48 protein-coding genes, 1 tRNA gene and 1 pseudogene (2 of these 50 cut by a window edge) are annotated in these 57,671 nt (G+C 68.1%); 19 read left to right on the top strand and 31 right to left on the bottom strand.

Annotated features, from left to right (window positions below; all coding sequences use genetic code 11):
- The 7 genes in view from EDF39_RS10070 to EDF39_RS10100 are tightly spaced (at most 55 nt apart) and all read right to left on the bottom strand, a layout consistent with a single transcriptional unit that may run on beyond the window.
- Positions 1–70 carry the start of a glycosyl hydrolase family 18 protein gene (locus tag EDF39_RS10070; protein WP_233573083.1) on the bottom strand. It extends 944 nt beyond the left edge of the window, so the window shows 70 of its 1,014 coding nt (coding positions 1–70); it begins with the start codon at positions 68–70; the stop codon falls past the left edge of the window.
- A gap of 55 nt (positions 71–125) precedes the next feature.
- Positions 126–1,034, bottom strand: a complete 909-nt coding sequence (locus EDF39_RS10075; protein WP_123942784.1) for a phosphogluconate dehydrogenase C-terminal domain-containing protein — start codon at positions 1,032–1,034, stop codon at positions 126–128.
- Positions 1,031–1,858 (bottom strand): sugar phosphate isomerase/epimerase, encoded by an 828-nt coding sequence (locus tag EDF39_RS10080; RefSeq protein WP_123942786.1) that lies wholly within the window; start codon positions 1,856–1,858, stop codon positions 1,031–1,033. Before EDF39_RS10080 ends, EDF39_RS10075 begins: the two co-directional genes overlap by 4 nt.
- Positions 1,855–2,640: a triose-phosphate isomerase family protein gene (locus EDF39_RS10085; RefSeq protein WP_123942788.1), complete on the bottom strand. Its 786-nt coding sequence runs from the start codon at positions 2,638–2,640 to the stop codon at positions 1,855–1,857. Before EDF39_RS10085 ends, EDF39_RS10080 begins: the two co-directional genes overlap by 4 nt.
- Positions 2,637–3,140, bottom strand: coding sequence for a ribose-5-phosphate isomerase (locus EDF39_RS10090; protein ID WP_123942790.1), 504 nt, complete (start codon positions 3,138–3,140; stop codon positions 2,637–2,639). Before EDF39_RS10090 ends, EDF39_RS10085 begins: the two co-directional genes overlap by 4 nt.
- 54 nt (positions 3,141–3,194) lie before the next feature.
- Positions 3,195–4,940, bottom strand: coding sequence for a dihydroxyacetone kinase family protein (locus EDF39_RS10095; protein ID WP_123942792.1), 1,746 nt, complete (start codon positions 4,938–4,940; stop codon positions 3,195–3,197).
- Positions 4,940–6,247, bottom strand: coding sequence for an MFS transporter (locus EDF39_RS10100; RefSeq protein WP_123943430.1), 1,308 nt, complete (start codon positions 6,245–6,247; stop codon positions 4,940–4,942). Before EDF39_RS10100 ends, EDF39_RS10095 begins: the two co-directional genes overlap by 1 nt.
- A gap of 289 nt (positions 6,248–6,536) precedes the next feature.
- Here EDF39_RS10100 and EDF39_RS10105 point away from each other — a divergent pair, with 289 nt between their 5' ends.
- Complete coding sequence (locus EDF39_RS10105) at positions 6,537–7,277, top strand: FadR/GntR family transcriptional regulator (RefSeq protein WP_123942794.1); 741 nt, start codon at positions 6,537–6,539, stop codon at positions 7,275–7,277.
- A gap of 104 nt (positions 7,278–7,381) precedes the next feature.
- On the opposite strand, the gene EDF39_RS10110 is transcribed toward EDF39_RS10105, so the two are convergent.
- From EDF39_RS10110 to EDF39_RS10120, 3 genes are all read right to left on the bottom strand, one after another.
- Positions 7,382–7,455, bottom strand: a tRNA-Met gene (locus EDF39_RS10110).
- Positions 7,456–7,851: 396 nt separating this feature from the next.
- On the bottom strand, positions 7,852–10,830 hold the full coding sequence (locus tag EDF39_RS10115; protein ID WP_233573082.1) for a UPF0182 family protein: 2,979 nt from the start codon (positions 10,828–10,830) through the stop codon (positions 7,852–7,854).
- 139 nt (positions 10,831–10,969) lie between these two features.
- Entirely contained in the window at positions 10,970–12,097 is a 1,128-nt protein-coding gene (locus tag EDF39_RS10120) for a PDZ domain-containing protein (RefSeq protein WP_055962991.1), read from the bottom strand.
- Between the two features lie 125 nt (positions 12,098–12,222).
- On the opposite strand from EDF39_RS10120, the gene EDF39_RS10125 reads away from it, so the two are divergent.
- Both EDF39_RS10125 and EDF39_RS17725 read left to right on the top strand, forming a co-directional pair.
- Complete coding sequence (locus tag EDF39_RS10125; RefSeq protein ID WP_123942796.1) at positions 12,223–13,587, top strand: zinc-dependent metalloprotease; 1,365 nt, start codon at positions 12,223–12,225, stop codon at positions 13,585–13,587.
- 393 nt (positions 13,588–13,980) lie between these two features.
- Positions 13,981–14,433, top strand: a pseudogene (locus tag EDF39_RS17725) (hypothetical protein); the annotation flags it as partial.
- Here the strand turns inward: EDF39_RS17725 and EDF39_RS10135 are convergent.
- Positions 14,408–16,120 (bottom strand): ATP-dependent helicase, encoded by a 1,713-nt coding sequence (locus EDF39_RS10135; RefSeq protein WP_055962997.1) that lies wholly within the window; start codon positions 16,118–16,120, stop codon positions 14,408–14,410. The pseudogene EDF39_RS17725 and the gene EDF39_RS10135 sit on opposite strands and share 26 nt — an antisense overlap.
- Positions 16,121–16,134: 14 nt before the next feature.
- Complete coding sequence (gene nudC, locus EDF39_RS10140; protein WP_055962999.1) at positions 16,135–17,085, bottom strand: NAD(+) diphosphatase; 951 nt, start codon at positions 17,083–17,085, stop codon at positions 16,135–16,137.
- Positions 17,086–17,158: 73 nt separating this feature from the next.
- Between nudC and EDF39_RS10145 the strand changes: the two genes are divergently transcribed.
- Positions 17,159–18,169 carry a phosphotransferase gene (locus EDF39_RS10145; protein WP_055963003.1) on the top strand — a complete coding sequence of 337 codons (1,011 nt, stop codon included), beginning with the start codon at positions 17,159–17,161 and terminating at the stop codon, positions 18,167–18,169.
- Between the two features lie 78 nt (positions 18,170–18,247).
- Here EDF39_RS10145 and EDF39_RS10150 read toward each other — a convergent pair whose 3' ends face one another.
- Genes EDF39_RS10150 through EDF39_RS17790 form a run of 3 tightly spaced genes read right to left on the bottom strand, consistent with a single transcriptional unit; the run spans position 18,248 to position 24,802 of the window.
- A complete protein-coding gene (locus EDF39_RS10150; protein WP_123942800.1) occupies positions 18,248–21,505 on the bottom strand; it encodes an ATP-dependent DNA helicase in 3,258 nt (1,085 codons plus the stop codon).
- The gene (locus EDF39_RS10155) at positions 21,502–24,660 is read right to left on the bottom strand and encodes an ATP-dependent DNA helicase (protein WP_158613208.1); all 3,159 of its coding nucleotides are present in this window, start codon (positions 24,658–24,660) and stop codon (positions 21,502–21,504) included. The genes EDF39_RS10150 and EDF39_RS10155 overlap by 4 nt, the downstream gene beginning before the upstream one ends.
- A 10-nt stretch (positions 24,661–24,670) precedes the next feature.
- Positions 24,671–24,802 carry a hypothetical protein gene (locus EDF39_RS17790; RefSeq protein ID WP_255410122.1) on the bottom strand — a complete coding sequence of 44 codons (132 nt, stop codon included), beginning with the start codon at positions 24,800–24,802 and terminating at the stop codon, positions 24,671–24,673.
- Here EDF39_RS17790 and EDF39_RS10160 point away from each other — a divergent pair.
- Positions 24,795–25,019 (top strand): DUF3107 domain-containing protein, encoded by a 225-nt coding sequence (locus EDF39_RS10160; protein ID WP_055963008.1) that lies wholly within the window; start codon positions 24,795–24,797, stop codon positions 25,017–25,019. The two genes, EDF39_RS17790 and EDF39_RS10160, sit on opposite strands and share 8 nt — an antisense overlap.
- Before the next feature lie 2 nt (positions 25,020–25,021).
- Complete coding sequence (locus EDF39_RS10165) at positions 25,022–25,324, top strand: hypothetical protein (RefSeq protein WP_055963010.1); 303 nt, start codon at positions 25,022–25,024, stop codon at positions 25,322–25,324.
- Positions 25,325–25,393: 69 nt separating this feature from the next.
- Here EDF39_RS10165 and EDF39_RS10170 read toward each other — a convergent pair whose 3' ends face one another.
- Positions 25,394–26,038 carry a ferritin-like fold-containing protein gene (locus EDF39_RS10170; RefSeq protein ID WP_123942804.1) on the bottom strand — a complete coding sequence of 215 codons (645 nt, stop codon included), beginning with the start codon at positions 26,036–26,038 and terminating at the stop codon, positions 25,394–25,396.
- A 179-nt stretch (positions 26,039–26,217) separates the two neighbouring features.
- On the opposite strand from EDF39_RS10170, the gene EDF39_RS10175 reads away from it, so the two are divergent.
- Positions 26,218–27,687: a DEAD/DEAH box helicase gene (locus EDF39_RS10175; protein ID WP_055963013.1), complete on the top strand. Its 1,470-nt coding sequence runs from the start codon at positions 26,218–26,220 to the stop codon at positions 27,685–27,687.
- 170 nt (positions 27,688–27,857) lie between these two features.
- On the opposite strand, the gene EDF39_RS10180 is transcribed toward EDF39_RS10175, so the two are convergent.
- Entirely contained in the window at positions 27,858–28,712 is an 855-nt protein-coding gene (locus EDF39_RS10180; RefSeq protein ID WP_123942806.1) for a PHP domain-containing protein, read from the bottom strand.
- A gap of 64 nt (positions 28,713–28,776) precedes the next feature.
- Between EDF39_RS10180 and EDF39_RS10185 the strand changes: the two genes are divergently transcribed.
- The 5 genes from EDF39_RS10185 to EDF39_RS10205 all read left to right on the top strand — a co-directional run bounded on the left by EDF39_RS10185 (position 28,777) and on the right by EDF39_RS10205 (position 34,687).
- Positions 28,777–29,802, top strand: a complete 1,026-nt coding sequence (locus EDF39_RS10185; RefSeq protein ID WP_233573080.1) for an endonuclease/exonuclease/phosphatase family protein — start codon at positions 28,777–28,779, stop codon at positions 29,800–29,802.
- Between the two features lie 76 nt (positions 29,803–29,878).
- On the top strand, positions 29,879–31,366 hold the full coding sequence (locus EDF39_RS10190) for an aminopeptidase P family protein (protein ID WP_123942808.1): 1,488 nt from the start codon (positions 29,879–29,881) through the stop codon (positions 31,364–31,366).
- Positions 31,367–31,685: 319 nt separating this feature from the next.
- Positions 31,686–33,011 (top strand): magnesium transporter MgtE N-terminal domain-containing protein, encoded by a 1,326-nt coding sequence (locus EDF39_RS10195; RefSeq protein ID WP_055963018.1) that lies wholly within the window; start codon positions 31,686–31,688, stop codon positions 33,009–33,011.
- On the top strand, positions 32,992–33,531 hold the full coding sequence (locus EDF39_RS10200) for a DUF1003 domain-containing protein (protein ID WP_055963021.1): 540 nt from the start codon (positions 32,992–32,994) through the stop codon (positions 33,529–33,531). The genes EDF39_RS10195 and EDF39_RS10200 overlap by 20 nt, the downstream gene beginning before the upstream one ends.
- Positions 33,524–34,687, top strand: a complete 1,164-nt coding sequence (locus EDF39_RS10205) for an Mrp/NBP35 family ATP-binding protein (protein WP_233573079.1) — start codon at positions 33,524–33,526, stop codon at positions 34,685–34,687. The genes EDF39_RS10200 and EDF39_RS10205 overlap by 8 nt, the downstream gene beginning before the upstream one ends.
- Positions 34,688–34,988: 301 nt before the next feature.
- Here the strand turns inward: EDF39_RS10205 and EDF39_RS17505 are convergent, their stop codons facing one another.
- Positions 34,989–35,156, bottom strand: a complete 168-nt coding sequence (locus EDF39_RS17505; RefSeq protein WP_157510165.1) for a hypothetical protein — start codon at positions 35,154–35,156, stop codon at positions 34,989–34,991.
- Between the two features lie 50 nt (positions 35,157–35,206).
- On the opposite strand from EDF39_RS17505, the gene EDF39_RS10210 reads away from it, so the two are divergent.
- Positions 35,207–36,124, top strand: a complete 918-nt coding sequence (locus EDF39_RS10210; RefSeq protein WP_123942810.1) for a LysR family transcriptional regulator — start codon at positions 35,207–35,209, stop codon at positions 36,122–36,124.
- 23 nt (positions 36,125–36,147) lie between these two features.
- Here EDF39_RS10210 and EDF39_RS10215 read toward each other — a convergent pair whose 3' ends face one another.
- Entirely contained in the window at positions 36,148–36,537 is a 390-nt protein-coding gene (locus EDF39_RS10215) for a Sec-independent protein translocase TatB (RefSeq protein ID WP_233573078.1), read from the bottom strand.
- A gap of 63 nt (positions 36,538–36,600) precedes the next feature.
- Between EDF39_RS10215 and EDF39_RS10220 the strand changes: the two genes are divergently transcribed.
- Positions 36,601–37,227 carry an O-methyltransferase gene (locus tag EDF39_RS10220; protein ID WP_055963031.1) on the top strand — a complete coding sequence of 209 codons (627 nt, stop codon included), beginning with the start codon at positions 36,601–36,603 and terminating at the stop codon, positions 37,225–37,227.
- A 55-nt stretch (positions 37,228–37,282) separates the two neighbouring features.
- Here the strand turns inward: EDF39_RS10220 and EDF39_RS10225 are convergent, their stop codons facing one another.
- The 3 genes from EDF39_RS10225 to dapE all read right to left on the bottom strand — a co-directional run bounded on the left by EDF39_RS10225 (position 37,283) and on the right by dapE (position 39,863).
- Positions 37,283–37,459: a DUF3117 domain-containing protein gene (locus EDF39_RS10225; protein ID WP_084816223.1), complete on the bottom strand. Its 177-nt coding sequence runs from the start codon at positions 37,457–37,459 to the stop codon at positions 37,283–37,285.
- A gap of 95 nt (positions 37,460–37,554) precedes the next feature.
- Positions 37,555–38,805, bottom strand: coding sequence for a hypothetical protein (locus EDF39_RS10230; RefSeq protein ID WP_233573077.1), 1,251 nt, complete (start codon positions 38,803–38,805; stop codon positions 37,555–37,557).
- Positions 38,790–39,863, bottom strand: a complete 1,074-nt coding sequence (gene dapE, locus EDF39_RS10235) for a succinyl-diaminopimelate desuccinylase (protein WP_123942812.1) — start codon at positions 39,861–39,863, stop codon at positions 38,790–38,792. Before dapE ends, EDF39_RS10230 begins: the two co-directional genes overlap by 16 nt.
- 79 nt (positions 39,864–39,942) lie before the next feature.
- Here dapE and dapD point away from each other — a divergent pair, with 79 nt between their 5' ends.
- On the top strand, positions 39,943–40,899 hold the full coding sequence (dapD, locus tag EDF39_RS10240; RefSeq protein ID WP_055963037.1) for a 2,3,4,5-tetrahydropyridine-2,6-dicarboxylate N-succinyltransferase: 957 nt from the start codon (positions 39,943–39,945) through the stop codon (positions 40,897–40,899).
- A 99-nt stretch (positions 40,900–40,998) separates the two neighbouring features.
- Here the strand turns inward: dapD and EDF39_RS10245 are convergent, their stop codons facing one another.
- The 4 genes from EDF39_RS10245 to EDF39_RS10260 form a co-directional block, all read right to left on the bottom strand.
- A complete protein-coding gene (locus EDF39_RS10245; protein ID WP_084816224.1) occupies positions 40,999–42,312 on the bottom strand; it encodes a citrate synthase in 1,314 nt (437 codons plus the stop codon).
- A gap of 61 nt (positions 42,313–42,373) precedes the next feature.
- The gene (dapC, locus tag EDF39_RS10250) at positions 42,374–43,474 is read right to left on the bottom strand and encodes a succinyldiaminopimelate transaminase (RefSeq protein ID WP_123942814.1); all 1,101 of its coding nucleotides are present in this window, start codon (positions 43,472–43,474) and stop codon (positions 42,374–42,376) included.
- Between the two features lie 13 nt (positions 43,475–43,487).
- The gene (gene fdxA, locus EDF39_RS10255; RefSeq protein WP_055963045.1) at positions 43,488–43,814 is read right to left on the bottom strand and encodes a ferredoxin; all 327 of its coding nucleotides are present in this window, start codon (positions 43,812–43,814) and stop codon (positions 43,488–43,490) included.
- 3 nt (positions 43,815–43,817) lie between these two features.
- Positions 43,818–45,146, bottom strand: a complete 1,329-nt coding sequence (locus tag EDF39_RS10260) for a PIG-L family deacetylase (RefSeq protein WP_158613209.1) — start codon at positions 45,144–45,146, stop codon at positions 43,818–43,820.
- Between the two features lie 136 nt (positions 45,147–45,282).
- Here EDF39_RS10260 and efeU point away from each other — a divergent pair, with 136 nt between their 5' ends.
- Genes efeU through efeB form a run of 3 tightly spaced genes read left to right on the top strand, consistent with a single transcriptional unit; the run spans position 45,283 to position 48,685 of the window.
- A complete protein-coding gene (gene efeU, locus EDF39_RS10265) occupies positions 45,283–46,179 on the top strand; it encodes an iron uptake transporter permease EfeU (RefSeq protein WP_123942818.1) in 897 nt (298 codons plus the stop codon).
- Positions 46,176–47,375, top strand: coding sequence for an iron uptake system protein EfeO (gene efeO / locus EDF39_RS10270; protein ID WP_123942820.1), 1,200 nt, complete (start codon positions 46,176–46,178; stop codon positions 47,373–47,375). The genes efeU and efeO overlap by 4 nt, the downstream gene beginning before the upstream one ends.
- A 29-nt stretch (positions 47,376–47,404) precedes the next feature.
- Positions 47,405–48,685: an iron uptake transporter deferrochelatase/peroxidase subunit gene (gene efeB / locus EDF39_RS10275; protein WP_233573076.1), complete on the top strand. Its 1,281-nt coding sequence runs from the start codon at positions 47,405–47,407 to the stop codon at positions 48,683–48,685.
- Positions 48,686–48,802: 117 nt separating this feature from the next.
- Here the strand turns inward: efeB and EDF39_RS10280 are convergent, their stop codons facing one another.
- The 3 genes from EDF39_RS10280 to EDF39_RS10290 form a co-directional block, all read right to left on the bottom strand.
- On the bottom strand, positions 48,803–50,809 hold the full coding sequence (locus tag EDF39_RS10280) for a S9 family peptidase (protein WP_123942824.1): 2,007 nt from the start codon (positions 50,807–50,809) through the stop codon (positions 48,803–48,805).
- 147 nt (positions 50,810–50,956) lie between these two features.
- Positions 50,957–52,864: a translational GTPase TypA gene (gene typA, locus EDF39_RS10285; protein ID WP_123942827.1), complete on the bottom strand. Its 1,908-nt coding sequence runs from the start codon at positions 52,862–52,864 to the stop codon at positions 50,957–50,959.
- A gap of 176 nt (positions 52,865–53,040) precedes the next feature.
- Positions 53,041–54,822, bottom strand: coding sequence for an ABC transporter ATP-binding protein (locus tag EDF39_RS10290; protein WP_123942829.1), 1,782 nt, complete (start codon positions 54,820–54,822; stop codon positions 53,041–53,043).
- A 74-nt stretch (positions 54,823–54,896) separates the two neighbouring features.
- Between EDF39_RS10290 and EDF39_RS10295 the strand changes: the two genes are divergently transcribed.
- A complete protein-coding gene (locus tag EDF39_RS10295) occupies positions 54,897–55,523 on the top strand; it encodes a PH domain-containing protein (RefSeq protein WP_055963069.1) in 627 nt (208 codons plus the stop codon).
- 53 nt (positions 55,524–55,576) lie between these two features.
- Here the strand turns inward: EDF39_RS10295 and EDF39_RS10300 are convergent, their stop codons facing one another.
- A complete protein-coding gene (locus tag EDF39_RS10300; RefSeq protein ID WP_123942831.1) occupies positions 55,577–56,629 on the bottom strand; it encodes an ABC transporter permease in 1,053 nt (350 codons plus the stop codon).
- A gap of 49 nt (positions 56,630–56,678) precedes the next feature.
- Positions 56,679–57,671: the 3' portion of an ABC transporter permease gene (locus EDF39_RS10305; RefSeq protein ID WP_123942833.1), read on the bottom strand. Its footprint extends 540 nt past the window's final position; the window shows 993 of its 1,533 coding nt (coding positions 541–1,533); its start codon lies beyond the right edge, outside the window; it ends in the stop codon at positions 56,679–56,681.

Raw genomic sequence — 57,671 nt, forward strand, 5'->3', positions numbered from 1 at the left:
AGACCACCAGGCCGAAAACGGCGGTCACAGCCATCAACACGAACAACCGGGAGTTTCGAGAGACGTTCACCCGCTGAGCCTAACCAGCGAGAACCCCCGAGACGGTTGGTCTCGGGGGTTCGAGGCTAGCGACGGACGGCGTCGATCTTCAGCATGCGCGCGATGACCGAGTCGAGCTCGCTGTCGTCGAAGATCTTCTTCCAGTCGTCTTTGACAATCGACTCGCGGCCGTAGTCCATGGCGATGTGGCAGGCGTCCGAGAACGGGTTGGAGCCCCGCAGACCGTTCGTGAGGGCGATCCAGGTGTGGCCGTAGAGCATCGCACGAGCGGCCTCGTAGGGAACTCCGACGCCGTCGATGGTCTCCTCGAGGGCCTCTTTGAGGAAAGCCCCGACCATGCACGCGATGGTCTCGACGAGGGTCGGCTCGAGCACAGCGAGCTGCTTGACGGTGACGTAGTGCACGGCGATGACGGGAGCGTAGATCGTCGAGATGACCTGGGTGGCGAGCTCGCGCACCGGCGACGACTCGTCGACGCCCTCGAGAGCCGCAATGACCTCCTGCGGAGCGGCCACGCCACCAAAGGTATCGGCCCACTCCTCTTTGGTCGTGCGCTCGAGGAACACGCTGGGGTGGCAGGGGTGCGCCACGGCGTAGTGGATGTCGTCACGCGCGGCCAGCAGCCCTGCGTAGGCGGCGGCGGGGTCGAGCGTGAGGATGATCGCCCCCGACTTCATGGCGGGAACGACGCTCTCGGAGACCTTCCCGAGCACGACGTCGGGGACCGCGAGGATCACGACGTCGGCGCCCTTGACAGCCTCGTCGGTGGCGGTGACGGTGCGGCCGAGCGACTCGATGTGGGCGACGCCGGCCGGCGAGGCCTCCGCATACAGGGTCGTGTAGCTGCTCTTGGCGAGGTTGTTCGAGACGCGCTGGCCCATCTTGCCGCCGGCGCCGATGACGGCGACGGTGATGTCGGCCGAGCCCTGGCCGTCCGCGTAGGTCACTGCCGGGGTCGTGAGGATGTCGGTCATGAGTTGTTCTCCTTGAGGTAGTTCAGGTTGTTCTTCGTCCACTCCGCTTCGACGCGGGTGGTGGTCTCGCCGTCGCCCTGCCAGGGCAGCCAGTGCTCGATGATCTGGCTGATGCCACGGCGAGCGGGATCGATCGCCCGGCGCATTCCGTCGTAGTCGAGGCGTCCGGCACCGAGGGGCGCACCCAGTAGCGAGAACCCGACCCAGCCGGCCTCGCGGCTGAAGTCGAAGTCTTTGACGTGCCAGTTCACGATGTGAGGCAGGCAGCGTCCGGTCACATCGCCGGGCAGCTCGAGGTTCGCAACGGTGTTCGCGGGATCCAGGCAGATGCCGAGGTTGGGGCTCCCGATCACCTCGACAAGCGCGACGAGGTCGACCGACGACACCTGCTCGTACGTCTCGAGCGCCAGAGTGACGCCGGCCTCCTCGTAGCGAGGGAGCACGGTGCCGAGACGGGTGACGTTCTCGCTGGCAGACGGATTGTCGGATCCTTGGCTCCACATGCTCCGCACCAGCGTCGCACCGAGGGCGACGGCGATTTCAAGGTAGCGGAGCAGGTGCGCAGGATCCGTGCCGCGCGTCCCCACCTCCAGCGTTAGGCCATGGCTCTCGGCGAGTGACCGCGCGCCGGCGAGGCGCTCGTCGGAGTAGTCGTCGAGGGGCGCGTAGTCGCAGATCTGAAAGACTTCCGCGCCGAGCTCGGAAGCATCGCGAAGCATGTCGTCGAGAGACATGGGCCGGGCGACCCGGTCGCTGAACCGCCAGAAATAGGCGTAGGTGCTGAGACCGATGAGACCTCCGGCCGTGGTCGAGGCGGCGGTCATGCCTGCACCTCGGCGCCGCACAGCACGAGCACCTCGTCGAGGATGGTGGCTACGGCCCCGGGGTCATGTGCGAAGCGGCCGAGGAACAGGCCCTTGACGGTGCCGCCGAGATCGGTGAGGAGTCCCGGACCGGCGCTGCCACCGTAGATGACCCGGCTGCCTTCGCGGCCGTCGAGCGTCAGGACGAACGACTCCAGCTCGGCGACCACCGCGGCGATGTAGTCGGGCGATGCCGGTGCGGGCGCCCCGATGGCCCATTGCGGCTCGTAGGCGACGACGACAGGGCCGGAGCCGGAAGCAGCCAAGGCGGCCTTGATCTGCTCCGTCACCTCGAGAGCTGCGAGGGCTGGCGACGACTCCGCTTCCTCGCCGACGCAGAGAAGGGGTGTCAGCCCGTTGCGGAGAGCGGCCGCGGTCTTCCGCGCGATGACCTCGTCGTCTTCGTGGAACAGCGAGCGCCGCTCGGCGTGGCCGACCTCGGCCAGGGTGCAGCCGATCTCGGCCAGCTCGACACCGGAGACCTCGCCCGTGAAGGCGCCCTCGTCGGCCCAAGCGAGATCCTGCGCGCCGAGACGCACGGGAGCGCCCGCCAGTGCCTCGCGCACGGGTACGAGCGAGGGGAAGGTCGGCACCATGAACACATCGACGAGGCCCAGCTCGATCGCCGGGTGCCTGCGGGCGAGAGCGCCGATCGCAGTCGCCCACTCCACGGTGCGGGCGTGCCCGAAGTACATCTTGAGGCTCACCCCCACCGTGTAGGGAGCGGTCGTCAAGAGGGTCATGCGTTCGAGCCCACCGCCGCCGGCGTCGACGCGTCGGTGTGGGAGTGCTCGTAGGCGGTGATGACGTCGACCTTGTCGGCCGACGCGCTGGTCTCGTCGAAGGTATAGGTCAGCCATTCGCGAGCCAGGCGACGGGCCAGCTCGATGCCGACGACTCGCTGGCCGAACGTGAGCACCTGGGCGTTGTTGGACAGGACGCCGCGTTCCACGGAGAAGGAGTCGTGCGCGGTGACGGCACGGATACCGGCCACCTTGTTCGCCGAGATGGCGACGCCGAGGCCGGTACCGCAGACGAGCAGGGCGCGGTCGGCCTCTCCGCGGGCGATCATCTCGGCTGCCGCGATCGCGACCGACGGGTAGGGGGTGTGAGCCGAGGCATCGACTCCCACATCGGTCACCGACGCTACGAGATCGTTGCCCGCGAGGTCCTGTTTGAGGATCTCCTTGTAGTCGAATCCGGCGTCGTCGGATCCGACGACGATGCGCAGTGGCTCGGTCATGGTGTTCTCCTTCGTAGGTGCTGCTTCAGATGGTGCGAGTGGGTGGGGCCCGGGTCAGCGGGCAGGTGTCGTGCGCGCCGACGCATCGGCCAAGACACCGGCAACGGTCTGCACGATGAGACCGAGCGACACGGCACCGGCATCCGGTGTTCCGAGGCTCTTTGCCGCGTGGGGCCGAGCACGGCCCATCTTCGGCAGCAGATCCGCGGTCTGCCGAGCTGCGGCAGAAGCGACATCGGCCGCGCCGTGCCACGCATCGACGAGTCGCTCCCCGGCCTCTACGCGTTCGGTCAGCACCGTGCTGAACGGGACGAGCACGTCGACCATCGTCTTGTCGCCGACGACGGCACCGAAGTCGAGGATCTCGGTGGTCGCCTTTGTGACCCCGGCGGCCACCCGCTCACCGGACGCCGGCGCGACGTCGGTGAGCGCGGTACCGAGCGCGGTCAGCGCCGAACCCCAGAGCGCACCGGAGGTTCCGCCGGCGCGGTCGGACCAGGCGTCGCCGGCCCGAGTGAGGACCGTCTCGGATCCTGCGCCCCTCTCGACGGCCTCCCGAGCCGCGGCCACCGCTGCCGTCACCCCGCGCTGCATGCCGATACCGTGGTCGCCGTCGCCGGCTACCGCGTCGATCCGGCCTAGCTCGTCCGCGTGCTCGTCGACCGTGACCTTGACCGCTTCGAGAGCGGAGAGCACGAGTGCGGCCGAGCGGCGGCTCTCTTCGGACGCCTCGGGGATCACCAGGGTCGAGGCCTCTTCATCGTGGAAGTCGGCGTCGAGGGCAGCCAGGTCGACCGACCCCTTCTTGTAGCCGGGGGCGTCCGCGGGGGCCCTCCAGAATGCCTCGAGTTCGTCGTCGAGCCAGAACAGCGTCAACGAGGCGCCCGCCATGTCGAAGCTCGTCACGAGCTCCCCCACCTCGGGCTCGACGACCTCGATGCCCGCTTCGGTGAGCAGGGCGTCTACGGCTCCATAGACGACGAAGAGCTCCTCGTACTTGATCGAGCCGAGCCCGTTGAGGATCACGGCGACCCGCTGCCCGCGGGCCTCGGCAACGCCCTCGGGGAGCTCGGCGAGGAGCGCCTCGACGAAGAGCTGGGCGAGACCGGATGCGCTGGGGACGTCCTGCTCTGAGATGCCAGGTTCGCCATGAATACCCAGACCGACCGCCATGCGCCCTTCGGGCACGGTGAACAACGGCTCATCGGAGCCCGGCAGCGAACAGCCGGTGAAGGCGACGCCGAGGGAGCGGGTGCGCTCGTTCGCCTTGCGGGCGACACGGACGACCTCGTCGAGCGCATAGCCCGCATCAGCGGCGGCGGCGGCGGCCTTGAAGACCGTCAGATCACCGGCGATGCCCCGGCGTTTGCGTTTCTCATCGAGGGAGGCGCTGGCGATGTCGTCAGTCACCGTGACCGTCTCGACGCGGAGTCCCTCGTCGCGGAGCTTCTCTTGAGCCTTATCGAAGTTCAGGACGTCGCCGGCGTAGTTGCCGTAGCTCAGCAGCACGCCCCCGCCGTTCTGGGCCGACTTGGCGACCGAGCGGACCTGCTGCCAGCTCGGAGAGGCGAAAAGGTTGCCGAGTGCGGCGCCCGACGCCAGACCTTGGCCGACGAGACCGCCGAACGCAGGGTAATGACCGGATCCGCCGCCCGTCACGAGAGCCACCGACCCCGGCGAGGAGGCCGTCGCCCGGACCACTCCCCCGTGCACCTTGCGCACCCAGCGGCGGTTCGCGGCGACGAACCCGTCGATCATCTCGTCGGCGAAGTCGGTCGGCTCGTTGTAGAGGCGCGTCATCAGCCGAGACCCGCCGCAGTGGCTGCCACCGGACGGTCGTCCGTCGGGGCCGCACCCGTGTCGGCCCCCGCCTTGCGTTTGCGCGAGAGAAGCACCATCAACAGAGCCGAGACGAGGAGGAAGAATCCGACGATGAACATCGGCACCCGGTACGTTCCCGTCACGTCGGTGACGGCGCCGGTGATGTAGGGGGCGGCGAACCCGGCGAGGTTGCCCATCGTGTTGATGAGCGCGATCCCCGCCGCGGCGGCGGTGCCGGTCAAGAACTGCGTGGGGAGCGTCCAGAAGTTGGGCAGGGCGGCGAAGATCGCCATGGCCGTGATCGTGATGACGGCGATCGTGGCCGCGGGCGTGTTCATGTACAGGGCGACAGGAATGCTGACGCCGCCGACGACCGCGGGGATCGCAATGTGCCAGGTTTTGAGTCCGCGCTTCGTCGCATCGCGCGACCAGAAGTACAGGGCGGCTGCGGCGGGCAGATAGGGGATGGCCGTGATGAGGCCCTTCTCGAACAGGCCGAAGCTGGTGCCGAACTGCTCCTCGAAGGTGCCGATGATGGTCGGGAGGAAGAAGGCGAGGGCGTAGAGGCCGTAGATGAAGCCGAAGTAGATGAACGAGAGCATCCACACGCGCCCGCTCTTCAACACGCGGCCGAGGCCGACCCCGTGGCCGCCGATGCCCGTGGCGCTTGTCTCCGTGCCGATCTTTTCCGTCTCGAGCGTGGTCTCGAGCCAGTCGCTCTCCTCACGGGTGAGCCACTTCGCATCGGACGGCTTGTCTTTCAGGTAGAACCAGGCGATGACACCGATCAGCACGGCCGGGAGCGAGACGCAGAGGAACATGAACCGCCAGCCTTCGAGGCCGAGGGCACCGTCGTTCTGAAGGAGGAGGCCGGCAAGCGGCGCGCCCACCACGCTTGTGAGCGGCTGCGCGAGGTAGAACAGCGCGAGGATCTTGGAGCGGTGCTTACCGGGAACCCACAGGCTCAGGAACAGGATTGCCCCGGGGAAGAAACCGGCCTCGGCGACTCCGAGAAGAAAGCGGAGTCCTGCGAGCTGGGCGAAGTCCTGCACGAAGGTGAAGAGGAACGCGACGATCCCCCAGCTCACCATGATGCGGGCCAGCCAGCGACGAGCGCCGAAGCGGGCCAGAGCCAGGTTCGAGGGCACCTCGAGCAGGATGTAGCCGATGAAGAACACGCCCGACGCAAAGCCGAACTGAGCTGCCGAGAGACCGAGGCTCTGCTCCATGCCGTTCGGAGCTGCGAATCCGATCGCGGTGCGGTCGAGGTAGTTGATGAAGAACATCAACGCGACGAACGGCACCAGCCGGATCGAGATCTTGCGGATCGCGGACTTCTCGATCGGGTTGGGGGCAGTATCGGCGCGGTTTGCGCTACGACCTGTGGTGCGGGTGGGGGCGTCCACATCGACTCCTGTTCATTCAACGACATCGTCGGATCGCGTCGGTGAGATCACCAGCGCGTCCCATCAGCATGACTCTTTCGATCAAATCTGTCAACCGGTTGACCAATTTGGCTGGCGAGATCGAATTTCGCCCACTGGGGCCGAGATCGTGCCCGGCTAGGCTGACTGCGTGCCCGCCTACCCCGACGACGATCCCGCCGCCCTGAGGCTGGAGCTCGAAGCCGTCCCGCGAGGAACAGCCGTCGCCGAGGTCGTCAAGCAGCTCATCTCCCTGCTCACGTCGGGCGAGCTGGCTCCCGGGTCACGCCTGCCGCCCGAGCGGCAACTCGCCGAGAAGCTGGGCGTCGGGCGCTCGGCCGTCCGCGAATCGCTAGCGGCACTCGAGATCCTTGGCATCGTCACCGTGCGACCAGGATCCGGCACCTACCTGCGCGACTCCACGTCGGAGCTGCTTCCGACCACGCTGAGCTGGGGCCTCATGCTCTCGGCTTCTCGTACCCGCGAGCTCATCGAGGTACGAAGTGGGCTGGAGATCCAGGCGGCCACCTATGCCGCCAGCAGGATCACGGACGCCGAGATCGCGGCCCTCGGCAGTCACATCGAGACGATGAAGGCGACCCTCGACGACCTCGACCGTTTCGTGGAGGCGGACGTGCGCTTCCACCTGCAGATCGCCGCAAGTGCCGACAACGTCGTGCTGCGCGACCTCTTGCAGAGCGTTCGCTCACTCCTGCGACTCTGGGTCGAGCGCGGACTGCGCGACCGAGAGCAGGGTGAAGTCGCCCTGCGAGAGCACATCGGCATCTACGAGGCGATCGCCGCCCGAGACCCGGCCGCCGCCGAGGCCGCAATGCGCGTGCATATGAGCACTGCCGGCGACCGCGTCGCCAGCCTCGACCTCGACACCTGACCTGGGCCGCGTAAGAGCGCGTCGAGCGCGCTCCGGCAGGCGTACAACCGAGCAAAGCAAAAGGCCCTCGACCAGACAAATGCTGGTCAAGGGCCTTTCTCTTGTTGCGGGGGCAGGATTTGAACCTACGACCTCTGGGTTATGAGCCCAGCGAGCTACCGAACTGCTCCACCCCGCGGTACAAGAAATGACTCTAGCACGGGATCCGGCACGGGTCTAATCGAGGCCGGATCGGCTCGCGTGCAGGTGAGCTCCGGTGCCCGGGCGAAGCACTCCTGACTGCAGGCACGCGCCCGGCGCGACCCTGAATTCAGGTGGCCAAGCAGCCGGCACACCTGACGGACGCGCGCTGATCGCCCCCACTCCTGCATTCCAAGCCCCTTCACCTGACTTCAGGATCCGGCCACCCGACATCACAACGAAACTTCTGCATCCGCGCCCTGCCGCTCCGCACCCGACCCCGCGATTGCAGCGGCCTCAACGACGAACGCCCCCGTGCACCCGAACTTGGGTGCACGACGGCCTTCGTGCGGGGCAGCTAGTAGCTGGCAGCTAGTCGCCTAGTCGCCGGGATCTACTCCGACGCCTTCACGGCCGCCTCAACGGCTTTCTGGAGCGCGGCGTCCGCCTCGGCAGCCGCCACCAGGTCGTTCGAGGCATAGGCGGCCTTGCGGTCGTTGAGGGCCTGCTGTGCGTCTGCAAGCGCCGAGTCGAGGGCTGCACTGGTGCCGGCCCCGGAGCCGGTGCTGCCCGACGTCGCGCCGGATCCTGATGCGGACCCTCCACCGGTCGAGCCGCTGCCGCTGCCGGTCGAGCCGCTACCACTGCCAGTCGAGCCGTCACCCGTCGTCGGAACTCCGCTGTCGCCCGTCGAAGCCCCCGCGTTGCCACCGAAGATCGAGTCGAGCGCCTCTTGGAGGGTGTCTTCGAACGCGATTTTGCCGCCAAAGGAAGCGAGGACCTTGCTCAGGATCGGGTACGAACCGGAGGAGTTGGACTGGACGTAGACAGGCTGCACGTAGAGGAGACCTCCACCGACGGGGAGGGTCAACAGATTGCCTCGTTTGACGGAGGTGTCACCCTGCCGCAAGAGCGTGAGAGTGTTCGCGACCGCCGTATTCGAGTTGAAGTTTGCCTGCACCTGGTTGGGCCCTGGCACGCTGTCGTCTTTAGGCAGGGTGAGCAGAGTCAACTTGCCGTAGTCGCTCGAGACCTGCCCCTTGGTCGACCCGGCGTCGGAATTCGCCGCGAGATAGCCCGTCAGCACATTTCGCGCGTTCGCCGCGGTCGCCTGTTGGGGTTGATACGTCGTGTAGAGCTGGAACGCCGCGTCTTGACCCGGGAGCTTCATGGTCAGGTAGTAAGGCTGCTGCTCAGCTGATTTGGTCGAAGTCGTATCGGACGCGTCGGTCGGAATGGCCCAGGCGTCGTCGCCCGAGAAGAACGACCCAGCGTCTGTCACGTGGTACGTGGCCAGAGTTGCGCGCTGCATCTTGAACAGGTCTTCCGGGTAGCGCACGTGACTGAGCAGCGTGCTGCTCATCTCACTCATCGGCTTAACCGTCGAGGGGAAGACCTTCTGCCAGGTTTGGAGGATCGGATCGGTTTTGTCCCACGCGAAGAGCGTGACCTTTCCCGAGTACGCGTCGACAGTTGCCTTGACCGAGTTGCGGATGTAGTTGATGTTGTCAGAGGCGAAGGCGCTCTGGGCACTCTTATCGGCCGCAACCGTGTTCGACAGGCTCTGCTGATCGGAGTAGGGGTAGTCGTCGCTCGTCGTGTAGGCATCGACGATCCAGAGGACCTTGCCGTCGACGACAGCCGGGTACGGATCGCCGTCGAGCGTGAGATACGGGGCGACCTTCTTCACGCGCGTGGCGGGATCGCGGTCGTAGAGAATTTGCGAGTCGTTGTTGACCGCGTCGGAAAGGACGATCTGCTCGGACTGGAACTTGATCGCATAGATCAACTTCTTGAAGACGTTGTCGAGCTTGGGCCCACCATCGCCCGTGTAGTTCGTGGTGGGGTTTCCGCTTTCGTCGTTCGAGCCGGACGGATAATCGAGCTCGATGTTCTTGCTCTGATTGCCCCCCACGATCGAGTAGGCGGGATTCTTCTCTCCGAAGTAGACGCGAGGCTGGTAATCGGACGAGTCGCCGAGCTTGCCCTTGACCGGGATGTCGGATTCGAGGAACACCGGCTCACCTGAACCGTTGCGCTGGTTGCCGTAAGCGGCCACGACGCCATAGCCGTGCGTGTACACGAACGTGGAGTTGTAGTCGTTGTTAGCCGAGCCGAGGCCGGCCGTGTCGAGCTCGCGCACGCCGATGACGGTGTCTTGCACCTTGCCGTCGATTCGGTAGCGGTCGACGTCGAGCTTGTCGGCGAACGAGTAGTACTGGCGCAGCTGCTGCAGCTGCGCGAAGGTCTCGGTCACGAGCGCCGGGTCGATGATGCGGATGTTCTCGGTGGTCACCGCGTCGCTCGCCAGAGCGCCCTCTGTCGCACTCGATTTCGCCTCGTACTTCTCCTCTTTCACATCGGAGACCCCGTAGGCATCGCGGGTCGCCTCGATGTTGCGCTGGATGTACGCCGACTCCACGCTCTTCTCGGACGGGACGACGGTGAAGCGCTGGATGATCCACGGGTAGATCGCCCCGATGAGGAGGCTGATCACGAGCAGCGCGACGGTTCCGATGATCGGGAAGCGCCAGCGGCCAATGACCGCAGTGACGATGAAGAGGATCGCGACGACCGCGGCGGCGTAGGCCAGGATCTGCTTGCCGGGGATGCCCGCGAAGACGTCGGTGTACGTGGCGCCGACGATGCGCTTGCCCGAGCCGTCGGTCAGGGTGGCGTACTGGTCGAGCCAGAGGCTGACTGCCTGAAGCGCGAGGTAGAGGGCTGCGGTGACCGCGATCTGAATGCGGGCGACGCGAGAGATGCGCACCTCGCGACCGGAGAAGCGCAGGGCGCCGTAGAGGTAGCTAGTCGCGAGCGCGGCGATGACGGAGAGGAGCACGACCGCCGACGCGAAGCCCACAAGCCCCTGATAGAACGGGAGCGAGAAGACGTAGAACCCGACGTCGAGACCGAATTGCGGGTCGGTCTTGCCGAACGGGGTGCGGTTCAACCACTGCAAGACCATGGCCCAGTGCGTGGAGGCGGCGATGCCCCCGAAGAGCCCGAGCACGATCGGAATGCCGAACATCACTGTGCGGCGGAGCGGCTCGATGACCTGCTGGTAGCGGTCGAGCTGCGAGTTGAGCTTGGCGTAGACGGGACGGAAGCGGAACGCGATGTCGATGCTCGCGTACACGGGAAGCGCCATGCCGAGGAACCCGATGAAGAAGAGCGCGGTGCCGGCGATCCACTGCGTCATGATCACGCTGGTGAACCCGAGCTGCTGATACCAGAGGTAGTCGGTCGCGAGCCCCGAGAAGAGGAAGAAGAGGATCACGAGACCGGCGAGAATGCCGATGGTGACGAGGACGGGAACTCGCGGCGAACGACGACCGGTGACGGCCGACGACGCTGATGCAGAGGAAGTCAAGAGGTTGCTCCTGGCTGATGGAGAGGTGGAGTGGCCATCCTATGTGCCCAACCTCCGAGCTACGCCGAGTGGCGAACAGCCTGTGGAGAACCCGTGCATCGGGTGCCGACCGACCTCATGGCAGGCCGAGTCGCGCCGGTCAGGACGCGGGGCAGGTCGGCAGCGCGGCAGTGTCGCCCTTGTCGGCGATCGTCTCCAGCACCGTGACCGAATCGTCGAGATCGGACACCGCGTAGACGTCGAGACCCGACGGGATGTGCCCGGTCACCTCGGAGCAGTTGCTCTTGGGCGCGAGGAACACCGTGGCGCCCGAGTCGCGCGCCCCGTACATCTTCTGCCGGATCCCGCCGATGGCACCGATCGTGCCGCCCGCCGTGATGGTGCCCGTGCCGGCCACCTTCTTGCCGCCATTGAGCTCGCCCGGAGTGAGTTTGTCGATGATTCCGAGCGCGAACATCTGACCCGCGCTCGGCCCTCCGACGTCGGCAAGTTTCAGCGAGACCGTGAAGGGGAACGTGTAGGCCACGCTGGCGCCGATGCCGAGGAGGTACGTGCCGCTTTGCTCCACGGGGGTGACGGTGGCAGTGCGGAGGGTCGTGCCAGACGAGCCACTCGAGGATCCTCGGGTGTACGTGATCTTCGCGGGTTTCGTTCCGTTCTCGGCCACCAGTGCTCGGAGGGAATCGACGTCGCTGTTCTTCGACAGTGAAGTCCCGTTGATCGACCGGATCACGTCGCCCTTCTTCAAGACCCCGTCGGCCGGGCTCCCCTTCTCGACCGCGCTCACGGCGATCTTCGTCGTGACGTCGAACCCTTCGTGTGCCAGGGCGGCCGTGATGGCGGACTTCTGGCTCTGTTCCATGTCGATCGTGTTCTGCTGATCGACCTGCTTGTTCGAGACGCCCGTCGGGTAGATGGCCTCGACCGGGATGACCGCCTTGCTGGGATCGAACCAGGCGCTGACGATCTCTGCCCAGTTCGGTCGCTGCGCCTGGTTGCCCAGAACGCTCACGGTGAGAAGGTCGAGCGAACCCGCGGTCGGGTAGGTCTCGTGGCCCTCGATCGTGATGAGGGGCGTCTGCTTACCGTCGAACTCGTTCGTGCCGAGGGTGTCGAAGACCGGGCCCGGCTGCTCGATGAGGTACGGCGCCGGGAGGACGGAGAGGACGATGCCGATGAGGAGGGCGATAGCCAGCACCACTGGGCCGAGCCACCCTCGTCGAGCCGGGGTATTCGGGCGGGAGGCGGGGGCGACGAATCGAGCCAACTCGGTACTGCCTTTCGGGGAGCGACGAACAGCTGCGGGCTGTTCGCCCTGGGCGCAGAGGCGGACCTTGCGAGAAGCGGGCGAATCCCAGACTGTTCGTGTGGCCAGGAGATAGCGTAGTTGCCATGTCTGAAGATTCGCAGCCGGGCCCCGAAGACGAGTTCCGCGACATGCTCCGGCAGTTCCTCTCGGGTGATTCCGAGATCGACCCGTCGAAGCTCGTCGGGGCAGCTGGCCTGCCCAATGATCCCGCTTTCATGGCACGGCTCATGAGTCAGCTCCAGTCGGCCGTCAGCCGCTCGGGCGACGGGATCGACTGGACGCTCGCCACCGAGCAGTCCGCCAGCATCGCCACGCAATCGGCGATCGAGACGTCTCCCGGCCAGGTGAGCGCCCTTGAGCAGGCGTTCCACGTCGCGGCCCTCTGGCTCGACGAGGTCGCGCACGTGGCCGAGCTCACTGTCGAGCCCCGCCTGATGACCAGGGCCGAATGGGCCTCGGCGACGATGCCGGTGTGGAGCCAGCTCGCCGAGCCGGTGGCCGACTCCATCGCCGACTCGCTCACCAGCGTGCTCCGCGACCAGGCGCCCGAAGAAATGCGCGAGATGCTCGCGGGCGCCAGCCAGGTGATGCGAAACGTGGGCGGCGCTCTGTTCGCTATGCAGCTCGGCCAGGTCGTGGGTCAGCTCTCGACCGAGGTCGTCTCCGGCGGCGATGTCGGAATCCCCCTCCTCGACGACCAGCAGGCCGCTCTCGTTCCGCAGAACGTGGCCGCGTTCGGTGAAGGTCTCGATATTCCAATCGATCAGGTCCAGCTGTATCTGGCTGTCCGTGAACTCGCGCACGCTCGCCTGTTCCGCCACGCCCGGTGGCTGCGCCTGCACCTCATCTCGTCCATCCGGGAGTTCTCGCAGGGCATTTCGATCGACACCGGTCGGCTCGAAGAGCTCGCCGCCGACTTCGACCCGTCGAATCCCGAAGAGCTGCGCGAGGCCATGGCGAGCGGTGCCCTCATTCCGCCGAAGACAGAAGAGCAGCTGGCCGCGCTGGCTCGCCTCGAGACGACCCTCGCCCTGATCGAGGGGTGGGTCGACGTGGTCACGGCCAAGGCCACCGAACGTCTGCCGAAGTCGTCGTCGATCGCCGAGACCGTTCGCCGGAGGCGCGCCGCCGGAGGCCCCGCCGAGTCGGCATTCGCGACTCTGGTCGGGCTCGAACTCCGTCCGCGCCGACTTCGCGAGGCGGCCGCCATGTGGCAGGCCGTCAGCGACGCCGCCGGTGGCGAGGTTCGCGACTCGCTCTGGGCCCACCCCGACATCGTTCCCACCAGTGACGACATCGACGATCCCCAGGCCCTGATCGCGCGACTGACGGGCGGCCAGCCCGAGCCCGACGACGTCGACCGCGCCATCGAAGACCTCCTCAACGACGTGAGCGACGACCGCCCCCGCGAGGCCGAAGACGGAACTGCCGAGGATCCGCAGAGCTAGCTCGACTCGGCCCCGCTGGGCCTGTGGATCGGGGCCTGTGGACAACGCCAGCGCGAACTGCGCGGATTGTCGATGCTTGTGGGCATGGACATCCGACTCGATCCCCGTCTTCCTCTCGTGTGGCGCGATCCGCAGACTCTGCAGATCGGCGTCGACCGTCCCCGAGCCGTACTCGACGGGGTGACGACCAAGCAAGAGCGCATCATCGCCGCCATCGCCGCCGGCCACGGCCGCTCCGGCACACCGCCGATCGCGCAGCGGGTCGGCTGCCCCGATCACGAGGTCGCGGAGCTGGTCGAGCGGCTCCGGCCCGCACTGGTGTCACCCGGCCCCGGCGAGGGGCCGATCGTCGAGGTGCCGGGATCCTCGGGTCTCTCTGCCTCGATCGCCGCGATGCTCACCGCCGAGGGGGTGAGGGTCGACCGCGATCTCCCCCACGACGACGCCGACGAGACGCCCGGCCTCGCCATCGCGGTGTCGTCGCACGTTCACGACCCGGTCGTGACGGCAGGGTGGCTCCGGCGAGACGTTCCGCACCTGTGCGTCGTCACCGGAGACTCGTTCGCGCGGATCGGCCCGGTAGTCGTGCCCGGGGTGACTGCCTGCTGCCGGTGTCTCGATTTGCACCGGGCCGACGTCGACTCCGCTTGGGGCGCCATCGCCGGTCAGCTCTGGGGGCGCCCGCCTCGCGAGCACTCGCCACTCCTCGTCGGCGAGATCGCCGTTCGGGCGAGTCGGCGAGCGCTGAACCGGCTGACGGGCAGCGCCGATCGCCTTCCCGACGCGGTGCTCGAGATGCTCGACGTCGACACCGGGGAGGTCACGACGTCGGTGAGCCGACCTCATCCCGACTGCGGATGCGGAGCTCCTCCAAGAACCGGCTCGGTCGACGCTCCTGCATCGATCGGCCCTGGCCTGTCCGGCTCCACGAAAGATTCAGCCGTTGCCGAGCTCGTGTGACGCCGACGTAGAGGAGGCGCCGCTCTTCGTCGATGCCCTCGAACGTCTTCGCATAGCTGATCGGCATGAGCCCCTCGCTCAAGCCAACGATGTAGACGCTCTCCCACTCGAGCCCCTTCGCGGAGTGCAGGGTGGCAAGCGTCACGGCCGACATCGTGGGCTCGTGCTGGCCGACCTGGCGAGCGAACAGCTCATCGACGAACTGGCGCAGGGTGGTGCCCGGCACCGCCGACTCCGCCAGACCCATGAGGGTGTTGAGCGACTCCCAGCGGTCACGGACGGCGCCCCGTTGCTCGGGGGGTTCTTGCGCCCAGCCCAGCGAGCGAAGCACGTCGCTGACGGTTTTGAAGAGGGGTTCGTCGACGATGCTCACCGCGGCGCCCTTCAGCATCATGAGCGCCTGCTTGACCTCGCGCAGATCGAAGAACCGGGTCGACCCGTGCAGGCGGGTGCTCACGCCCGCGTCTTCGAGCGCGCGCTCAAGAGCAGCGGTCTGCACGTTGACGCGAAAGAGCACGGCGATCGACTCGGGTGGCGTTCCCCCACGGATCTCGGCGGCGATCGACTCGGCGACGGCACGGGCCTCCGACGAATCCGACGAGTGGTCGGTGATGCGCGGCAGGGGGCCGGGGGCCGACTGGGCGGGATGCAGGTGGAGGGCACCGGGCCGACCCCGCATCAACTCGTTGGCGGTCTCGACGATCGGCCTGGCCGAGCGGTAGTTCTGTTCGAGTCGAAGCACGGTCGCGTTGTCGTAGCGAGAGCCGAAACCGAGCAGGTACTCCGACGACGCTCCGGCGAACGAGTAAATCGTCTGGCTGGCGTCACCCACGACACAGACGTCGTTGCGATCGCCGAGCCAGAGGTCGAGCAGATCCTGCTGCAGGGGCGAGACGTCCTGATACTCGTCGACGACGAAGAAGCGGTACTGCTCGCGCACCTGCTGCGCGACTCGCGCTTCGAGTTCCAGCATCCCCGCCGTCGCCAACAGGACGTCCTCGAAGTCGAGCTGCCGGCGCGAATCCTTGATGTCTTCGTAGGCCTGGTGAAGGTCGAGGGCTTGCTCCGGTGTCACGTTCTGAGGCAGAGCCCGGCTGGCGAGGGAGTGCGAGTACTCCTCCATCGTCAAACGCGAGACTTTTCGCCACTCGATCTCGGCCGAGAGGTCGCGAAGACTGGCGGTGTCGAGCCGAAGCCGGAGGGTCTCCGACGCGTGCGCGACGAGCTTGGCCTTGCTCTCGAGCAACCGCGGCATCGTGCCACCCATGGTCTGCGGCCAGAAGTAGGCGAGCTGGGAGAGCGCGGCGGCGTGGAAGGTGCGGGCCGCCACTCCCCCGGCGCCCAGCACTCGAAGACGCCCTCGAAGCTCGGCCGCGGCCCGTGAGGTGAAGGTGAGTGCCATCACTCGGTTCGGCGCGTAGACACCGGTCGCGACACCGTAGGCGATGCGATGCGTGATGGCTCGGGTCTTTCCCGTGCCGGCCCCGGCGAGTAGGCAGACGGGCCCCAAAAGTGTCTCTGCGGCGACGCGCTGCTGCTCATCGAGACCTGCGATCAGGTCGGCGGCCTCCATCGGTCGTTCGCCGATCAGTCGTCGAGCTCGGCGCCGAACCAGTCCTCGATGATCGCGCGCGCGATCGAGGAGCGGCCGGGAAGAATCACGCTGTCGCCGGCGCCGGCCAGTTCGTCGCGGGTAAACCAGCGGAGGTCGATGATCTCCGCGCCGTCGGGCTCGAGGGTGCCGGGGTCGGCCGGATCGACGGTCGCGCGGAAGCCCACCATCAACGAGGCAGGAAAGGGCCAGGGCTGCGAACCGAGATAGACGGGGTCGACGACGCGCACACCCGACTCCTCGAAGATCTCGCGCTGGACGGCGTGTTCGAGCGACTCACCGGGCTCGACGAACCCGGCGAGAAGCGAGAACCGGTTCTTCTCCCACAGGGCATTGGAGCCGAGCAGCAGGCGATCGTCTTCGTCGGTGACGCCGACGATGATCGCGGGATCGGTGCGCGGGAAGATCTCGTGGCCGTCATCGGGGTCGATTCGCACCCAACCACCCTTCGCCGGCACGAGGGGCCGCCCCGTTCTCGGCGAGAACCGGTGCGAGGCGTGCCAGTTCGCGATGGCGATCGCCTCGGTGGCGAGCCCGGCATCCCGGTCGCTCAGCCCGGTCGCGAACATCCGGAGGTTGCCCCATTCCTCCTCGGACGCGAGGGTCGCCGCCTGGTCGTCGTCGAGAATCGCCGCGACGATAGGAGTGCCGACGGGTTCTGGGGCATCGGGGTCGAGAGAGCGCCCCAGGTAGACGAGAGTGGACTGCGTCGGAATCGCATCGGGTGACAGCAGCGATATCGACGAGCTCCCGGCGAAGAGCGCACGCCCGTGCCACACCGGCACCACGCGCGTCGCCGAATCGGCGAGCAGTTCAGGAAAAAGGCCCTCGCGCTCCCGGGTGAGGTAGTCACGATCGATCTGGTGCCGAGAGAGCGGGAGCTTCGCCGCGAACGACTCCTGGCTTCCAGAGGAACGTTCAGGCATCCGACCACCAATCGACTCGAGGAACCAGCGTGGCGCACGAGGCAGGCCGCGGCTGTCGGCCTACCCTTACGGCATGGCCAGATCCCACTTCACTCTAGCCGCGTTGGCGACGGCTGCCGTCGCTGACCTCGACGTCCGCCGGGCCGGCCCGCACGGCTCCATCGGCGCCGGCGATTTCGACTCCGCTCGACTCTCCGGCTCGGGTGGCGAGGAGTGGATCATCCGGGTTCCGAGAACGACTCGCGCCGAAGCCCAGCAGTCCGCCGATCTCGTGGCCATCCGCGCGCTCAGCCAGGGAGTCCGCAGCCGGCTCTCGTTCGGAGTGCCCTCGTATCGCGGCCAGGCACCCATCGCCGAGACGCGAGCGATTCTCTACGACTACCTCGAGGGCGAGCCCCTCGACGTCTCCGAGATGATCGCAGGATCCGGCCTCCCGTCGTCGGTCGGAGCCGCAATCGCGGCCATTCACTCGCTCCCCACCAGCTTCGTCACCGACTCGGGGCTCACGAGCCACACGCCCTTCGAGGCCATGCGGTCGTCCGCCAGCGTGGTCGACCGCGCCGCGGCGACGGGGCTCCTCCCCGCCGCGCTCGTCGAACGATGGGAGTCGGCGATTCAAGACTCTCAGCTCTGGCAGTTCCAGCCGACGGTGATCAATGGATCGCTCGAGGCCTCGTCGGTGCTGGTGTCGGGCGACCGGATCAGCGGAATTCTGGGGTGGCACGAACTGCAGATCGCGGATCCTGCGCGTGACCTCGCCTGGGTGCTCGGAGCCCCCAACGACGACAGCGTCGATGCGGTCTTCGATGCGTACGCTGCGGCCCGCGGCACCAGCGAGCGCCAGCTCCGCAACCGCGCGACGCTGTACCACGAGCTCGATCTCGCGCGGTATCTGCTGCACGGCAGCCACACGAAGAACACCGAGGTCGTCGACGATGCCGTCGCGATGATGTCTCGGCTGGTCGACTCGGTGCAGCAGTCCGACGAGCGTCCGCTAGTGTCGGGGTCGACCGAGGCACTGGACGTCGCCGGTGTCGAGAACCTGCTGGCGGCGACGGAGCGACACCGGAGCGAGTCCGCCTGACGCGGTGCCCGTCCTGACCGGTTGCCGCCGGCTGAGGCCAGTTTGGCGAGCCCGCCGGCACGGAGGCCCGTGGCTCGGTCAGAGCCTCGCTTCGACGCCACCCCACAGCTTCTCGAGCTCGTCGCGGTCGCTGACGTGGCTCGGCTCGAGCTTCTCGTCGTCGGCCACGAAGTAGAACACCGCGTCGATTTGACCCGGGTCGATACCCCGGAATGAGGCGTACGCCTCCCGGTAGAGCGCGAGCTGGAGCTGCTTGAGTTGGAGCTCGTCGGCGTCGCGCGGTGCCTTGCCGGTCTTCCAGTCGACGACCTGAAAGCGGCCGTCGCGTTCGAACACGGCGTCGATCTTGCAGATGACGGTGCGAGAGCCGAGGGGCAGGTGAATCTCGAGCTCGACGTCGACGGGTTCGAGCTCAGCCCACTCCGACGCCTCGAAGGTCGCCTGCAGCTCTGCCAGCCGACGGGCGTCGTCGACATCGACCGGGACTCCCGCGGCGAGCACACCGCGTTCGCCCTCGTCGAGGTCGAGATCGAGCCCGCCGGAGTCGAGGGTCTCGAGGCGGCCGGTGGGTCGGTATCGCGCTTCGACCCAGTCGTGGAAGAGGGTGCCGAGACGCGTGGCTCGATAGGGCCGCTCGGGCAACGGCCGCCGAAGCGCAGCGACCACTGCCGCCGGGTCGTCGACGTAATCTTTGAATCGCGACGCGGGGATGCGCTGCGGAAGGGCCGTCACCACCGCGTTCTCTTGAGCTGCCTGCCGTTCGCGGAGCAGGAGCTCGATGTCGGCGTTCCAGCGGCCCGCGTCGTCGTCGTGTCGCTCGATGGCGGTCTTCACGAAGGCGGCGGCGTTCTCGACCGCGGTTCGCCGGGCACCGAGCGGGTCGAACGGCCACTCGGGGGTGCGGTACTCCGCCGCCAGGGGGTTCTCCTCGAACGCCGACGCGTCGGGCAAGAGACCCGCGTCGATGATCTCCGCCTCGGCGAGCTCGCGCAGATAGAGGCTCGCCGTTCGCGGTCGCTTCTGCGTGGCCCAGAACGACCCGGTCAGCAGCAGGGCCTCTTGAGCACGGGTGAGAGCGACGTAGGCCAGTCGACGCTCTTCGGCGAGGTGTCGCTGCTTGAGCTCGTCACGGAACACCTCGACGGCTTCGTGGAACTCGTTCTGGTCTTCGGCTCCCCGCCAGGCAAGCACCGGGAGCTCCATCGCGTCGCCGCGGAACTCGTAGGGCAGTTCGCCGAACGCGACCCAGCCGTTGCCCTCGCGAGCTGTGCCGGGCAGCTCGCCCTCGACGAGCCGGGGCACGGCGACGAGCTGCCATTCGAGGCCCTTCGACCCGTGCACGGTGAGCAGTTGAACGACCCCGGCCTCGCTGGCGTCGGAGCGCGGTCCCATGTCGTCACGGCGCTCGGCCGCGCTGATCCAGGAGAGGAACCCGGCGAGGCTGGCCGACTCGTCGGTGGCCGCATAGCCCGCGACCTCATCGTCGAACGCCTGCAGGTACGCCCGGCCGTGAACGGAGCCGCTGACCGCCGCCACCTCGATGTCGAGGAGCATCTCCTGCTGCACCAGAGCCACGAGGTCGACGAGATCGAGCCCGACCCGGTTGCGCAGGAAGGCCAGCTGTCGGGCGAGCGCCCGCAGCCTCGAAAGGCCCTCCGGGCTGAATCGCCGCAGCTGCCCGTGCGATTCGGGAGCCGTGCCCACGAAGTCGAGGGCGTCGACGATCGACCCGTCTTCGCCCGCGGCGACGGAAGCCCGCAGTCGGGCGCGCACCTCGTCGGGGAGCTTCTGCTGGGCGTGGTCGTGCTGGAACAGCCATGACGACACCTCGCGCAGCATCGCGATGTCGTGGATGCCGATGCGCCATCGGGCCCCGGCCATCAGCCGAATCAGTTCCGACCCGGCTGCCGGATCGTGCAACACGCGCAGGCAGCTGACCAGGTCGACGATTTCGGGCCTCGACAGCAGGCCGCCCACCCCCAGGATGTGGAACGGCACCCCGCGCGCACGTAGGGCTGCAGCGAAGGCCTGCACGTTCTTCTTGGAGCGGAAGAGCACGGCGGCGGTGCGCTTCGTACCGTCGGGATTCAGGATCCGCAGCTCCCGTTCGAACCATTCGGCCACCGCGGCTGCCTCTTCGGGCAGGGTCTCGGCGAAGGCCGCGCTGACCTCACCGAGCGGCGCGTTCGGGCGGGCCGCGAGCGTGCCGACCGCGACGTCGGACCTGCGGGACAACTCGTCGACGACCACGTTGGCCGAGTCGAGGACCCTGACCGGGTTTCGCCAGCTCGTCGAGAGCGTGTACGAGGCATCGGGTCGCGCGTCGAAGTCGACCGGGAAGCGCCCGAGGTTCGCTGCGCTCGCGCCCCGGAACCCGTAGATCGACTGGTGCGGATCGCCGACAGCCATGACCGCCGTGCCGCCGAAGAGGCGCGAGAGCAGGCGAGTCTGGACGACGCTGGTGTCTTGGTACTCGTCGAGCAGCACTATCTTGAACCGGTCGCGGTACTCCCCCACCACGCTGGCGGATGTCTCGCACACCTCGAGGGCGAGGGCGACCTGGTCGGAGAACTCGACGAAGCCTCGACGCGCCTTCTCATCGGCGAATGCGGTCGCGAGGTCGACGAGCGGGGGAAGCGTCTCGAGTGCTGCAGCTGCCCGTCGCACGTGGGGACGAGGTGCTCGACCACTGAACGGCAGGGAGGCGACGTCGAGGAATCGGTCGGCCATTGCCGACACGGCAGCGGGGTCGGCGACGTTCTCGCCGAGGGCGTGGCTCAGCGACAGGACGGCCTCGGTGATCTGGTCGACCGACTTGCCGAGGGTGGCGAGACGCTCGTCGGTGCTCCGGACGACGAGGGAGCGGGCGAGCTGCCAGGCCGATGCCTCGCCGAGCAGTTGCGACTCGCTCTCACGGCCCACGATCAACGCGTGATCGCGGAAGATCGCGTTGGCGAACGCGTTGTAGGTCGACACGGTCGGCGTCTCGAACGGGTCGCCCTGCGTGTCGAGGAGGCCGCGCTCGACGAGGAGGTCGATCCGCCGGCCGATCCTCTCGCCGAGCTCGCCGGCCGCCTTGCGTGTGAAGGTGAGCCCCAACACCTCGGGCACTGTGACGAGTCCGTTGGCGAGCAGCCAGACGACACGACTCGCCATCGTCTCGGTCTTTCCGCTGCCGGCGCCCGCGACGACCAGGGCTGGCTCGAGCGGCGCCTCGATGACGGCGCGCTGCTCGATCGTGGGCGGAGGCAGCTCGAGGGCCTCGGCGATGTCGATGGCGAAGTACTGAACAGGGAGCGTAGACAGGGCGACACCCTCGTCAAAAGAATCGCTCACTGGGTGACCTCTCCGACCACGTGGATTCGGCACGAGCCACCGTGTCGTTGGAGGCAGTGCTCGTCGATCCGCGCCTCGAACACCCGCTTCGCCATGCCGCGGGCGTCGTTTTGCACGCGCTCTCGGAAGGCCGCAAGGGCCTCCCCGTCGAATGCCGTCTGCGATCGCTCGACGTAGGGCTTCTTGGCGGTCGACACGGCGACGAACAGGAGTTTCGCACCACCCCGGGGCGAGTCGGCCGAGGCCGCCTCGAGCGCGCCCTCGGCGAGCGCCAGCTGGTAGCTGCCGAGCTGCGGGTTCTTCTCCGCCTCGGGAGCCGAGGGGGCGTACTTGCCGGTCTTGAGGTCGACGATGACGACGCTGCCGTCGGCCTGCTGCTCGACCCGGTCGATCATCCCGCGGAGCAGGGCGGGCGCCGCGTCGAGCTCGAAAGCCGACTCGGCGCCGAGCAGCGTGGAGTTGCTCGCGACGAAGTCGGTCAGGTAGGCCGAGAGGCTCTCGGTCATGGCGCGAGCGCGTTTCTTCTCCGCGGCTCCAATCCACTCCGACTCGAATTCGAGCTCGCCCCAGCGCGCCTCGACGCTCCTCCAGAGCGAGTCGGCGTCAATCTCGACGGCGTTCTCCATCACGTCGTGGATCACCGTGCCGAGCCCCATGGCTGTGCTCGACGACGAGCCGCCGAACCGGTCGACGAACCAGTGCAGCGGGCATTCCTCGAAACTGCCCATGGCCGACGGCGAGACTCGCACGCGGGCCTCGGGATCGTCGAGGTCGACGAGCTCGTCGAGGGTGGAGGGCTCGTGGAGGCCGTACCACTCGTCGGGGGCAGCGCCCGCGACGTCGGCCGCCGCGAGGCGCGCCAGGCCGATCGCGGCATCGGCCGAGTCGACGGCGCTGCGGGAGGCGAGCTGCGCGTGTCGGAGGTGGCCCACGAGGCCCCGCAGCGACAGTGGCGGCCGTACGTCGACTACCGGGGTGGTGGGCGGCAGCAGGCGGAGGAACATCGACGGCGACTCGTCGTCGTTGGCCGTGCACGACAGGATGACTTGCTGACGGGCCCGCGAGGCGGCGAGCGCGAACATCCGGAGCTCGTCGGAGAGCACGCCGGCCCGGCGGTCGACGACGGACGCCCCGGTGGAAGCCCCCGCGAAGGACCCGGCGGTAGACGACCCGGCAGGAGCTCCGGCGGGAGGTGCTTCACCGGCGGACGACGCCGAAGGATCCCCCTCCGCCGCTTCGACCAGAGCGTCGGGAGAGAGCAGCCCGCCCCGCACCCGCAGGTTCGGCCACACCCCGTCTTGCAGTCGGGCCACGACCACGACGTCGACCTCGGCCGCGATGGCCCCGGACGGGGTCGTCACGAGCACGGTCTCGGCGAGCGCCTGCGGCGACAGCGTGTCTTCGGGCACATCCGCGTCGATCATCGCGTCGAGAAAGGCGAGCGCCGAGGCCTCGGGCGACCGCTCGACGAATCGCTTGGCCGAGGTGAAGAGCGCCACGACCCCGTCGAGCTGTCGGTCAGACTCGGAGGCGACGATGCCGTGCCCCCGCGACTGCGCGCTCCACTCGTCGGCGAGGCCGCTTCGCTCCCAGAGCCCCCAGAGGATCTCTTCGATGCTGAGGCCTTTCGACGCGTCGGCGCGAGCGCGGTCGAGGCTCGTCGCGAAACGCCCGGCGCGCGCGGCGAAGCGGGAATCGATCGTGGCGAAGCGGCCCGGGCCGGAGAGCGCCTCGACCAGCAGTTCGTCGGCGGATCGGGTGCCGCCGCCCGCGAGCTCCTCCGCCCGGAGAGCGAGGCGAAGGCGACGAAGGCTGAGGGAGTCGAAGCCCGCGAGCGGCCCGGCGAGCAGTTCGCCCGCGACGAGCGGCGTGAGGGCGTCGCGTCCCGTGGCGACCGAGGCGGCGAGAAGGAGGTGCCGGGCACCGAATTCGTCGCGCACCGCTCGACCGGCGATCGGCGTGCGGGTGGGCACCTCGGCCAGGTGCAGTGATCTCGCCACCGCGGGCACCAGAGCACCGCTGCGGACGACGACCATCATCTTCGACCACGGAACCCCGCTGAACAGATGATGTTCGCGGAGCGCCCGCGCAACCGACGCGATCTCGTGCGCGGGGCTGTCCGACTCGATGCGCTGCAGCGCAGCAGGGCCCAACGACTCGGGCGCCGCCGAGAGTGCCGCGTGCTGCCGCCCGGCACCCGCCGTGCCGATTCGCTCGGTGATCGACGAGACGAACCCGCGCAGCGAGGGCTCGTGCCGGTGCACCGATTCGAGCGTGATAGTCGTGACCCGGGAGAGGCCCAGCCGGGTGGCGAGGCGGCCGAGAACATCGGGCGAGCCCCCGCGAAAGGCATTGGTGGCGAGATCGGGGTCGCCGAACGCGACGATCGCCACTCCCCGTCGGGCGAATGCTCGCAACAGCGCGAGGGTCGACTCGGTCGCCTCCTGGGCGTCGTCGACGACGATCACCTTCAAGTCGGCCACGAGAGGCGACGACTCGCCCCGGTCGAGCGCTGCGACCGCGTAGTCGACGAGTTCGGCGGCGTCGAGGGCCGACACCTGGAGGCCGTCAACAACGGCGTGGTATTCGTCGGCGAAGTCGGCGACGGCGCTCCATTCGGGACGACCGTTCGTTGCACCCAACTCGCGAAGCCGGTTCGCGTCGATGCCGTGCTCGGTCGCGCGCATCAGCACCTCTCTGAGCTCGGTGCGGAACCCCCGCAGACCTCGGACGACCGGGCCGAGCTCGTCGGGCCAGGCAGGCCCGGTGCCCTCGTCGAGATGCCCATCGAGAAGGTCGCGGATGATGGCGTCTTGCTCTCCGCCCGTGAGCAGCGTGGGCGCGGGGCTCGACGCCAACCGCGCCGCGTGCCCGACGATGTCGAAGGCGAGTGACGAGATCGTTCGCGCAAGAGGGCCGGGCGACGGGATGTCGAGGCGCCCCGCGAGCGTGTCTCGGAGTGCGGTGGCCGACCCTCGCGTCGGCGACAGAGCCAGCACGGCTGCCGGGCCCCACCCGTCGCGATGCACCCGATCGAGCACGAACTCGATCAGCGCCGTCGTCTTGCCCGACCCGGGGGCGCCGATCACGGCGGCACTCTCGCCGTCGGCAAGCTCGAGGACGAGGCGCTGGGAAGCATCGAGGGGTGCGATCACGCTGTCGACGCTAGCGGCTGCCGCCGACATCGAAGCGCAGGATCCGACGGCTGGCGACCACGGGGATCCCCGGCTCTTCTGCCCAGAGTGAACGCCGCCCGCGGGCTTCGACGAAGTCGGATATCGTCGTGCTCGTGGACATTCGTATCGGTATCGCCAACAGCCCCCGTGAGATCACCCTCGAGTCGAACGACTCCCCGGCCGACGTCGAGAAGGTCGTCGCCGAGGCCCTCGACGGAAGCAAGACGTACTTCACCCTGAAAGACAGCAAGGGCAAGGTCTACATCGTGCCCACGTCGGGTCTCGCCTACGTCGAGGTCGGCAGCGTCGAGCGCGGCCGCGTCGGCTTCGTCAGCTAACCGTGGAACTCCTCTTCGCCGCTCTCGGCGGTGCCCTGATCGGCCTCATCGTGCACTTCGCCCTCCCCGGGCAGGCGACGCGCGGGTTGTTCTGGGTCGCCGGCTGGTCGACCTCGGCCGCCATCGTGGTCTGGGAAGTCCTGACCTGGCTCGAGTGGAAGTCGGACGCCGGGTGGATCTGGATCGTGACGCTCCTCGTCGCCGCCTTGACCGCCGTCGGCGTCGCGCGCGTCTTCGCCCGGCGCCGCGAGGCCGCTGATCGCGAGTTGCTCGAAGAGCTGTTCCAGGGTCGCAAGACCGCCTGAAGCGCGCTGAGCGGGTGCGGCGGTGTGCCGGATCCTGCCGTGTTGCCCGCGAGCCAGTCTCGCTGACGACTAGGCCGTCAGGCCGAGGGCGTCCATCCGCCGGGTGTGAGCGGCGATCAACTCGGTGAAGACCGGTTCGAGCCGCTCGTCGTCGGCCGACTGGTGCGAGGCCGCGATCGCCGCGCGGGCCACCAGAAGGGTGTCGCCGACGAGACGACGACCCCAGAGTGCCAGCCGTGAAGCCAGGCGAGGATCGGCTCCGATCCCGAGCGACAATTCGGCGACGATCGCGGTCTCATCGCTCTCGGCATCGACTTCGAGACCGGCGACCACGCGATCGCGGTAGTCGCCCGGCAGACCATCGGCGAGGCGGACGAACACGTCGTCCAGCAGGCCGGCTGCCACGTAGGTCGCCAGCATGGCCTCGTGCCAGTCGCGGCCGGCAGTGCGGCGCTGGAAGTCGTCGATCAGATCGGCGTGCGGCTGCATCACGTCGGACGCGTCTTTGTCGGCGCGCTCTATCAGGGTGAGCATGGCCTTGTGCCGCTCGAGGGTCGACGTCGCGATCACGCCGGTCAGCGCCTTCGTGCGGGTAGACGGGGCCAGGCTCGACGCGTGGCCGAGTGACTCGAACAGAGCGAGCTGGAAGTAGGCCACGAGGCCGAGATAGACGTCGAGATCGGGAGTGAAATCGCCCAGCTCGACTCGGCTCACCGGGATGGGCCTCGGGTCAGGTCGGGGACGCTGACCGGCGGTCGACGACCGACCGAACCGGAACCCCCTCCACGACACCACGGCACCACCTTAGAGGGTTGCGGCCCGGCGTCCGGTGAGGGCTTGCATGCGACCGGCTAAACTGTGGGCTTACCCCTCTATATGAAACAGGGCCACACTTGACATTCAGCGACCTCTCCATCGACCAGGACATGGTCGATGCACTGGCGGCAAAGGGCATCGTCGAGCCCTTCCCGATCCAGACCCAGACCATTCCGCTCGCTCTCTCCGGCCAAGACATCATCGGCCAGGCGAAGACCGGCACCGGCAAGACCTTCGGTTTCGGCCTCCCGATCATCCAGCGCATCGGCCACCACCCGGCGCCCGGCGTCAAGGTGCTCGTCGTCGTGCCGACGCGCGAGCTGTGCGTGCAGGTGACCCAAGACCTCGAGATCGCCACGGCGAACCGCCCCGACACGAAGATCGTCTCGATCTACGGCGGCAAGGCGTACGAGGGCCAGGTCGAGCAGATCAAAGACGGCGCGCAGATCGTCGTCGGCACCCCGGGTCGGCTCCTCGACCTCGCGGGCCAGCGTCTGCTCAACCTCAAAGACGTCACCGAGGTCGTGCTCGACGAGGCCGACAAGATGCTCGACCTCGGGTTCCTCTCCGATATCGAGAAGATCTTCGCCCAGATCCCGCCGACCCGCCACACCATGCTCTTCTCGGCCACCATGCCCGGGCCGATCGTCGCCCTCGCGCGCCGCTTCATGACGAAGCCGATCCACATCCGCGCCACCGACCCCGACGAGGGCCTCACGCAGGCGAACATCAAGCACGTCGTCTATCGCGCGCACTCGCTCGACAAAGACGAGGTCATCGCGCGCATCCTCCAGGCCGAGGGCCGCGGCAAGACAGTCATCTTCACCCGCACCAAGCGCGCGGCTGCCAAGCTCGTCGAAGAGCTGAACGACCGCGGGTTCAGCGCTGCGGCCGTGCACGGCGACCTCAACCAGGAGCAGCGCGAGCGCGCCATGGCCGCCTTCAAGGCCGGCAAGAAAGACATCCTGATCGCGACCGACGTCGCGGCCCGAGGCATCGACGTCAACGACGTGACCCACGTGATCAACCACACGGTGCCCGACGACCACGACACCTACCTGCACCGTGCCGGCCGCACCGGCCGTGCCGGCAAGACCGGTATCGCCGTCACCTTCGTCGACTGGGACGACCTGCACAAGTGGGCCCTCATCAACCGCGCCCTCGAGATGAACATGCCCGAGCCGGTCGAGACCTACTCGTCGAGCCCGCACCTCTTCACCGACCTCGACATCGCCGAGGGCACCCGCGGCCGTCTCAAGCCGACGTCGCGCGAGGTCCCGCCCCGCACGGCACCGTCGACCGGCGGCCGTTCGTCGGGTGGGCGCTCCGAGGGGCGCTCGTCTGAGGGCCGCTCCTCCGACGGTCGCTCGGGTCGCTCGCGCACCCGAGGTGGCGACAGTGCAGGATCCTCCTCCCCCGCCACCGAGACCAGCGCGCCCGCCGAGTCGACCGAGGGCGAGGCTCGCCCCGCACGCTCACGCAGCCGCAACCGCCGACGTCGCCCGGCCGGCGAGCAGTCGTCGACCTCGCAGGCTCCTCAGGAGTAGCGAGGGGCCCAGCTCGACCGGACTCCGTCCCCAGCCCTGTTCCGAATTTGAAGGAGATCCGCGCCGTTTCGCGAAAGTGAGGCGGATCGGCGCGGCGTGTCGCCAGGATCTCCTTCGAATTCGGCGCAGGCACAGGGCGCGGGCCCCAACGCCGAGACTCGTCTGGCGAATCAGCCGACGAACGGCGCCGACCCGGTGGCTCGGTCGATAATGCGCTTCAGTTGCTCAGGCTCGGTCGTGTTCTCGCCGAGCCGGTTGGGCTTGCCCTCGCCGTGGTAGTCGCTCGAACCGGTCACGATGAGGTCGTACTCGTCGGCGAGCGCGCGCAGCGTCTGCTTGCCGCCCTCGGTGTTGTCGCGGTGGCTGATCTCGACGCCGCCGAGCCCGGCTTCGACGAGCTCGAGCAAGTGGGACTGCGGCAGGTTCGCCTCACGCCCGCGGGTGGCCGGGTGCGCGAGCACCGGCACGCCACCTGCCGCGCGGATGATGCGGATGCCGAGCAGAGGCGAGGGTGCCTCGTGAGGTTCGTAGTAGCCACTGCGCCAGTGCAGGATCCCGGCAAACGCCGCACTGCGATCCCGGGCGTAGCCTTTCGCCACGAGGGCATCGGCGATGTGGGGTCGACCGAGAGTCGCCCCCTCGGAGGCCTGGGCGAGCACGTCGCCCCAGACGATGTCGTAATCGGCGCCGATACGCGTGACCATCCGCTCCGCGCGGTGCAGCCGGTCGTTGCGGAGACGGGTGGTCTCCTCCACGAGTTCGGGCGAAGCCGGGTCGAAGAGATACCCCAGCATGTGCACGCTGTTGTAGCCGACCCGGGTGGAGAGCTCCATGCCGGGGATGAGGGTCAGGCCGGTGCCCACGATCGCCGCTCGCGCCTCATCCCAGCCACTCGTCGAGTCGTGGTCGGTGAGAGCCACGGCCGCGAGGCCGGCTGCCACCGCGCTGGCGATCAGGTCGGCGGGAGACTCTGTGCCGTCGGAGACGCTGCTGTGGGTATGCAGGTCGATCGGCCCGGTGATCATGGACTCCATCGTAGGCGGTGCGGGAGAGGTCGAAGTCGGCGGTGTCCCCTAGGCTCGTTCCACCGTGATCCGTCGACTCGTCTCCTTCGTCCTGCTGCTGGCCCTGGCCGCGGCGCTGTTCGTCGCGGCGTTCCCCCAGGTCCTCGGGCTGGAACAGCGCTATTACGTCGCGCAGGTGATCGCGTTCCGCGGGATCCTCGTGGTCGTCGCCGTCGTCGTGGCGGTCGTGTTCCTCTTCGCGGGGCTCGCCCTCCGTGCCGCGCGGAGTCTGCTTGCTGCCGCGGCCGTGCTGCTGCTGGTCTTCGCGGCGATTACCGGCGGGGTGCTCGTCGAGCGCGGCACCGGGTCGACGAAGTTCGATGCCAAGGCCGCCGGAGACGTTCGTGTGCTCGCGTGGAACACTCTCGGCGGGGCTCCGGGCGCATCGACCATCGCGAAGCTCGCCGTCAACTCGAAGGCCGACATCGTGAGCCTGCCCGAGACGACCCGCAAGACCGCCAACGCCGTCGCCGCGAAGATGAAGGCAGCCAAGCGCCCCGTCAGCGTGCTCGTGCTCGCGTACGACAAGACCGACAGCGCCAAGTCGACGGCCCTGCTCATCTCGACCAAGCTCGGCACCTACCGGGTCGTCGCCGACGATGAGGGCGGCACCACGCCCGTGCTCCCCACGGTCGTGGCACGCCCGGCCGACGGCTCCGGCCCGGTGATCGTGGCGGCCCATCCAGCAGCGCCCGTCAAGGCGCTCATGACCGACTGGCGTGCCGGGCTGCGGTACCTCGCGAAGCTCTGCTCGGGCGAGAGCATGATCATGGCCGGCGATTTCAACTCGACGCTCGACCACCAGTCCGGCCTCGGTTCGAAGCCGAGCACCACCCTCGGCAGCTGTCGTGATGCGGCGAAGGCGTCAGCCAACGGGGCAGTCGGCACCTGGCCGACCACGGTTCCCGCCCTGCTCGCTGCACCGATCGACCACGTGATGGCGACCTCCGACTGGAGCGTCTCGGGCTTCCGCGTGATCACGACGCAGGACGGCTCGGGCAGCGACCACCGACCGGTGCTCGCGCAGCTCACCCCGGCGTCGACCGACTAGAGCGCAGCCACGGGCACGACGCGACCCTGTGGAGAACGCAATCCGCTCTCGGGCGGCGGCGACCATAATGGTGGGCATGGCTGATCAGAAGGCACCTCGCGCCACCTCCAATCGTTCGACGACCCCGGGCTCCGATACGTTCAAGGAGTACATCTCGTCGCAGTGGGCCGATCGTGCCGACTCGGTCTCGACGCCCCGCGAGCAGACGGCTTTCACGGCCGATCGACGTGCCCGCCTGTCGGCTCTCCACCCGGGCAAGCGGCTGATCGTGCCGGCCGGGCAGGCCAAGGTGCGGTCGAACGACACCGACTACCCCTACCGCCCTCACTCCGCCTTCGCGCACCTGACGGGCTGGGCCTCCGACAGCGTCCCCGGCTCCGTCCTGGTGCTCGAGCCCACCGCCGACGGCCACGAGGCGACGCTCTACTTCCGGGCGAGCGCGGGCCGCGACTCCGACGAGTTCTACGCCAACTCCGACATCGGCGAGTTCTGGATCGGGCCTCGGCCGTCGCTCGCCGACGTGGGCGTCGACCTCGGTCTGGCCACGCGCGATCTCTCTGACTTCGAGTCGGTCGTCGGCTCCGTCGATGCCGACACGCTCCTCGTCCGCGAGGCCGACGGCGATCTGACGCGCCGCGTCGATGCCCTGCTTCCCGTGCCGGCCGGTGAGGCGACCGTCGACACTGTGGCCGATCGGTCGGCGACCACCGACGTTCTCGCCCGCGACCTCAGCGAGCTGCGTCTCGTCAAAGACAGCTACGAGATCGCCCAGATGCGGCAGGCGGTCGCCGTCACCAAGAAGGGTTTCGACGACGTCATCGCCGACTTCGACGGGGTTCTGGCACACCCTCGGGGTGAGCGCATCGTCGAGGGCACGTTCAACCGCCGCGCCCGCGCCGACGGCAACACGGTCGGCTACGACACGATCGCCGCGTCCGGCGAGCACGCCTGTGTTCTGCACTGGACCACCAACGACGGCCGCGTCTCCCCTGGCGACCTCATCCTGATCGACGCGGGGGTCGAGCTCGACAGCCTGTACACCGCCGACATCACCCGCACCCTGCCGGTCTCCGGTCGGTTCACCGACGTGCAGCGCCTGGTGTACGAGGCGGTCTTGGAGGCGGCCGACGCCGCCTTCGCGATCGTGAAGCCCGGCATTCGGTTCCGCGAGATCCACGCCACGGCCATGGCCGTCATCGCCGAGAAGACCGCCGAGTGGGGGTTCCTGCCCGTCTCGGCCGCCGAGTCGATCAAGCCCGATGCGCAGTACCACCGTCGCTACATGGTGCACGGCACGAGCCACCACCTCGGCATCGACGTGCACGATTGTGCCGCTGCCCGACGCGACCTCTACCTCGACGGTGTGATCGAGGCCGGCATGGTCTTCACCATCGAGCCCGGCCTCTACTTCCAGCCCGACGACCTCACGGTGCCCGAGGCGTTCCGGGGCATCGGCGTGCGCATCGAAGACGACATCCTCGTCACGGCCGACGGCGCAGAGAACCTCTCGGTCGGCATTCCGCGGACCGCGTCCGACGTCGAGGCCTGGATCGCCCGGGCCTGAGTCCCTGCACCCAGGGGCCGCTACTTCTGCTCCCGCGTCCGTAGCCGCTGCGGGACCGCGTCTCGCCGCCGCGAGTGCCGCTGAATGTCGCTCCGGGCGCGGCAAGTCCGGCAATTGGCGGCACTCGGTGACTCCTGCCCACGCTGCCTCCGCCGCGCCGGAGAGCGAGTGCCGCCAAATGTCGCACCGGGCGTGCTCGGTCCAGCATTTGGCGTCAGTCGGTAGCCCATCCCCGCGCCGGTCCCCGACGGTCACCGGCACAGGCACTGAATCCCCGCGCCGGTCCCCGGCGGCCACCGGCACAGGCTAAATTGGTCGGGTGAGCGCCACGAGAGTTTTCGTCGCCCGGCTCGCCGGGTGCCTCGTTTTCGACCCCGCGGGCGATCGCGTCGGCAAGGTCCGCGACGTCCTCGTCGTCTACCGCAACGACGAAGCTCCGCGGGTCGTCGGTCTCGTCGTCGAGGTCCCCGGAAAGCGACGCGTGTTCGTGTCGATCGGCCGGGTCACCAGCATCGGCTCCGGTCAGATCATCACCACCGGCACCATCGCGCTCCGTCGGTTCGAGCAGCGGGGCGGCGAGGTGCGGGTGATTGCCGAGATCCTCGGCCGCAAGGTTCGACTCCGCCACGACGACTCGCTCGCCACCATCGAAGACGTCGCGATCGACGAGACCGACGAGGGCGGCTGGGAGGTCGGGCAGGTCTTCCTGCGCAAGCCGAAGGCGAGCCCCTCCCCCTTCGGCAAGGGGCCGACAGTCTTCGCCCTGTGGACGGACGTCCGCGAAGAGAGCGCCCCCGGCGAGGCCCAGAGCGCCGAGCACGTCATCGCCGCCTACGCCGACCTGCTTCCCGCCGACCTGGCGAACACCCTGCTCGATCTGGGCGAAGAGCGTCGCTACGAAGTCGCCGAAGAGCTCTCTGACGACCGTCTGGCCGACGTCCTCGAAGAGATGCCCGAAGACGAGCAGGTGTCGATCCTCAACCGCCTCGACGACAATCGCGCGGCCGATGTGCTCGACCAGATGCAGCCCGACGACGCGGCCGACCTCATCGCCCAGCTCACCGATGAGCGGGGTGAAGCGCTGCTGGCTCTGATGCAGCCCGACGAGGCCGACGACGTCCGCATGCTCCTCAGCTACGACTCCGACACGGCGGGCGGTCTGATGACGACCGACCCAGTCATCGTGTCGGGTGATGCCACCGTCGCCGAAGGCCTCGCGCTGATCCGACGCCACGAGATCGCTCCGGCGCTCGGCGCAGCCGTCTGCGTCGTGCTGCCGCCCTACGAGCCTCCGACCGGCCGCTTCCTCGGCATGGTGCACTTCCAGCGGATGCTCCGGTATCCGCCCAACGAGCGTCTGGGCACGCTTCTCGACGCTCAGACCGAGCCGGTCAACGTCGGCGCGTCCGCTCTCGAGGTGACGCGCGTCATGGCGCGCTACAACCTCGTCAGCGTCCCGGTCGTCGACGACAACCACCGACTTGTCGGGGTGGTGACTATCGACGACGTCCTCGACCACGTACTGCCCGACGACTGGCGAAGCCAGGATCCCGAGCAACCCTTGGGCCACACCCGGCCCCGCCTCAGAAGAGCAACCGCGACCGTAACCGGAAGGAGGACGACCAATGGCACGCGACAGCCGTAGCGACGTCCGTCTCGACTCGCCCAAGGGCCTCCGCACCCGCGTCCTCTCCGGCCGCAAAGGGCCGAGCCGTGATCGCTTCGGACGAGCGACCGAGTCGATCGCCCGCAACATGGGCACGCCCTACTTCCTCATCGCCCTGACGCTCTTCTGTGTCGCCTGGATGGGCTACAACACGCTCGCTCCGCTCAATCTCCGCTTCGACTCGGCCGCGATCGGGTTCACGGCCCTGACCCTCATCCTGTCGCTCCAGGCCTCCTACGCCGCGCCGCTGATCCTCCTCGCACAGAACCGTCAAGACGATCGCGATCGAGTGCAGGTCGAGCAGGATCGCCAACGTGCCGAGCGCAATCTCGCCGACACCGAGTACTTGGCCCGCGAGGTCGTGGCACTGCGCCTCGCGATGAAAGACATGGCGTCGAAAGACTTCATCCGCGACGAACTCCGGTCGCTGCTCGAAGAACTGGACCGTCGAGACGAACCGGAGGCATCGCCAGAGACCCCAGGATCCGCGCGTGACTGACCCGCTGCCCGCCCCCGAGGGCGTGTCAGCGCGCATCCGCACCGCCCTCGCCGGCGTGCTCGACCCCGAGATCCGCAAACCCATCACCGACCTCGACATGGTCGGCGACATCGCGGTCGACGACAGCGGCGCGGCGACCGTCGGCGTCAAGCTCACGATCGTCGGCTGCCCGGCGGCCGACACCATCGAACGCGACGTTCGCGCTGCGACCGCCCGCGTCGCGGGGGTCACCGCGGTCGACGTCGACATCACTGTCATGACCCGCGAGGAGCGGGCTGCGCTCACCGAAAAGCTGCGCGGCGGCCGCGCTGCGCGTGTGATGCCCTTCGGCCCCGGCTCGCTGACGCGGGTCTACGCCGTGACGAGTGGCAAGGGCGGCGTCGGCAAGTCGACGGTCACTGCCAACCTCGCGGTCGCTCTGGCCGCCCGCGGGCTCGCGGTCGGCATCGTCGACGCCGACGTCTACGGCTTCTCGATCCCCGGCCTCCTCGGCTTGGTCGACGACGCGGGTGCGAGTGTGAAGCCGACGCAGGTCGACGACATGATCCTGCCGCCCGTCGCCTACGGGGTGAAGGTGATCTCGATCGGCATGTTCGTCGACGACACCTCGACCGCAGTGGCGTGGCGTGGCCCCATGCTGCACCGCACGATTCAGCAGTTCTTGACCGACGTCTATTTCGGCGACCTCGACGTGCTCCTGCTCGACCTGCCGCCCGGCACCGGCGACGTGGCGATCTCGGTCGGGCAGCTGCTACCGAACGCCGAGGTCATCGTCGTCACGACGCCCCAGCCGGCGGCGGCCGATGTCGCCGAGCGCTCCGGGTTAGTCGCCCGGCAGACCGGTCAGAAGCTGCTCGGAGTCGTCGAGACCATGTCGGGGATGCCCCAACCCGACGGCTCGGTGCTCGAGCTGTTCGGCTCGGGCGGCGGTGCGGAGACCGCGCGGCGGCTTTCGAAGGGGCAGGAGTCTCCCGTCGAGCTCCTGGCGAGCGTGCCGCTGAGCCTGGCGTTGCGCGAAGGCGGTGACGCGGGCGAGCCGGTCGTCGTCGGCCAACCGGGTGACCCGGCGGCACAGGCGATCGAGACCTTGGCCGCGAGGCTGGCGAGCCAGGGGCGCGGGCTGGCGGGCCGCCGACTCGGGGTCACGGTCTTCTGACGCGTTCAGAAGTCTGGCAAAAGCGAGCCGAAAGGCCCCTGCCGCAGGCAAAACAGCCGGTTTTGCCAGAGTTCTGAACGCGCGCCTACCCCGGCCGGGCCGTCGTCCTGCGAATTCGGCCTGATCCGGCCGCTTTGGGGCCGAGACGCGCAAAACCGGAGGCTAAAGGTTCGGGCGACCCGTCGGATCCTGAGCCACGAAAAGGACTGCACCCGACAGACTGCGCCGTTAACAGCAAAGGCGACCTCCCGCTGCTGCGAGGGTCGCCGTGGGCTGCTGCTGGTCGCGCGAGCGCGTGGGCTCAGTCGAAGGAGCGCGTGGGCTGACGACGGTAGCCGTCGGTGCTGGTGCTGACGACGGTGCCGACGATACCGGCGAATGCGGCGACTGCAAGAACGGTGATTCCGATGAACATGATGCCCTCCATGGCGATGTGGTTGTTGTGTGTAATACCAGTATGAAGAGGCACATTGCAAAGGACAATCGACCTTTTCTGGGGTGACAATGTAGATTTGCTTCATGGATGTCAAGCGTCTCGAGCTCCTCCGCGAACTCGCCGAGCGGGGCAGCATCGCCGCGGTCGCCAAAGCCACGCACCGCACCCCGTCGGCCGTGTCACAGCAGCTGAAGGTGCTCGAACGCGAGGCCGGCACACCCCTCACCGAGCGGCAGGGGCGGGGTCTTGTGCTGACCGGGTCGGGGCGCGTACTGGCCCAGACGGCGGCCGATGTCGCAGTCGCCCTCGAGCGCGCTCAGGCCACCTGGGACGACTTCCTCGTGGCACCCCAGGGGGAGGTCACGCTGGCGACGTTCCCGACGGCCGGTCAGATGCTGCTTCCCGGGCTTCTCAAGACCGTGGCCGAGACGCCGGGCCTGGTCGTGCGCGCGTCCGACCACGATCCGGCCACCCTCGCGTTCCCCGATCTCACGGGCGACTTCGACGTGGTCATCGCCCACTCCCCCGACGGCGAGCGAAGCTGGCGCGGTCGAGGGCTCATGATCGTGCCCCTGCTCCGCGAACCGCTCGACATCGCGCTCCCCGCCGACCACCGCCTCGCCGGCCGCGCCTCGCTGGCCCTCGAAGACCTCGTCGGCGAGAGTTGGATCGGCGTGCCGAAGGGCTACCCGTACGACTGGGTGTACCGCGAGATCGAGCGCATCACCGGCACGGCACCGCGCATCTCGCAGCGCTTCAGCGACACCCGCATCACCGAGTCGCTGGTCGGCGCCGGCCTCGGCATCGCCGTGCTCCCCCGCTTCACGTCGAGCGGCGTCCGCGACGACATGGTGCTGCTGCCGCTCGAGGGGATGCGCGCAGTGCGCTACGTGTCGGTCCTGCTCCGTCCCGATCGCGCCGAACGGCCGTCGGTTCGCCGCGTCGTCGACGCCCTTCGCGCCGAGGCCTCACGAGTGGCTTCGCTGCACGGCACGGTCTAAAGAGACGAGGATCCGTGCAGGGCCTACGTCGCCTCGTTGTCGTAGGGCGGCGCCTCGCCTGCAGACAACGGCACCACCGTCGCGCGCGAGCTGCGGGTGGGCAGCCCCGCCGCCACAGCCGACGCCGCGGCAGCCGACGCCGGGGTCGAGATGACGGTCGTGGGCTCGTCGAGGAGGGCATCGCGGATGATGCGACGGGGATCGTACTGACGCGGATCGAGCTTCTGCCAGTCGACGTCGTTGTACTCCTCGCCCATCTCCTCTTTCATGCGCGCCCGGGCCGTGTCGGCCATGCCCCGAACGGTTCGGACGAGCTGGCCGAGCTTCTGCGCGTAGATCGGAAGGCGTGTGGGCCCCAACAGCATGACCGCGATGAGCGCGATCACGAAGATCTTGTCGAAGGAGGGCAACACGTGAAGAGACTAACGGCTCGAACCTCGGAGCGCCCCCTAGAGTTGACCGACGAGGAGTAACGAGTGCCACACAAAGAGTCCAGTTGGAAGTTCGCCGAAGAACTGGTCACCGAGAGCGACGCCATCGGTCTTGCGCGCCAGCACTCCCTCGAGGCGGGTGTCGAAGCGGTCTCGCCTGGTGTCGGTGCGCAGCTGGCGCTGACCACCGCCCTTATCGGCGCCAAGAACATCATCGAGATCGGCACGGGTCTCGGCGTCTCCGGCCTGTGGCTCATGGCGGGAGCGCCCTCCGCCACGCTCACGTCGATCGACAGTGAGGTCGATCATCAGCAGACGGCTCGCGAGACGTACGTGCTCGCCGGCATCCCGGCCAACCGCGTGCGGCTGATCGCCGGTCGTGCCCGCGAGGTGCTGCCGCGGATGAACGAGAACTCCTACGACGTGGTCTTGATCGACGCCGACCCCGAGGGCGTCATCGAGTACGTCGAGCACGGCCTCCGGCTGGCCCGCACGGGCGGAATCGTCCTCGTCGCTCATGCCCTCTGGAACGGCCGCGTGGCCAACCCCGCCGCCCGCGAGCAGATCACCGCCGACTACCGCACGCTTCTCACCGAGGTCTCGACGTCACCGGCCGTGATCAGCTCGCTCGCGACCGCCGGCGACGGACTGCTCCAGCTCGTCAAGCGCTGACGCGGGCACGCAAAAACGCCCCGCACGTTCTGTGCGGGGCGTCTTCTGGGGGCCGTTAGGAAGCGGCTTTGACGACGCCGGCTAGGGCGTCGTGCAGCTCTTTGGCCTCGTCATCGTTGACCGAGACCACCAGGCGCCCTCCGCCCTCCAGCGGAACGCGCACGATGATGAGCCGACCCTCCTTCACGGCCTCCATTGGTCCGTCGCCGGTCCTCGGCTTCATGGCTGCCATCAGATAGTCCCCTTTCGCGGAATGCTCATACCTATTATCGGTGATTTGCAGGCCAGTCCCTAAACGTCGGCCGTCAGGCGTCGCCGAACCGCCTGTCACGGGGGTGTCCAGTCGTACCCGTTCACCCACCAGCAGTAGTAGAGCCAGATCCACTGGGCGACGACGAAGACGGCCACGAGGCTCACGCGGAACACCTTCGACCGCGGAACGGCGAGCGCTCCGAGCAGCGGGAAAATCGGCATCAGCACACGGAACGTCGACGACTGCGGAAAGAACACCGCCAACAGGTAGAGCACGTAGGCAACCACCCAGAACCGCAGGTCGATGGGCAGACGCCGTGCCCATGGGGTGACGAGGAACAGCCCGAAGAGGACTACCGCCACGACGAGGAAGACCACCCCCGCACCACCCGGCACCCACCAGTTCGCCCCCTGGACCCACGAGGTAAAGGGCAGGAGGTGGCCGTAGCCGATGTAGTCGGCGCGCCATGACAGCTCGGTGGCCGTGTAGGCGTCGAGACGGCCGGTGACGATGGCCGCCACGACGGGCCAGGCCAGACCGAAGACTCCCGTGGCTATCGCCACGACTCCGACTTTCAGACGCTCCCGAGGCGAGAACGGCTCGCTCTCCCGCCGGATGTACCGGTGACCCCAGTGGAGCGCGAGCGCCAGCGCGAAGGCGATCACACCGGGCCGGGTGAACGACGCCACCGCGAGCACGAGCAGCATCAACCCGTAGCGCCGCTGCAGTAGCAGAAGAAGCGCGACCGCCAGCAGCAACAGGAACAGCGACTCGGCGTACGCCACCTGCAGCAGCGGTGACAGCGGGGCCACACAGAAGAGCAACACTCCAAAGAGGGCCGACCCGCCGGGAAGGAACCGGACGAGGATCCGAGAGAGCACCAGGGCGGTCGCTGCGGCCGCCAGCACCGACACGAACACTGCCGTCGGCGCGAACGATGCTCCAGTCAGCTCCATCAGCCCACGGGTGACCACGGGGTAGACCGGGAGGAACGCCCACTGGTTCTGCGCGACGTGCCCGTCGGCGGTGAGCGGCAGCACGCTCGGATACCCGATCTGGGCGACGATGTAGTACCACTGGCCGTCCCAGATCTTCGCAAAGCTCGCGTAATCGGGTCGAGAGACGGTCCAGGGGTTGGTCGCCTGAGCGCCGGCGAACCCGAGCAGAAGCGCCGTGCTGACGAAGCGCGACGCCACGAAGATCAGCAGGACCTGGGCCCACCACGGCAGCCGGTCGACGATCGCGCGAACGCGTGACAGCGGCGTCGCCGCACTCACCTTGCTTCGCGCCGAAGGACGGCTACCGGTGATCAGGCCGTCAGCCACGCCCTCAGCCCGCGCTCGCACTCGGTGATCTGCTCGAGCGCGACGCGCTCGTCGTCGGCGTGGGCCTTCATCGGGTCGCCGGGGCCGTAGTTGACCGCGGGGATGCCGAGGCCCGAGAAACGCGCAACGTCGGTCCAGCCGTACTTCGGCTTGGCCTCGCCGCCGACGGCCTTCAAGAATTCCTGCGCGAGGGGCGCGTCGAGGCCCGGGCGAGCGCCCTGTGCCAGGTCGACGATCGCGACGTCGTACTCGCCGAACAGCTCGTGGATATGCGCCACGGCCTCGTCGGCCGAGCGGCTCGGTGCGAACCGGTAGTTGACGTGCACCATGCACTCGTCGGGGATCACGTTGCCGGCGACGCCGCCGCTGATTCCGACGGCGTTGAGACCCTCGCGGTAGACGAGGCCGTCGACTTCGACCTGGCGCGCCTCGTAGGCGGCGAGCTTCGCGAGAATGGGCGCGGCCTTGTGGATGGCGTTGTCGCCGATCCAGGAGCGAGCGCTGTGCGAGCGGAGGCCGTAGGTGCGGATCTCGGCGCGGAGGTTGCCGTTGCAGCCACCCTCGACGCTCGAGTTCGACGGCTCCATGAGGATCGCGAAGTCGGACGCGAGCATCTCGGGGTACTCGCGAGTCAGGCGGCCGAGACCATTGAGCGCATCGGAGACCTCTTCGTGGTCGTACCAGACCCAGGTGATGTCGACGTTCGGCTCGGTCAATTCGACGGCGAGCATGAGCGCGACCGCGCAGCCGGCCTTCATATCGACGGTGCCGCGGCCCCAGAGGTAGTCGACACCGTCGATCGTCTCGTAGCGGGTCGGAACGTTGTCGTTGATCGGCACGGTGTCGATGTGCCCGGCGATGACGACCCGCTTCGCCCGGCCGAGGTTCGTCTTCGCGACGATGGCATCGCCGTCCCGGAAGAGCTCGAGGTGATCGCACCCCTCGAGAGTGGCCCAGATGTCGTCGGCGATCCGCTTCTCATCGGCCGACACCGAGGGGATATCGCACAGCTGCCGGGTGAGGTCGATCGAGGAGACGGTCAGGTCGAGGGCTGGCATGCGCACAGCCTAGCCGGGCGGCGATAACGGGACCTCGGAGACGAACGCGACCCCGTCGGATCCTCGATACCCTTTTGCCATGAGTGCTTCTTCCGCCGCCTGGGGCTACGGCCTCGCCACCATCGCCTCCGACGGCACGATCCTCGACACGTGGTTCGGCTCGCCCGTTCTCGGCGAGTTTCCCGCCGATCGCGACCCGGCTCTCGCGCCGGCCGAGATCGGCGAGCAGGCCGGCCCCGACGACCGCCGAGCCGTGACGCTCGAGCCCGTCACGGTGCGAATCGACCTCGAGGCGGCACCCGCGTCGACCCCCGACGCCTATCTGCGCCTGCACCTTCTCAGCCACCTGCTCGTCAAGCCGAACACGATCAACCTCGACGGCATCTTCGCCCACCTGCCCGCGGTCGTATGGACGAACGCCGGCCCCGTGCACCCCGACGACTTCGGCCGGCTGCGCCGAAGCCTGCAGCGCGCGGGAATCCAGGCGACCGGCGTCGACAAGTTCCCCCGCCTGCTCGACTACGTGCTGCCCGAGCGGGTGCGCATCGCCGACGCGTCGCGCGTGCGCCTCGGCGCTCACCTGGCACCGGGCACGACCGTCATGCACGAGGGCTTCGTCAACTTCAACGCGGGAACGCTCGGCGACTCCATGATCGAGGGTCGCGTGTCGCAGGGCGTCGTCGTCGGCCACGGCTCCGACGTCGGCGGTGGCGCCTCGATCATGGGCACGCTCTCGGGCGGCGGCACCCAGCGCGTCTCGATCGGCGACCGGGCCCTGCTCGGGGCGAACTCGGGCATCGGCATCTCGATCGGCGACGACACCGTCGTCGAGGCGGGCCTCTACGTGACGGCCGGCACGAAGGTGGTCGTCGTCGGGTCAGCCTCCGACACGAACGGCAAGCAGCAGACGGTCAAGGCCGTCGAGCTGTCGGGCCGGGCCGGGCTGCTGTTCCGCCGCAACTCGCTGACCGGGGCCGTCGAGGTGCTGCAGCGCAAGGGCACCGGCGTGACGCTGAACGAGGCGCTGCACGCCTGAGCCAGGCATCCGCGTCAACTAGTCGCGAAACGCGAGTTTAGTCGCGGTATGCCGCGACTAATCCTGCGAAACGCGACTAGACGTCACACGCCTAGACGGTCAGCGACCCTCGGGCCAGTCGCGCTCGGTCGCTCCGACGTACAGCTGCTGCGGTCGGCCGATCTTGGTGGCCTTGTCGACGTTCATCTCACGCCAGTGCGCGATCCACCCGGGCAGCCGCCCGATGGCAAAGAGCACCGTGAACATGCGGGGCGGGAACCCCATGGCCTTGTAGATGATGCCGGTGTAGAAGTCGACGTTCGGGTACAGCTTGCGTGAGATGAAGTACTCGTCGCTGAGCGCGACCTGCTCGAGCTCGAGGGCGATGTCGAGCAGCTCGTCTTTCACGCCGAGGGCCGCGAGAACCTCGTCGGCGCTCTCTTTGACGAGCTTGGCGCGCGGGTCGTAGTTCTTGTAGACCCGGTGGCCGAAGCCCATGAGCTTGACGCCCTCCTCTTTGTTTTTGACGCGCTCGACGAAGCGGGCGACGCCCTGACCGGAGTCGCGGATCTCGGCGAGCATCTTGAGCACGGCCTCGTTGGCGCCGCCGTGCAGCGGGCCGTAGAGGGCCGAGATGCCGGCCGAGATCGAGGAGTACATGTTGGCCTCGGTCGAGCCGACGAGGCGGACCGTCGAGGTGGACGCGTTCTGCTCGTGGTCTTCGTGGAGGATCAGCAGGCGTTCGAGGGCTTTCGAGAGCACCGGGTTGACGACGTACGGCTCGGCCATCGTGCCGAAGTTGAGCTTCAAGAAGTTGTCGACGAACGAGAGGCTGTTGTCGGGGTAGAGGAACGCCTGCCCGAGGCTCTTCTTGTGGGCGTAGGCGGCGATGACGGGCAGCTTCGCCAAGAGGCGGATGGTCTGGAGTTCGACCTGCGCCGGATCTTTGACGTCCATGGTGTCTTCGTAGAACGTCGACAGCGCGCCGACGGCCGACGACAGCACCGACATCGGGTGAGCCGAGGCGGGCAGCGCATCGAAGAACCGGCGGAGGTCTTCGTGCAGAAGGGTGTGGCGCCGGATGCGCGCGTCGAACGAGGCGAGCTCGTCGGCGGTCGGCAGCTCACCGTAGATCAGCAGCCACGCGGTCTCGAGAAAAGTCGAGTTCGCCGCGACCTGCTCGATCGGGTACCCGCGATAGCGGAGGATGCCCTCGTCGCCGTCGATGTAGGTGATCGCGCTCTTGGTGGCGGCCGTGTTCACGAATCCGGCGTCGAGAGTCGAGTAGCCCGTCTGCTTCATGAACGTCGAGATGTCGACGCTCGATGCCCCGTCGCTCGACGGGACGATCGGGAACTCGGCCGTTCCGCCCGGGAACGTGAGTTTCGCCGTCTGCTGCGTGGCCTTCTGGGCGTCGTTGGCAGTGTCAGTCACTCGTTCAGCCTAGTAGGAGGGGCACCGGGCGCGAGCACCCCCGAGCGCAGGATCCGACGGCTCAGCCGGCGAGACGACTCACGGCCGCATCGATCCGCTCGTCGGTCGTGGTGAGAGCGATGCGCACATGACGTGCACCGCTCACCCCGTAGAACGTGCCCGGCGCCACCAGGATGCCCCGGTCGGCGAGCCACCCAACGGTCGCCCAGGCGTCTTCGTCGCGGGTGGCCCAGAGGTAGAGGCCTGCCTCGCTGTCGTCGATGCGGAATCCGGCGGCGACGAGGGCTCGCGAGAGCCGGTCGCGCCGCCCTCGGTAGAGCGCCTTCTGGGCGCGGACGTGGTCGTGGTCACCCAGGGCTGTCACCATGGCCTGCTGCACCGGCGCCGGAGGCATGAGACCCGCGTGCTTCCGCACACCGAGCAGCTGCCCGACGATCTCGCCGCAGCCGGCGATGAACCCGGCGCGGTAGCCCGCGAGGTTCGACTGCTTCGACAGCGAGTAGACCGAGATGACGTTTCGGCGGCTGTCGCCGATCACTCGCTCGTCGAGGATGCAGGGTGTCGCCGTGTCGTCGTATTCCGCCTCCCAGCCGAGCTCGGCATAGCATTCGTCGCCGGCGATGAAGGCCCCGAGGTCGCGGGCACGGTCGACGGCGGCCTTGAGCTGCTCGATGGAGAGGACTCGACCGTCGGGGTTGCCGGGGCTGTTGAGCCAGACGAGCTTCGTCGACCGAGGCCACTCGGCGGGGTCGTCGGAGGCGAGTGCGGTGGCGCCTACCAGGGCGGCGCCGAGTTCGTAGGTCGGGTAGGCGTTCGTCGGGTACACGACAGTGTCGCCCGGGCCGAGACCGAGCCAGAGGGCCATGCCTGCGATGAGCTCTTTCGAGCCGATCGTCGGCAGCACGTTCGCGTCGGTGAGGCCGGTGACGCCGCGCCGTTCGGCATACCAGTCGATGATGGCGGCGCGGAGGGCCGGGGTGCCGGCGACCTGCGGATAGGCGTGCGCATCGGTCGCCTCACGCAGGGCGTCGCGCACGACGGCCGGGGTCGGGTCGACGGGCGATCCGACCGAGAGGTCGACGATGCCGCCCTCGTGACGGCGCGCAGTGGCCGAGGCGTCGGCCAGGGAATCCCACGGAAACTCGGGAAGAGTCAGAGCCACGCCGAGACGCCGATCAGTGCTCGGCGGCCTGCGGCGGCAGAACCGAGATGACCGGGTGGTCGTGAGCGATCACGCCGATCTTGGCGGCACCGCCCGGCGAGCCGATCTCGTCGAAGAACTCGACATTGGCCTTGTAGTACTCGGACCACTTGTCGGGTAGATCGTCTTCGTAGTAGATCGCCTCGACGGGGCAGACCGGTTCGCAGGCACCGCAGTCGACGCATTCGTCGGGGTGGATGTAGAGCGAGCGTTCACCCTCGTAGATGCAGTCGACCGGGCACTCGTCGATGCAGGCGCGGTCTTTGACATCGACACAGGGGAGGGCGATCACATACGTCACGGGCTAAATCTGTTCCTTCGCTTCGGGCAGGTCGGTCGGACTCTGCGTCGAGTGTCCCAGTCTATCGACCCGCGCGGCCCGTGCGGCCCGCAGAGCCCCGAACCGGGGCCAGCCCAAGACGAACAGGGCGATCACGACCGGGCCGAAGAGCCACGCGTAGCCGAGCGCGTTGCCCGGAACGAGCACGGTTCCGCTCGACTGGGGAAGGGACAGGAGGCCGACGACGCCGACCACTCCCAGGGCGGCGAGGACGCCGACGAATCGTGAGCCGAATTGGATCCTGAAGCCGATCAGCAGTGCCGCGACCATGGCCAGCGCCAGCGTCGCCCCGACCGGGAAACCACCCGCCGTCTCTTGATGGGCGATCGTGCCGATGGCCCCGAAGAGGGCGCCGGCGACGAGCGAGGCGCCGTAGGTCAGGCCCTTGCCCAGCGGGCCGAGCTCGTCCAAGCCGGCACCCTGCGGGAACGACGCAGGCTCCGGCTCGGCCACGTGACGGAAGGTCTCGACGACGCTGACCGGCTCGATGGCGCCGTGGGGAAACTCGAGGGCGGGCCCGCCCGGTGTGCGGACGACGCGCACCTGCGAGCGGTAAGCCTCGAGGGCTCGGACCTTGCGCTCGAGCACGGGGGTGCCATCGACGACGACGTCGGCGCCCGCCAAAGCCGGCACACCGGACGGCCTCCCACCGGACGAGGTCTCCATCTCGACGGTGCCGCCTGTGATCGCGAAGAACGGAACACCCGCGATCTCGGCGGTTCGTGCTACCGCGCGGTTGACCCGGACGTGGTCGGGGTGCCCGTACCCGCCGTCGACGTCGTAGCTGACGATGGCGGTCGGCTGCACGTCGTCGACCACGGCCGCCAGGTCGGAGACGATCTCGCCGAAGGACGCGGAGCAGAACGCGGCCGGATGCACGTCGGCCACGGGGATGGGCATGCCGTCGCTCCCCCACTCCATGCCGGAGTCGCGGTAGGCGCGGACCGGAAGACCGGGCGTGCGAGCGCTCTCGGTGCCGAGGAACCGGTGGTCGGTCACCCCGAGAACGGCCATCGCCTCGGCGATCTCGTTCTGCCGGTGCGCGGCGAGCGCGGCGTCGCGGCCGCGCAGGGCGGCGAGGTCGTCGGGCATGACCTCGCCGAGCTCTCCGCGAGTGCAGGTGACGACCGTCACGTGGGCGCCGTCGTCGACGAGGGTCGCCAGCAGCGCCCCTGTCGCGATCGTCTCGTCGTCGGGGTGGGCGTGCACCACGAGGACGCGCTCGAGGTCGCTCCCTCGGTCTCTCGATGTCGAGGCAACAGGGGCTGGAGGGTCGGTCTCGGAAGTGCTCATCACTGGACAGGATAGGCGAGCGGCCATTATTGTCATCCGTGGTTAGGCAAGGCTTACCAACATAAGTCGACCTCACCCGGCCAGGGCCATCGCCCCGCCGACCGGCTCCGGCCCATCCGATTCATAAGGCTCGCCCGTGCTCGCCAACTTCCTCATCGGCCTCCGCGAAGGCCTCGAGGCCTCCATCGTCGTAGGCATCCTCATCGCCTACCTGGTCAAGGTCGGGCGGCGCGACGTGCTGCCCCGGATCTGGGCCGGCGTCGCCCTCGCCGCAGTTCTCTCGCTCGGCCTCGGTGCCCTGCTCACCTTCGGCCGCTACGGCCTCAGCTTCCAGGCGCAGGAGATCATCGGCGGCGGGCTGTCGATCATCGCCGTCGGCTTCGTCACGACGATGACCTTCTGGATGGCAAAGACCGCCGGCAGCATGAAGCACGACCTGCAGTCGAACCTCGACAAGGCCCTCCTCGGCGGCGCCTGGGCGATCGTCGGCCTCGCGTTCCTCTCGGTCGGCCGCGAGGGCATCGAGACGGCGCTGTTCGTCTGGGCGACCGTGTCGACCGCGGGAGGCACCGCAATTCCCGCCATCGGCGCTCTTCTCGGCATCGCCGCGGCCATCGTGATCGAGATCGGCATCTACCGCGGCTTCGTCCACCTCAACCTGGCGAAGTTCTTCACCATCACCGGGTTCTTCCTGGTCATCGTCGCCGCCGGCGTGTTGCTGTACGGCATCGGCGACCTGCAGGAGGCCGGAGTCCTGCCCGGCGCGAGCGTCTACGCGTTCGACATCTCGCGCGCGATCCCGCCGACCAGCTGGTACGGCACCCTTCTCCAGGGCCTCGTCAACTTCACCCCGCGCCCGACGGTGCTGCAGTCCGTCGTCTGGCTCGCCTATCTCGTGGTCGTCCTCCCGCTCTTCCTCCGCGCCACACGGCGCCGCCCGGCCAAGACGACCTCCCCCTCGACCACCACCGCCGACTCGACGCCCACCCCGGGTTCGCGCGAGTCCGTTCTCAGCACTGGAGCACCCGAATGATCGTTCGCCCCCTCGGCCTCGCGGCCGGAGTCGCCGTCGCCGCCCTCTCCCTGACCGGCTGCGTCGAGAACAACCCGTCCGCGGGATCCTCGTCGAACGGCGCCACGACCGTCAGCGTCACCGGCAAAGACTCGAGCTGCGAGGTCTCGACCACGACCGCGCCGAGCGGAACGGTCACCTTCACGATGGCGAACGAAGGATCCGACAACACCGAGTTCGAGGTCCTCGCCTCGGACGGGCTCCGGATCCTGAGCGAGAAAGAGAACATCGGGCCCGGAACGTCGGGCACGCTGACCACGCAGCTCGCGGCCGGCGACTACTACACGGCCTGCATCCCGGGTCTCGTCGGAGAGGGCGTTCGCGCCAAGTTCACGGTCACCGACTCGGGCAAGACCATCAAGGCGACCGGCACCGAGCAGCAGCAGATCGACGCGGCCGACAAGGCCTACGTCGGGTACATCAAAGATCAGACCGGCCAGCTCGTGACCGGCACGCAGGACTTCCTCGACGCGTGGCTCGCGGGCGACGACGCCGCGGCTAAGAAGCTCTACCCCGAGGTGCGTGCGCACTACGAGCGCATCGAGCCCGTCGCCGAGTCGTTCGGCGACCTCGATCCCCAGCTCGACAACCGCGCCGCCGACCTCGAGAAGGGTGAGAAGTGGACGGGCTGGCACCGGATCGAGAAAGACCTGTGGCAGCCGACCGCGGCCGTTCCCGGCCGCTCCGACTACAAGACCGCTCTGACCGCCGTTGAAAAGAAGACCCTCGCCGCGCAGCTCACCAAGAACACCAAGCAGCTCTACGACGAGGTCACCGCCTCCGACTTCAGCGTCGGGCTCGACACGATCGCCAACGGCGCTGTCGGCCTCCTCGACGAGGTCGCGACGTCGAAGATCACCGGCGAAGAAGAGACCTGGTCGCACACCGACCTCTACGACTTCCAGGCCAACCTCGAGGGCGCGCAGGTCGCCTACGAGGGCGTGCGCTCGATCCTCCTCACGAAAGACAAGTCGCTCGCGACGGAGCTCGACTCCGAGTTCAAGTCACTCGACGCGCTCCTCGCGAAGTACGGCAGCCTCGACACTTCGTACCCGTCGTACACGAAGCTCACGGCAGCCGACAAGAAGGCCCTCTCCGACGGCGTCAACGCCCTCAGCGAGCCCCTGTCGAAGCTCACCGCGGCGCTCCTCGGCTAGGGCGCAGGGTGAGAGACAGGCAGACGAGCGTGCCCACAGACGACGAGACCGCTCCGCGCCCCGGACTGTCGCGGCGCGGGCTGCTCGGCCTGGCCGGAGTGGGCCTCGGCGCTGGCGTGATCGGTGCAGGCTCCGCACTCGGAATCGAGTCGGCGGTCACGAGCGCCGCGGCCGCCTCGAGCGGCGCGAACACGACCTACCCCTTCTACGCCACGCACCAGTCGGGCATCGTCACCGCGGCGCAGGACCGCCTGCACTTCGCGGCCTTCGACATCGCGTCGGGCGTGACGCGCGAGGAGCTCATCGACCTCCTCAAAGACTGGTCGTACGCGGCCGGCCGCATGACCCGTGGGCAGGACGTGTCGCCGACCGGCGCCACCGGCGGCTCGCTCTACGCTCCCCCGGACGACACCGGAGAAGCGCTCGGTCTGCCGGCTTCGGGCCTCACCATCACGATCGGCTTCGGCCCCTCGCTGTTCGACGATCGCTTCGGCCTCGCCTCGAAACGCCCGCCCAAGCTGATCGACCTGCCCGAGTTCCCCGGTGACAACCTCAACGCCGCGGCCAGCGACGGCGACCTCTGCATCCAGGCGTGCAGCGACGACCCGCAGGTTGCCGTCCACGCCATCCGCAACCTGTCGCGCATCGCGTTCGGCCGCGCCTCGCTCCGCTGGTCGCAGCTCGGATTCGGCCGCACCTCGTCGACCACCCGCGGCCAGACCACACCCCGCAACCTGTTCGGCTTCAAAGACGGCACGGCCAACCTCAAGGCCGAAGACACGGCGCTCGTGCGCAAAGACGTCTGGGCCCGAGGATCCGACGGCGCGGCCTGGATGGCGAACGGCACCTACCTGGTCTCCCGCAAGATCCGGATGCACATCGAGACCTGGGATCACCAGTCGCTCAAAGAGCAGCAGGTCGTCGTCGGTCGCGACAAGGGCGAGGGTGCACCGCTTTCGGGCGGCACCGAGTTCAGCTCCGTCGACTTCACCAAGAAGCAGCACGGGGTGCCGCTCGTCGCGACGACGTCGCACGTGTCGCTCGCTCACCCCGAGCACAACGGCGGCGCTCAGCTGCTGCGCCGCGGCTACAACTTCGTCGACGGCAACGATGACCTCGGTCGCCTCAACGCCGGGTTGTTCTTCATCAGCTTCCAGCGCGACCCCGAGGCGCAGTTCGTCCGGATCCAGAACGCCCTGGCCGCGAACGACGCGATGGGCGAGTACCTGCAGCACGTGTCGAGCGGCATCTTCGCGGTGCCGCCCGGAGCCCGTGCCGGAGGGTATGTGGGCGAGACGCTGTTCGCGTAGTTCGCGCCGCTTGCGTTCACTCGCTCTGACGCTGTGAAGCACGGCGGAGCGACGCGAAACGGTCAATTCTGAACACCGTAGGGCGTCCCGGTGGCCGTTTCACGTCACCCTCGGCCGCTACGAAGCAGCGACGGGGAGGTGTTCCGCCCACCAGCCGAGGATCTCGTCGAACCTCTGCACCCGGTGCCGCGGGCGACCCGACCGCGACAACTCGTGGTTCTCACCCGGGAACACCAGCATCTTGGTGTCGACGCCAGCCCGCACGAGGCCGAGGTAATACCGCTCAGCCTGCGGCAGCGGACAGCGGAGGTCGTCCTCCGAGTGCACGACGAACGTCGGCGTCGTCACCTGCGACACGAAGGCCTGCGGGCTCTGCGCGGCCATCGCCTCGGGGTCGGCCCCGGTGTACTGCTCCACGAAGAAAGTGCCGATGTCGGAGGTGCCGATGAAGAACTCCGGGTCGAGGAACCCGCGCTCGACGATCGCACCCGCGAACCGGTGATCGTGCGCGATCGTCCAGGCCGTGAGGTAGCCCCCGTACGAACCGCCCATGATGCCGACGCGCTCCCCATCGAAGCTCGGGTTGGCAGCCACCGCGCCCTCGAGGAAATCGAGGACGTCGGTCATGTCGATGGTGCCCATACGGTTCTGGATGGCCCGCCCGAAGGCCTGACCGTATCCGGAGGCGCCCCGCGGGTTACACATGACGACGCCGTAGCCCGCGTCGGCATAGACCTGAGCCTCGTCGAAGAGCGACCCGGTGTACTGCGAGTACGGCCCACCGTGGATCACGAGAAGCACGGGGTGCGGCCCCTCCCCCGACGGAGTGAGCACCCAGCCGTGGATGGGGGTTCCGTCTCGAGCCTCGATCGTGGTCTCGACGGCCTCGCGCAGCCCGGTCGCGCGAACGGCGGCGGAGAAGTCGGTGACACGGTCGAACGACCCACTCTCCACCACCGCGACGTCGCCCGCTGTCGACTCGTCGATGTAGGTCACTGCCGTCGTCGCCCCGGAGACGGCGTACCCGGTGACCTCCAGGCTTCCCTCGGTGAGGCGCGTCGTCACGCCATCCGCAGTGACACGCAGCAACTGAACCGTGCCGCGTGTCGTCTCCGCCACGAGCACTGCGCCGTTTCCGGCGCCCACCAGCCTCGACGAGGAGAGGTCGACGTTCTCCGGGTCGGTCAGCCGCGTCAGCGCGGCCCCAGCCGCCGCCCGGACGTAGAGCGCCGCGTTCGTGCCGACGAACTCGAGCCCGGTCGGACCGGTCTCGGAGGCGAGGACGAACGCACTCCCGCTCGGCTCGACGAGGATGTCGTCGACGCCGAGGTCGAGCTCGGGGCCGACCAGGGTCGTGATGTCGCCCCCCGCTGCGGGCACGGAGTACGCCCCGGAGCGGAGATCCGAGTCGCTGCCCTCGTGCAGCGAGGCCACGAAGGTGATCTCGGAGCCGTCGGGCGTGAAGCGCGGGTGAGCATGGTCGGCAGCCGCCGAGGTGAGTTGACGCGCCGTCGGGAGCCCGGACGGCTCGCCGTCCGGCCGCCCTGCGTCGTTGTTCGCACCCGGATACGGGGCCGACTTCACGAAGGGCTCTGCGCCGATGTCGGGGACGTCGACGACGAACAGCTGCGCATGGCGGTCGATGGTGTAACCGACGCCGTTCGAGAGGTACCGCGTCGTCGTGATGGTGCGGGCCGGCTCGGCGCTCGACGAGATCCCCTCGACCGTGCCGTAGCGACCCTCCTCGGGCACGCGTGACACGAAGACGAGACGAGAGCCGTCTGGCGACCAGGAGAAGTCGGAGACGCCGAGCTTCCGATCGGTGACCTGGAGCGGCTCTCCACCCGCGGCTCGGACCACCTGCAGCTGAGGAGCACCGTCGCTGGTGGCTCGCAGAAACGCAATAGTCGAGCCGTCGGGCGAGAACGCCGGGCTGAAGTCGTGGAAGCCGCGGGTCAGTCGCTCGGGCGGAGAGGAGGCGTCTGCCGGAGCCTGCCACAGCTGGCCGACGTAGGCGTCACCGTCGATGTCGGGTCGCGTGACGGCGAAGACAATGCGCTTGCCGTCCGGCGAGATCGTGGGGTGAGAGGTGGACACGAGCAGATTCAGGTCGGTGGACTTCACCCCTACGACCCTACGCGGGGTGGAGTCGTGGCCGTTGCCACGAGGCCGCAGCGGCTCCGGTTCAAGCCGAGCCGGAGTGAACGACGAACGCCCCCGGATCCTGAAGACCAGGATCCGGGGGCGTTCCGTCGAGCGGGAGTCGTACGACTACGCGTTCTGCTTCTTCAGGCGAGCGGTCGAGCGCTGGCGAGCCGACGCGTCGAGCTCCACCTTGCGGATGCGGATTGCATCCGGGGTGACCTCGACACACTCGTCGTCGCCGGCGAATTCGAGGGCCTCTTCGAGCGAGAGCACCTTGGAGGGCGTCATCGACTCGAAGTTGTCAGCCGTCGACTGACGCATGTTGGTCAGCTTCTTCTCTTTGGTGATGTTGACGTCCATGTCGCCGGCGCGCGAGTTCTCGCCCACGACCATGCCCTCGTAGACCTCTTCGGTGGGCTGCACGAAGAAGGTCATGCGCTCCTGGAGGTTGATGATGGCGAAGGGCGTGACGACACCCGAGCGGTCGGCGATGATCGAGCCGTTGGTGCGGGTCTGGATCTCGCCGGCCCAGGGGCCGTAGCCGTGGCTGATGCCGTTGGCGATGCCGGTACCGCGCGTGTCGGTGAGGAACTGCGTGCGGAAGCCGATCAGGCCGCGGGCGGGGACGATGAACTCCATGCGGACCCAGCCCGAGCCGTGGTTCGCCATGTTCTCCATACGACCCTTGCGCGAGGCCATGAGCTGCGTGACGGCACCGAGGTACTCGTCGGGCACGTCGATGGTCATGTGCTCGAAGGGCTCCTGCAGCTTGCCGTCGACGCGACGCGTCACGACCTGCGGCTTGCCGACGGTGAGCTCGAAGCCCTCACGGCGCATCTGCTCGACCAGGATGGCCAGAGCGAGCTCGCCACGACCCTGGACCTCCCAGGCGTCGGGGCGCCCGATGTCTTCAACCTTGAGCGAGACGTTACCGATCAGCTCGCGGTCGAGGCGGTCTTTGACCATGCGGGCGGTGAGCTTGTGGCCCTTGACCTTGCCGATGATGGGCGAGGTGTTGGTGCCGATCGTCATCGAGATGGCGGGGTCGTCGACCGTGATGGTCGGCAGCGGACGCACGTCGTCGGGGTCGGACAGCGTCTCACCGATGGTGATGGTGTCGAAGCCGGCGACGGCGACGATGTCACCGGGGCCCGCGCTCTCGGCGGGGTAGCGCGAGAGAGCCTTGGTGACGAGGAGCTCGGTGATGCGGGCGTTCTGAACGGTGCCGTCGTGCTTGACCCAGGCAACCGTCTGACCCTTCTTCAGCGTGCCGTGGAAGACGCGCAGCAGGGCGAGACGACCGAGGAACGGTGAGGCGTCGAGGTTGGTGACGTGCGCCTGGAGAGGGTGCTCGTCGTCGTAGGTCGGAGCCGGAACGTGCTTGAGGATCGCATCGAAGAGCGGCTCGAGGTCGTCGTTGTCGGGCAGCGAGCCGTTTTCGGGCTTGTTGGTCGACGCGGCGCCGGCGCGGCCGGAGGCGTAGACGACGGGGACGTCGAGGATGGCGTCGAGGTCGAGGTCTTCGACCTCGTCGGCCAGGTCGGACGCGAGGCCGAGAAGGAGGTCTTGCGACTCGGCGACGACGTCGTCGATGCGCGCGTCGGGGCGGTCGGTCTTGTTGACCAGGAGGATGACAGGGAGCTTCGCGGCGAGTGCCTTGCGAAGGACGAAGCGGGTCTGGGGCAGAGGGCCCTCGGACGCGTCGACGAGAAGGACGACGCCGTCGACCATCGAGAGGCCGCGCTCGACCTCGCCACCGAAGTCGGCGTGGCCCGGGGTGTCGATCACGTTGATCGTGATCGGACCGTCGGTCGCGTGCTCGCCGTTGTAGAGCACCGAGGTGTTCTTCGCGAGGATCGTGATGCCCTTTTCGCGCTCGAGCTCGTTGCCGTCCATCATGCGGTCTTCGGTGTCGAAGTGCGCGTCGAAGGAGTTGGTCTGCTTGAGCATGGCGTCGACGAGAGTCGTCTTGCCGTGGTCGACGTGGGCAACGATTGCCACGTTGCGCAGGTCACTGCGGATGGCAGTCGCCATAGTTGTACGTCCTTTTTCGAGAGGGAGGAGAGAAAGTCGATTGGGGGCAACCATGGCCCCGACCTCAAGAGTCTACCCGGAGCGGGGTGAACAGCGGGAAACGTCCTCCCAGAGCGGAACGAGGAGCACCCCGCGGCCTGCGTCGCGGGGTGCTCCTGACTGCCGTGAGCGGTCGGCTACTCGTCCGAGCCGGCCGCGAGGATCTGGGCGCGCAACTCGCGTCGCTCGCGCTGCACCTCCGGATCGGGCAGGGGGACGGCCGCGATGAGGCGCTGCGTGTAGGGATCCTGCGGGTGGCGGAGGATCGCGTCGCGCGTGCCGACCTCGGCCAGTCGACCCTTGTGCATGACCGCGATGCGGTCGGCCAGGATGTCGATCACCGCGAGGTCGTGGGTGATGAACAGGCAGGCGAACTGGAACTCGCGCTGCAGCTCCTTGAGGAGCTGGAGCACCGTGGCCTGCACCGAGACGTCGAGGGCCGAGGTCGGCTCGTCGGCGATGAGCAGCTGAGGTCGGAGAGCCAGCGCACGCGCGATACCGACGCGCTGCTTCTGCCCACCCGAGAGCTCGTGCGGGTAGCGGGTGCGGTAGCTCTTCGGCAAGCGAACGCTGTCGAGGAGCGACTCGACCTCGTTGGTGAGCTCCTGCCCCTTGAACTTCTTCGCGAGCAGAAGCGGCTCACCGATGCTGTCGCCGATGCTCATCCGGGGGTTGAGCGACGACGAGGGATCCTGGAACACGATGCCGGCGTTCTTGTGCACCTGGCGCGTCAGCGCACGCGAGTGCTTTGACAGGTCGGTGCCGACGACGGAGAGGTGCCCCTCGGTGATGGGGAGGAGGCCGATTGCGGCTCGTCCGAGCGTGGTCTTGCCGGATCCTGATTCCCCGACGAGGCCGACGACTTCGCCCCGGCGAACGACGAGATCGACGTGGTCGATGGCCCGGAACGCCTTGACCCGACCCCGACCGGGATATTCGATGACGACGTCTTTGAAGTTCAGGACGGCATCCGTGTCGTCGCGGTCTTCCACGTGAGGCCGTCCGTCGACGGGAGACGACTCGTGAGTGACGGCGGCGACGGTCTCGGCCATGGCCTCCGTGATGTCGACGACATCGTCTTCACCACCGCCCTGCCCCAGGTGCGGCACGGCCTCCAGGAGGGCCTTCGTGTATTCGTGCTGCGGGTTGCGGAAGATCTGGAGTGTGGGGCCGGCCTCGACGACCTCGCCCTGGCGCATGACCGCGATGTGATCGGCGATGTCGGCGACGACGCCCATGTCGTGCGTGATGAGCAGCACGGCACTGCCGAGACGGTCGCGGAGACTACGGATCAGGTCGAGGATCTCGGCCTGGACCGTCACGTCGAGAGCGGTCGTGGGCTCGTCGGCGATCAGGAGGCCGGGGTCACACGAGATCGACTGGGCGATCATGGCGCGCTGGCGCTGGCCGCCCGAGAGCTGGTGCGGGTATGAGTTGAAGGCCTTTTCAGGATCCGGCAGCTCGACCATACCCAGGAGTTCGATGGCCCGCTCCCGTGCTTTCGAGGGTGCGATCCCGTAGTGCACGCGGAGCGTCTCGACGATCTGCGCGCCCACGGTGAACACCGGGTTGAGAGCCGTCATCGGCTCCTGGAAGATGACCGCCACGTCTTGACCGCGGACGCCCCGCATCTGCGCCGGCGAGATGCCGCGGAGCTCCCGGCCGTTGAGCTTGATGCTGCCGCCGACACGGGCGTTCCGCGGCAGGAGATCGAGGATCGACATGGAGCTGACGCTCTTGCCCGACCCGGACTCGCCGACCAGCGCCATGACCTCGCCGCTCTTGATTGAGTACGACAGCTTCTTGACAGCCGGTACCCAGACGTTGTCGACCGCGAAGTCGACGTCGAGGTCGGTCACCTCAAGGATGGGCACACCGTCGTTCGTCGTACGGGCGGGTGTCTCGTTGACCTGGGACATCAGTCGGTGGTCCTTTCTCGGCCGGCGCTAGCCGGTGTGCACTCTGTCACGGGCACCTCTGCGACGATGGAGTCATGTCGGACCCCGGATCGCCCACAGACGCCTCTTTTGTCTCTCGCTTCAACCGCGGGCTGGCCATCGCGATCTGGGCGCTGCTTCTGTTCGTCGCCGTGAGCCAGGCTGTCGGCAACCCCGAGTCGGCGGCGGCAGAGATACTGACGGCCGCGGCTATCGCCGCTCTGACGTGGATCGCCCTGTGGCGCCCCCGCGTCGAGGTCGATGCCGACGGCGTCACCCTCACCAACGTCGTTCGTCGAATCCACGTGCCCTGGGCCGCGCTGATCGACGTGAGCACTCGATTCGCCCTGACTCTTCACACGCCCGGCCACACCTACGCGGCCTGGGCCGCACCGGCGCCCGGTCGCACCGGAGCCGCCATGGCGCAGCGTCGCGAGAAGGGGACGCGCAGCAGCCCCCGCGGCGACCTCGGCAGCACCGTGCGGCCCGGAGACCTGGTGACGACCGAATCGGGCGCTGCCGCTGACCTCGTCCGCGAACGATGGGAGCACCTGCGCGAGAACGGTGCGCTGGAACTCGGCCTGGCCGACAAGACGGCTGTTCGCGTCGAGTGGCTCTGGCAGCCGCTCGCGGCGGTTGCCGTTCTGGCTGTCGCGGGAGCCGTGCTGCTCGGTCGAGTCTGAGCTGGCGCTCTTCGCCCTGCGCGGGGCTACGACACCGGCGAAGCGGGTCGCCATCACTTGGTGACCGGCGGTGTCGGAGACACCTGGGTCGACACCTCGGCTGCGTCGGGCTCGGCCGTCTTGCGAAGGCTGAAGCGCTTGGAGCGCGGGTCGAACGCGTCGCGGAGGCCGTCGCCGACGAAGTTGGCACACAGGGCCAGGATCACGATGAAAGCGGCGGGCCACCAGAACAGCCAGGGCCGGGTGGTGAAGGCCGACTGGTTGCTGCTGATGAGTAGACCGAGAGACGAGTCGGGTGACTTGATACCGAAGCCGAGGTAGCTGATGGCTGTTTCGAGCAGGATCGCCGAGGCGACCAGCAAAGTCGACGAGACGATGATCACGCCGATGGCATTCGGCAGGATGTGGCGGAAGATGATCCGCGCGTCGGAGGCGCCGGCGACCCGGGCGGCCTCGACGAACTCCCGCTCTCGCAGGGAGAGGAACTCACTGCGCACCAGACGGGCGATGACCATCCAGGACACGACTCCGAGGAGGGCCGCGAGGCCGAATGCACCAAGGCCTCCGGCACCGGCGGACTTGCCGACGATCAGGCCGATCACCAGCGCGGGGATCACGATGAAGACGTCGGTGATCCGCATGAGGACCGAGTCGACCCAACCGCGGAAGTAGCCCGCGAGAGCTCCGACGACGACGCCGATGACCGTGGCCACGAGACCGATCACGATCATGACGAGGACGGAGTTCTGAATGCCTCGCATCGTCAGGGCGAAGTAGTCCTTACCGATGCGGTCCTGGCCGAACGGGTGGTCGCCGAGGCTGAAGGGGAAGAGCTTGAGGCTGGGTGCGCCCTCGTTGACGAGAGAGTTGAGGCTCTTGTAGTCGTACTTCCACCAGCCGGGAATGGGTCCGAGGCCGATCGCGGAGATCGACAGCACGATCAGGAGGACGTAGACGATGATCGCGACGACGGCGACCTTGTTCGAGACGAAGCGCTTGTAGACGATGCGCCCCTGGCTCTCGCCCGGATTGTCGTCTTTGCGCGAAGCCAGATCGACGCCGTCGCCGATGCTCGGCTCAAGCGGGTTGCCTTGAATCGTGCTCATCGGGGGGCCTTTCGGTGGTTCGGATTGACGGCGGAACGCAACGGAAGGCTCAACGTGCACGCACCCTCGGGTCGAGGGCGGCGTAGGCCAAGTCAGCGAGGAAGTTGAAGGCGATCGCCGTGATGGCGATGACCAGGAAGTACCCCATGACCGGGTTGACGTCGGTCGCATTGAGCCCCGTGATGAAGAGGTTGCCCATGCCGCTGATAGCGAAGACCGACTCGGTGATGACGGCACCGCCGAGCAGCGCCCCGACGTCGGTCGCCACGAGCGTCGCGATCGGGATCAGCATGTTGCGGAACGCGTGACGCACGATGACCGTGCGCTCGGGAAGGCCCTTGGCCCGCGCCGTGCGGACGTAATCCTGGTCGAGCACCTCGAGCATGCCGGAGCGGGCGTATCGCGTGTATCCCGCGAACGAGATGAGCAGCAGGCTGATGGTCGGAAGCAGGAGGTGGGTGTATGTATCGATTCCCGAGATCCAGAAGTCGCCGCCCAGCCCCGGTGTCTGCGAGCCCACGGTCGCAAGCGGACGCCCGCCGACGGCGTCGACGTAGTTTCCCCACGACGCGACGAAGCGATCGAGGAGGACGACGGCCGCCGACAGCACGGCGGTCAGGGCGCCGATGCGCATCATCAGGCCACGGTCGTAGCCGCCGACCAGGAAGCCGCTGATGAGCCCCACCGCCAGCGTCGCCACCGCGAGGGTGAGGATCGTGCCGAGAGTCGAGATGTTGAAGAGGCCCTGCAGCGTGAAGTAAGCGATCACGGCGAGCACGACGTTGATGCCCGCGGTGATCCACGCCCGACGGTTGTTGAGACCGGCGAGAAGGGCGACGACCGCGAAGGCGATGCCGAGGGAGAACAGGATGACGGCAAAGGGGCCGAGTGCCGGACGGGCGAACCAGTTCGACGCCGAGAGAGCGGCGAGGACGACCACGGTGGCGCCTCCGGAGATCACGAAGGCGATGAGGCGCCGACGGATCGTTCCGCCGACGACGAGTTGGATTATGACGCCGATCACTACCCCGGCTATGAGCAG

It is taken from the genome of Frondihabitans sp. PhB161 (assembly GCF_003814635.1).
GTDB lineage: Bacteria > Actinomycetota > Actinomycetes > Actinomycetales > Microbacteriaceae > Frondihabitans.

Coding starts and splice junctions, on each gene's coding strand:
- EDF39_RS10075 (WP_123942784.1), bottom strand. CDS start 1,034: ATGACCGACATCCTCACGACCCCGGCAGTGACCTACGCGGACGGCCAG.
- EDF39_RS10080 (WP_123942786.1), bottom strand. CDS start 1,858: ATGACCGCCGCCTCGACCACGGCCGGAGGTCTCATCGGTCTCAGCACC.
- EDF39_RS10085 (WP_123942788.1), bottom strand. CDS start 2,640: ATGACCCTCTTGACGACCGCTCCCTACACGGTGGGGGTGAGCCTCAAG.
- EDF39_RS10090 (WP_123942790.1), bottom strand. CDS start 3,140: ATGACCGAGCCACTGCGCATCGTCGTCGGATCCGACGACGCCGGATTC.
- EDF39_RS10095 (WP_123942792.1), bottom strand. CDS start 4,940: ATGACGCGCCTCTACAACGAGCCGACCGACTTCGCCGACGAGATGATC.
- EDF39_RS10100 (WP_123943430.1), bottom strand. CDS start 6,247: ATGTTCTTCATCAACTACCTCGACCGCACCGCGATCGGATTCGCAGCT.
- EDF39_RS10125 (WP_123942796.1), top strand. CDS start 12,223: ATGTCTGAAGATTCGCAGCCGGGCCCCGAAGACGAGTTCCGCGACATG.
- EDF39_RS10135 (WP_055962997.1), bottom strand. CDS start 16,120: ATGGAGGCCGCCGACCTGATCGCAGGTCTCGATGAGCAGCAGCGCGTC.
- nudC (WP_055962999.1), bottom strand. CDS start 17,085: ATGCCTGAACGTTCCTCTGGAAGCCAGGAGTCGTTCGCGGCGAAGCTC.
- EDF39_RS10145 (WP_055963003.1), top strand. CDS start 17,159: ATGGCCAGATCCCACTTCACTCTAGCCGCGTTGGCGACGGCTGCCGTC.
- EDF39_RS17790 (WP_255410122.1), bottom strand. CDS start 24,802: ATGTCCACGAGCACGACGATATCCGACTTCGTCGAAGCCCGCGGGCGG.
- EDF39_RS10180 (WP_123942806.1), bottom strand. CDS start 28,712: ATGATCACCGGGCCGATCGACCTGCATACCCACAGCAGCGTCTCCGAC.
- EDF39_RS10190 (WP_123942808.1), top strand. CDS start 29,879: ATGGCTGATCAGAAGGCACCTCGCGCCACCTCCAATCGTTCGACGACC.
- EDF39_RS10200 (WP_055963021.1), top strand. CDS start 32,992: ATGGCACGCGACAGCCGTAGCGACGTCCGTCTCGACTCGCCCAAGGGC.
- EDF39_RS10210 (WP_123942810.1), top strand. CDS start 35,207: ATGGATGTCAAGCGTCTCGAGCTCCTCCGCGAACTCGCCGAGCGGGGC.
- EDF39_RS10225 (WP_084816223.1), bottom strand. CDS start 37,459: ATGGCAGCCATGAAGCCGAGGACCGGCGACGGACCAATGGAGGCCGTG.
- dapE (WP_123942812.1), bottom strand. CDS start 39,863: ATGCCAGCCCTCGACCTGACCGTCTCCTCGATCGACCTCACCCGGCAG.
- dapD (WP_055963037.1), top strand. CDS start 39,943: ATGAGTGCTTCTTCCGCCGCCTGGGGCTACGGCCTCGCCACCATCGCC.
- EDF39_RS10260 (WP_158613209.1), bottom strand. CDS start 45,146: ATGAGCACTTCCGAGACCGACCCTCCAGCCCCTGTTGCCTCGACATCG.
- efeO (WP_123942820.1), top strand. CDS start 46,176: ATGATCGTTCGCCCCCTCGGCCTCGCGGCCGGAGTCGCCGTCGCCGCC.
- typA (WP_123942827.1), bottom strand. CDS start 52,864: ATGGCGACTGCCATCCGCAGTGACCTGCGCAACGTGGCAATCGTTGCC.
- EDF39_RS10290 (WP_123942829.1), bottom strand. CDS start 54,822: ATGTCCCAGGTCAACGAGACACCCGCCCGTACGACGAACGACGGTGTG.
- EDF39_RS10295 (WP_055963069.1), top strand. CDS start 54,897: ATGTCGGACCCCGGATCGCCCACAGACGCCTCTTTTGTCTCTCGCTTC.
- EDF39_RS10300 (WP_123942831.1), bottom strand. CDS start 56,629: ATGAGCACGATTCAAGGCAACCCGCTTGAGCCGAGCATCGGCGACGGC.